A 56,921-nucleotide genomic window follows, 5' to 3' on the forward strand; every position below is an offset into this window, starting at 1 on the left:
GGAATCACCGAGACGTATCAACCCGGCAAGGTGATCAACCTGAACCGGTGCCAGCCGCTCAGTACCCATGCCTCCATGTCCCGACCACCGCCGGAGGTGTGTCGCGGCACCTCGAGAGGTTTCCGGGGCGATCGAACCGCTCAGAACCCGAGCTTGCCCAACTGCTTCGGATCCCGCTGCCAGTCCTTCGCCACCTTCACGTGCAAATTCAGGTAGATCCGGGTGCCGAGGATGTGTTCGATCTGTTTGCGGGCGTTGGTGCCGACCTCTTTCAGCCGGGAGCCGCCCTTTCCGATGACGATGGCCTTCTGGCTGGGGCGCTCGACGTAGAGCAGGGCGTGGACGTCGAGCATGTCCTCGCGGTCCTCGTAGGGCAGGACCTCCTCGATGACGACGGCCAGCGAGTGCGGCAGTTCGTCGCGGACGCCCTCGAGCGCGGCTTCGCGGATGAGCTCGGCCATCAGCGTTTCCTCGGGCTCGTCGGTGAGTTCGCCGTCGGGGTAGAACGCCGGGCCCTCCGGCATCTTCGAGGCGATGACGTCGACGAGCACCTCGACCTGCTCACCCTTGACCGCCGACACCGGCACCACGTCGGCCTCGGGGCCCAGGAGCTGGGAGACGGCGAGCAGTTGCTCGGCGACCTGGTCGCGGCTCACCTTGTCGATCTTGGTGACCACGCCCAACAGCGTCGTCTTCGGCGCCATCTGCTTGATCTGCTGCACGATCCAGCGGTCGCCCGGCCCGATCTTCTCGTCCGCCGGGATGCACAGCGCGATCACGTCGACTTCCGAATACGTGTCGCGCACAAGATCGTTGAGCCGCTGGCCGAGCAGGGTGCGCGGGCGGTGCAGGCCGGGGGTATCGACCAGGATCAGCTGCGCGTGCTCGCGGTGCACGATGCCGCGAATCGTATGCCTGGTCGTCTGCGGGCGCGAAGAAGTGATCGCGATCTTCGCGCCGACCAGTGCGTTGGTGAGCGTCGACTTGCCGGTATTCGGGCGACCGACGAAACAGACGAAACCGGAACGGAATTCGCCCTTGCCCTGTGCCTCAGCCACCGCGGACCTCGCCGGAGTCGGCGCTCACCGCGTCGGCCGCGTCCGCCGAGTCGTCGACGACCTCGAACACCGCGCCGTCGCGATCGGTGAAGATGATTCGCGCCTCCGGCGACACCTCCCGCACCGCGGTCACACCGAAGTCGGACAACCGCCCGCCGACCACGACGGCCGCCTCGAATCCCTCCGCGCCGCTGGACAACGCCGCGGCCACGGCGGCTTGCAGCGCCGTCAGCCGCAGCGCGGTCAGCGTGACCTCGCCCGCGGCGTAGGTGCGTCCGTCGGTGTCCCGGATCGCCGCTCCGCTCGCCCCGCCGGTGCGGCCGAGCGCGCCGCGGGCCAGCACCACCAGCTTGTTGTCCTCGGCGTCCAGTTCGGTCATTCGCTGTCTCCGTCCTCGTCGCGATCGGCAGGGATCTCCCGCTCCGATCCGTTGGCCTTGCGCTTGCCATTGGGATTGTCCCCGTTGGGCTTCCCGGCGGGGACCTTCTCGCGCGCTTTGCGTACCACCACGGTGTTCACCCGCATCCGGCCGCGCGCGTCCGGGCCGCCCTCACCGCGCAGCACCAGCCCGTGCGCCTCGATCTTCGACCCGGGCAGCGGCACCCGGCCCAGCTCGTGTGCGAGCAGGCCGCCGACGGTGTCGACGTCCTCCTCCTCGATCTCCAGCCCGTACAGCTCGCCCAGATCCTCCACCGACAGCCGGGCCGACACACGGTAGTGACCGTCGCCGAGATCCTCGATGGGCGGGGTCTCGTCGGTGTCGTACTCGTCGGCGATCTCTCCGACGATCTCCTCGAGCACGTCCTCGATGGTCACCAGACCCGCGATCCCGCCGTACTCGTCCACCAGCAAAGCCATGTGGTTGCGCCTGCGCTGCATCTCGTCCAGCAGGCTGTCCAGCGGTTTGGAGTCGGGCATGAACACCGCGGGCCGCATCACCTCCTGCACCCGCACCTTGCGGCTGCGCTCGGCGAACGGCACGAGATCCTTCAGATAGACCACGCCGAGGATGTCGTCGACGTTCTCGCCGATCACCGGGATCCGCGAATGCCCGGAGCGCACCGCCAGCGACATCGCCTGCGCAGCGGTCTTGTCCGCTTCGATCCAGACCATCTCCGTGCGCGGCACCATCACCGCGCGCGCCGGTGTGTCGCCTAGTTCGAAGACCGACTGGATCATGCGCCGCTCGTCGTCGGCGACCACACCGCGCTCACCGGCCATCTCGACCACCTCGCGCAATTCGATCTCGGAAGCGAAGGGGCCGTTGCGAAAACCCTTACCCGGGGTGATCGCGTTACCGATGAGGATCAACAGCCTGCTCAGCGGGCCGAGCAGCGCACCGATGAACTGCAGCGGCAAGGCCGCCGCCAGCGAGATGGAGTACGCGTGCTGCCTGCCCAGCGTGCGCGGGCCGACACCGATCACCACGTAGGACACCAGCACCATCACCAGCGCGGTGATCAGCAGCGCCCAGTTCCTCCCCCAGACCGTCATCAGTCCGGCCGCGAGCAGCACCGTGGCGCCGATCTCGCACAGGATGCGCAGCAGCACCATGAGATTCACGTAGCGCGCCCGGTCGTCGACGACCCGGCTCAGCCGCACCGCGCCGGGCCGGTCGGCCCGCACCATGTCGTCCACCCGGGCAGGCGAGATCGTGTTCAGGGCGGAATCGACGCCGGCGAAAACCCCACCCACGAAGATGAGCAGGACCGCCAGCAGGATCAGGGTCAGGGAATTCACGCGGGACCCAGGGAGTCACCCGGTGTGGTGAAGCCCGCCTTGCCCAGCAACCGCGCGTCGCGTTCGGCCAGCTCGGCGCGCCGCCGAGCCTCCCGCAGGCTCTCGTACCACTCCTCGAGCAGCCGGGCCTGCAGCGCGAACATCTCCTTCTCCTCCTCCGGCTCGGCGTGGTCGTAGCCGAGCAGGTGCAGGACGCCGTGCACGGTGAGCAAGGCGAGTTCGTGATCGAGGGAGTGCCCCGCCTTGCGCGCCTGTCCGGCGGCGAACTCCGGGCACAGCACGATGTCGCCGAGCATGGACGGGCCGGGTTCGGGGCTGTCGGGCCGCCCGCCCGGCTCGAGTTCGTCCATCGGGAAGGACATGACGTCGGTCGGGCCGGGTAGGTCCATCCAGCGCATGTGCAGGTCGGCCATGGTGTCGAGATCGACGAGCACCATCGACAGCTCCGCGGCCGGGTGGACGTCCATCCGGGCGATCACGAACCGTGCGACGCTGACCAGCTCTTCTTCGGGTACGTCGATGCCCGACTCGTTGGCGATCTCGATGCTCACCCGAACAGCCTACGATCCCGGCTGTCGCGTCGGCGGAGCGGAGCCCCGCCCGGCGAGACGAGTTATCGCCGGTCCGACCGGCTCGCCGCGCGGCGCTGCGCGCGATTGCCGCCGTAATGCGGGGCGACCTGCGGCCGGGTTTCGGCTTCGAAGCGGTCGTAAGCGTCGACGATGTCCGAGACCAGCCGGTGGCGGACCACGTCGCTGCTGGTCAGCTCCGCGAAGTGGATGTCATCGATCTCGGTGAGGATCTCGCTGGCGGCGCGCAGACCGGACCGCGCGCCCGTCGGCAGATCGACCTGCGTCACGTCACCGGTCACCACGATCTTCGAGCCGAACCCGAGGCGGGTGAGGAACATCTTCATCTGCTCGGCGGTGGTGTTCTGCGCCTCGTCGAGGATGATGAACGAGTCGTTCAGGGTGCGTCCGCGCATGTAGGCCAGCGGCGCGACCTCGATGACACCGGCCGCCATCAGCTTCGGAATGGCCTCCGGATCCATCATGTCGTGCAGCGCGTCGTACAGCGGCCGCAGATACGGATCGATCTTCTCGTTCAGCGTGCCGGGCAGGAAGCCGAGCCGCTCCCCCGCCTCGACCGCCGGACGCGTGAGGATGATCCGGTTGACCTGCTTGGACTGCAGCGCCTGGACCGCCTTCGCCATCGCCAGATAGGTCTTGCCGGTACCGGCGGGACCGATGCCGAACACGATGGTGTTGGCGTCGATCGCATCGACGTACCGCTTCTGGTTCAGCGTCTTGGGCCGGATGGTCTTGCCGCGCCGGGACAGGATGTCCAGACTGAGCACCTCCGCGGGGGACTCGCTGGAGCCCTCGGTGAGCATCGAGACGGTGTGCCGCACCGCTTCGGGAGTCACCACGCGGTTGCGGCCGGTGAGCGCGACCAACTGCTCGATCACCCGCTCGGCGAGCGCGACGTCGGCCGCCTTGCCGGTGAGGGTCACGGAATTGCCGCGGACGTGAATGTCCGCGTCGAGCAGCGCTTCCAGTTCACGAAGGTTCTGGTCGGCCGAACCGAGGAAGGGGAACACGGATTCTGGAGCGAGTTCGATGCTCGAGCGCACGGTGCGCGCTGCCGGACCCGAACCGTTGTCGCCGGCGCCGATGCCTGCCGCTGGGGTGGACGGGTCGCCGATCTCGCCTTGTGTTCTCAAAAGTGGCTATAGCCTGCTTTCCGGTCTCGACTGCTGTATTGAGAAAAGTTTAACGCGCCCCACCGACACCGCCCAGCGAATAAGCCGCGGGCAGAACCGGCCCTCACGGAATTCCCCCACGCCGCCGCGCCCAATCCTCGGTGAAGTCACGAAGCGTCGCACCGCCTCCGGCGGCGTCGCCGCGGCGGGCCAGACCAGCCCGACCGCGCGCGCGGCGCCCGCGTCCGCCAGCGGCACCGTCACCGGGCCGGACAACGGCCCCGCCGACAAGGGATCCTCCTGCGGCAGGATCGCCACCCCCAGACCCGCCGACACCAGCCCGGCCACGGTGACGAGATCACTCGACTCGAACGCGATGCGCGGCCGGATGTCCGCCGCGGCGCACAGCTCGTCGAAGATGCGCCGCATACCGAACCCGTGGTGCATGGTGACGAACTCCGCGTCGGCCGCCTCCGCGAGCCGCACCTGCCGCCGCCCGGCCAACCGGTGATCCGGCGGCACCGCGAGAACCAGGGGCTGGCGCAGCACGACCCGCCAGCCGACGCCCGCGACGGCGGGGCGCGGCGAGACGATGCCCAGATCGGCCGCGCCTTCGAGCACCCGCTCGGTCACCGCCGTGGCCGCCCCTTGCCACAGGGTGACGGTGATCCGGCCGGAGACGCGCCGGAAACCGCTGATCAGCTGCGGTACCAGGGAGCCACCGAACGAGTGCTGGAACGACAACCGCACGACGCCCCCGGCCGGGTTGGCCCGATCGGCGAGCGCCTGTTTCGCGGCGTCCAGCTCGGATCGCGCGCGGCGGGCGTGCTCGTAGTAGATCCGGCCGTACTCGTTGAGGGTGATCCGTTTGCCGTGCCGGTCGAACAGTTCGACACCCACCCTGCGCTCCAGACGGGCCAGCATGCGCGACAGGGTCGGCTGCGCGAGGTGCAAGCGATCCGCCGCCGCACCCACCCGCTCCAGTTCGGCGAGTGTCGTGAACCACTCCAGATCCTCTCCGAGCACCATCCCACCTCGCTATATGCGTCCAGAGAATCAACTTCCTCGCCATTATTCATTTCCTTCGAGATGCACCGACTGACGATGCTGGACGCAAGGAGGAGCCATGACCACGACCCGGATCGAAGCGGCGAGAGACGTCGCGCACGAACGCAGGATCACCATCGCGCTGTTCGCGGCCGGTCTGACGACGTTCGCCTCCATGTACAGCGCGCAAGCTCTGCTGCCGAGCCTTTCGGCCGCCTTCGGTGCGACGCCCGCGCGGGCCGCGCTGGCGGTCTCGCTCACCACCGGTTTCCTCGCGCTGGCGATCATTCCGGTGAGCGCGCTCTCCTCACGGATCGGCCGGACCAGGGTGATGATCGGTTCCGCCGTCGCGGCGGCGGTGATCGGGCTGCTGCTGCCGCTGAGCCCCTCGCTGGATCTGCTGCTCGCCGGACGCGCGGTGCAGGGCATCGCGCTGGCCGGCGTGCCCGCGGTGGCGATGGCCTATCTGGCGGAGGAGATCGGCGGGGACGGGTTGGGCGCCGCGATGGGCGTCTACGTGGCGGGCACCACGATCGGCGGGCTGGCGGGGCGGTTGATCCCGGCGTTCGCCCTGGACCTGGCGTCCTGGCGGTGGGCGCAGGCCACGGTCTCCCTCGCCGCCGTAGCCTGCACCGTGTGGTTCGTCCGCTGGTTGCCGCCCTCGCGCGGCTTCGTCCCGCGACCCGCCGGATTCCGGACCGTGCTCGGCGACCTCGGCAGCCAGCTGCGTCAGCGCGGACTGCTCGCCCTGTTCGGGCTGGCGTTCGTGCTGATGGGCGGGTTCGTCTCGATGTACAACTATCTCGGCTACCGGCTGACCAGCGCGCCGTTCGGATTGCCGGAAGCCCTGGCCGGGCTGGTGTTCGTGCTGTATCTGGCCGGAACGGCGGCCTCGGCGGCCGCCGGCCGGTTGACCGATCGGATCGGCAGGTCACGCGTCCTCGCGATGTCGCTGGTCGTGACGACGATCGGGCTGGGGACGACGATCCCCGACCACATCGGCACCGTGATCATCGGCGTGCTGCTTTTCACCGCGGGGTTCTTCGGGGCGCACACCGCGGCGAGCGCATGGGTGGGCGCGATGGCCGAGGGCAACCGGGGCGCGGCGTCGTCGCTGTACCTGTTCGCCTATTACCTCGGCAGCGCACTCGTCGGCGGAACGGCCGGGATCGCCTACGCTCGCGCCGGGTGGCTCGGCCTGGTCTGCGGTATCGGATCGCTGATGGTCATCGCGGCGCTACTGCTGTGGGTGTCGCATCGAGCGCACCGCGGTGCGGCGACAGGGGGTACCACCGGTAGCGCGCCGGAAGCGGCGCCCATCGAGGTTTGATCCGGCCGCAGCCCTTGCCGACGGCCACTCCGGGCGTCGCGGCGCAGCGCCGGTCCCGGTGGCGGGGTGCGGATCGCCGTGCGGTGTACGGCATGCGCGGCGCGTGCTCCTGAGCACAGAACGGATTCGGCACCTCGGCAGCGACGCGAGCCAACCTTGCGGGTGGCGCGCGGCTCTCACCAGCGCGGGGTCAGAGCGCCGAGCGCGCCGAGCGCGACCGCCGCCGCGGTGGAGGTTCGCAGCACCGTCGGACCGAGCAACGTCACCTCCGCTCCCGCATCGGCCAAGGCGGTGAGCTCCGCGTCGTCCAGCCCGCCTTCCGGGCCCACCACGAGCACGATCCGGGTCGCGTCGGCGAAGGGCAGCGTGCTGAAACGGGTGGTGCCGGATTCGTGCAGCGCCGCCACGATCGCGCCGCCGGTCTTCGCCGCGCGGATCAACTCCAGCACATCCTTGGTGCGGTGCAGGTCGGACACGTCCGGGATGTAGGCCCGGCGGGACTGGCGGGCGGCCGAACGGGCAGCGGCCCGCCATTTCTCGACACCTTTGGCCGCTTTGCCCTCCCAGTTCGCGACACAGCGCGCGGCCTGCCACGGCACGACGGCGTCCGCGCCCGCCTCGGTCATCAGCTCGACCGCCAACTCCGAACGATCGGATTTCGGCAGCGCCTGCACGACGGTGACCGGTGGGGCGGGCGGAGCCGCGAGCACCCGGTTGCGCACGGCTAGATCGAGCCGGTCGCGTTGCGCGGCGACGACTTCCGATTCGGCGAGCACGCCCCGGCCATCGGAGAGGGTGATCGGCTCGCCGACCCGGATGCGCCGCACCGTGGCGGCGTGCCTGCCCTCCGGGCCGTCGAGCACCGCGACCGCGCCCGGCTCGGGCACCTCGTCGAGGTAGAAGACCGTCGCGACCACCTAGCGCCCGCTGAACGAGGCGCGCAACCGCGCGAACAAGCCGCTGTTGTGCTCGGACTGCGCCGACATCACCTCGGCGCGCTCCCGCTCGCGCAATCCCTTGTACTTGCGCAGCAGTTCGGTCTGCTTGCTGTCCAGCTTGGCCGGGATCACGATGTCCAGGTGCGCGAGCAGGTCGCCGCGCGCGCTGGAGCGCAGCCGCGGCATGCCGTGCCCGCGCAGCACCGAGATCTCGCCGGGCTGGGTGCCCGCCGGAATGGACAGCTCGGTCGGACCGTCCAGGATCGTGTCGATCACGACGGTGGTGCCCAGCGCCGCGTCGACCATCGGCACCCGGATGGTGCAGTGCAGATCGTCACCGTCGCGGACGAAGACGTCGTGCGGCTGCTCCACGATCTCGACATACAGGTCGCCCGCGTGGCCGCCGCCCGGGCCGACCTCGCCCTGCGCGGCCAGCCGTACCCGCATGCCGTTCGCGACGCCGGCGGGGATCGGCGCGGCGATCTCGCGACGCGCCCGCACCCGGCCGTCGCCACCACACTTGTGGCAGGGGTCCGGGATGGTCTCGCCCGCGCCCCGGCAGGTGGGGCACGGACGCGAGGTCAGCACCTGACCGAGGAAGGACCGCTGCACGGACTGCACTTCGCCCGCGCCGCCACAGGTTTCGCAGCGCACCGGCTTGGAGTTGCCGTTGGTGCCGGAACCCTGGCAGATGTCGCACAGGATCGCGGTGTCCACGGTCAGGTGCTTGGTGACGCCGACCGCGCACTCGGCCAGGCTGAGCCGGGTGCGGATCAGCGAATCGGCGCCCGGCTGGACGCGGCCGCGCGGCTTGCGCGTACCGGCCGATCCGCTCATGCCGCCGAAGAACGCCTCGAACACGTCGCCGAGCCCGCCGAAGCCCGCGCCGTTGAATCCGGCCCCGCCGCCGCCGGATTCCAGCGGGTCGCCGCCCATGTCGACGATGCGCCGCTTCTCCGGATCCGACAGCACCTCGTAGGCGGTCGACACTTCCTTGAACTTGGCCTGCGCCGCCTCGTCGGGGTTGACGTCGGGGTGGAGCTCACGCGCCAGCTTGCGGTAGGCCCGCTTGATCTCCTGGTCGGTCGCGTTCTTCGCGACGCCGAGCAGTCCGTAGTAGTCCCGTGCCACTTGAGTTCTCTAGTCCTTGGTCGTTTTCGACAGTGCCGCCGGTGCCCGCGACGCGTGCGAAGCGCGCCGGCAACAGCATTAGTCTTGTGCACTCAACTTTATCCGGCCGAAGGGTCGAGCGTAGCAGTGGCGTCGCCGGGAGACGTCAGGTCAGCGCTCGGCGAGGACCTCGCCGATATATCGGGCGACGGCCGCGACCGACGCGATGGTGCCCGGATAGTCCATCCGGGTCGGGCCGAGCACCCCCATACCCCCGAGCACCGCGCCGGCCGCGCCGTAGCCGGTGGACACCACCGACGTGCCGCGCATCTGCTCGACCTGCGTCTCCTCGCCGATGCGCACCGTCACCGTCCCCGGCTGCTGGGCCGCGGCGAGCAGCTTGAGCACGATCACCTGCTCCTCCAGCGCTTCCAGCACCGCGCGCAGCGACCCGGGGAAACCGAAGTCGGCGGCGTTGCGGGTGAGGTTGGCGGTGCCGCCGAGCACCAATCGCTCCTCGGGGTGTTCCACGAGGGTCTCCACCAGCACCGTGGCCACCCGCACCAGCACGTCGCGCAGCCGCACCGGCGCGTGCTCGGGTAGCTCGGCGACCGCGGCCGAGGCCGTGGCCAGCCGTTTGCCGTCCATCGCACCGCCGAGCATGCCGCGCAGCGCGGCCAGGTCCTCGTCATCGATCACCGCGCCGAGTTCCACCAGACGCTGGTCGACCCGGCCGGTGTCGGTGATCACCACCAGCAGCAGGCGCGCGGGATTCAGCGCGACCACCTCGATGTGCCGCACCGTGGACGCCGAGACGGTCGGGTACTGCACCACGGCGACCTGCCTGGTCAGCTGGGCCAGCAGACGCACGCCCCGGCGCAGCACGTCGTCGAGATCGACACCGGATTCCAGGAATTCCAGAATCGCCCTGCGCTCGGCCGGCGACAGCGGTTTCACCTCGGAGATCCGGTCCACGAACTGCCGGTAGCCCTTGTCCGTGGGGATGCGGCCGGAACTCGTGTGCGGCTGTGTGATGTAGCCCTCGGCCTCGAGCACCGCCATGTCGTTGCGCACCGTCGCGCTGGAAACTCCCAGGTTGTGCCGCTCTACCAGCGTCTTCGACCCGATCGGTTCCTTGGTCGCGACATAGTCCGCGACGATTGCGCGCAGGACCTCGAAGCGCCGATCCTCGGTGCTCGACATCGGCCGCACCTCCTCGCATTGGTCTCCGGTTGCGCCGTCTCGGCGCCGACGTCCCGTGGCCACCATTCAGCGCAGGCGAATCACGGTTCGTCTGTCGACCACAGTCTAATTGTCGGTACCCGAATCCCTCGCCCGCTACGCCTGCCCGCGACGCGGGAGCAACGCCGCGCTCAGCGCGGGACGGCGGCTTCGATCACCGCTGCCACGGCGTCGGGCCGGGAGACCGGAGACGCGTGCGAGGCGTCGATCTCACTGGTTCGAGCCCCCATGCGCTGGGCCATGAAGCGCTGGGAGGACGGTGGTATGACCCGGTCGGCGGCCGAGACGAGAAACCAGCTGGGGGTGCCGGACCAGGACGGCGGTCCGGAGGGTTCGAGGTTGGCCTTCACGGCGATGGAGTGCTGGTGGGCGATCATGTCGGCCGCGGTCGCCGGGCCGACGTCCTGAGCGAAGACGGCGTTGAAGCTGTCGGGCGCGACATAGCCGTCCAGGTTCTTCCCCGCGACGCCGGTGACGTCGTCGACGATCTTCACCTGCAGGGCGGGCGGGAGCAGCCTGCTGCCGGGGAAGCGGATCGGGTCGAGCGCCTGCTGGGCCACCTCGCCTTGCACCGGCGCGAAGGCCGCGATGTAGACGAGCGATTCGACTTTCGGGTCGCGCACGTTGCTGATCACGAAGCCGCCGTAGGAGTGCCCGGCCAGCACGACCGGGCCGCTGATCGTATCCAGCGTGCGTTGCACGGCGGCGGCATCGTAGGCGGGCCCGCGCAGCGGATTCTCCGGCGTCACCACGCGATAGCCGCGCTCGCGCAACGCGGCGGCGACGCCGTCCCAGCTGGTCGTGTCGGCGAAGGCGCCGTGCACGAGCACGATGGTGGGCAGCGGCTGCGCCCACGCGGGCCCGGCCGACATCGTGGCGGCGAGGGCCAGGGCGAGCGTGGCCAGGGCGCGGCGCAGGCAGCGTCTGTTCGTCATGGGGTCTCGGCTCCTCGGTTCTGCACGAAGTCCAGTAGATCGGCGTCGAACGCCTTCTCGTAAGCGCCGCACAGGCCGTGCGGGGCGCCGGGATACACCTTCAACCGCGCTCGCGGTAGCAGTTCCGCCGTCTTGGCGCCCGCGGCGGCGAGCGGCACGATCTGGTCGTCGTCGCCGTGCGCCACCAGCACCGGGATGTCGATGCTCGGCAGCTCGGCGGTGAAGTCGGTCTCGGAGAACGCCTTGACGCAGTCCAGCGCGGCCTTCAGCCCCACCTGCATGCCCATCAGCCAGAAGTGGTCGCGCAGCCCTTGCGAGACCTCGGCGCCCGCGCGATTGGCGCCGTAGAACGGGACCGACAGGTCCTTCCAGAACTGCGATCGGTCGGCGGCGACGCCGGCGCGGATGTCGTCGAACGCCTGGATCGGCGTTCCTTCGGGATTGGCGTCGGTCCGCAGCATCAACGGCGGGACCGCGCCGAGCAGCACCGCCTTGGCGACCCGCGACGTGCCGTGCCGGGACAGGTATCTGGTCACCTCGCCGCCGCCGGTGGAATGCCCGACCAGGATCGCGTCCTTGATGTCCAGCTCGTTCAGCACCGCGGCGAGGTCGTCGGCGTAGTGGTCCATGTCGTGCCCGTCCCACACGTCGCCGGAGCGGCCGTGCCCGCGCCGGTCGTGCGCGATAGCGCGGCAACCATGGCTCGCGACCAGGTTCATCTGGTTGTCCCAGGCGTCGCTGTTCAGCGGCCAGCCGTGGCTGAACACCACGGGACGGCCCGAACCCCAGTCCCGGTAGTAGATCTCGACGCCATCGGTGGTGGTGATCGTCGGCATGGCGGTTCCCTTCGATCCGGATGGATGGTCGGATTGCGTGTCGCCGGGCATCGCCGGAGGGTTCTGGCCGAGGCCGCCGGACACCACCGGACGTTCGCGCGGTCACGCCGCCGCGCCTCCTCCACCGCACCCGGAATCGATCTTGGTCGTCGTTCGACAGCGTAGGACGGGCGGCCGCCGGAAAAACGACTCTGCGTGCACGATCTTCGGCTCAGAATGCACGTCCTGATCGACCGGGCCCGTGCGAGGATTGCCGAATCTGTCTCATTTGCGACGGAGGCTGTGATGACGGTCGTGTTCGATTCGGACACCATCGCGCCGCACGAGCGGGCGGAGGCGGTGGCCGCGGCGGTACAGCAGGCATCGGTCCCGTCCCACGTCGTGCTGGACGGGCCGGACGAGTGTGTCCACGCCAGGTTCGACGTGTGGCGGTTCGGCGAGGTGAGCGTTCTCCGCGCCCGCACTTCGGGCATCCAGCTGATCCGGACGCCGAAACAAGTGCGCACCTCGCCCGCGCCGGTGCTGGCGATCGCGGTACGGCAGGCGGGGGACGGACGCTACGAGCAAGGCGGCGTCCAGCGCGTCGTGCGGCCGGGCGAGTTGCACGTCGTCGACCTGAACGCGCCCTTCGACTTCCGCAGGCACGGCGACGGGGCTTCGACCTGCCTGCACGTGCCGCTCGATCAGCTCGGCCTGCCCGCCGAGCTGATCAGCCAGGCCGCCGCCGTAGTCCGGGACAGCCCGCACTACCGGCTGGTGGCCAACCACATCGTCCAGCTGACCGCCGAGGCCGACGCGCTCAGCGCCGACCCGGCCGCCGCGTCGTCCGGCTGCGCCAGCATCGAGTTGATCCGGGGACTGCTGTTGTCGGCGGCCAGCGACGACGCCAACGGCTCCGTCGTGCCGTCCGACATCCAGCTGTCCCGGATCCGCGCCTACGTCCGGCGCAACCTGGCCGATCCCGAGCTGGGGCCGGAGCAGATCGCCAGGGCGCACAACATGTCCGTCCGGCAGCTCTACAAGATCTGCGCGAACGCGGAGTACCGCCTCGAACAATGGATCATCGGCCAGCGGCTGGAGCGGGTCCGCGGCGATCTGGCCCGTCCGGACCAGAAGCACCGGACGATCGCGGTGATCGCGCGCCGCTGGGGTTTCCGCGATCCGTCGCATTTCGCCCGGCGTTTTCGCGCCGCCTATGGGCTCTCGCCGCGGGAATGGCGCGGGACCGTCCTGGCCGTGGACGAGCCGTAGCGGTCAGCCGCGCTCGCCGGCTCTCGCCTGTTTGCCCGCGAGGGCGTCGAGACCGAGCATCGCCAGCAGCGACTCGCAGTCGGCGGCGTTCTCCGCGTAGCTGGCGACGGTGCGGGCGGCGACGGCGCACTGGCGCGCGTTCTCCGCCTTCTCCGCTGCTCGCGCGACCGCGAATTCGCCCGGTTCATGGATAAGGGTGATGTGTCGTGCCGACGCCATAAGTCTCCTTGGGGGTTGGTCGCAGACTACGCGGACGGGCGGGGGCGCGTTACAGGAACGAGACACGTAGGTCCGCCCAGTCACCGATTCGTGATGGGACGCCGGGCGCGCACGCCGCACCGGGATCGGACGACCCGAGACCGCGCCCAGCCCTCGACGCGCGGACCGGCCGCGTCGCCTCGGCAGCCGGGGCGCGCGGCGAACCTGCTGGTCAATCGAGCAGTTCGCGGACGACGCCGTCAGCAAGGAGGCGACCGCGGTCGGTGAGGACCAGCCGGTCGTCCGCGGTGCGCAGCGCGAGGCCGTCGGCGACCACCCGGTCGACGGCGGGGCGGGCCGAAGAGGCCAGATCGGCCAGCGGCAGACCCGTGCGCAGCCGGACGGCGAGCATCACCCGCTCGGTGTAGCGCTCCTCCGCGCTGAGCGCCTCCCAGCCCGCGGCGGGCAGCCCGCCCGCGCCGACCCGATCGGCGTACCGCGCGGGATGCTTCACGTTCCACCACCGCACGCCGCCGACATGGCTGTGCGCGCCCGGTCCGGCGCCGAGCCAGTCACCGCCGTCCCAGTAGCCGAGGTTGTGCCTGCATGCCGCCGCGTCGCCCGCGGCCCAGTTCGACACCTCGTACCAGCCCAGACCCGCCGATCGCAGACGCGCGTCGATCCGTTCGTAGCGGGCGGCGAGCACGTCGTCGTCCGGCGCGGGGAGTTCACCGCGGCGCACCCGGCGGGCCAGCGCGGTGCCGTCCTCCACGATCAGCGAGTACGCCGAGACGTGATCGACGCCCGCGGCGAGCACCGCGTCCAGGCTGGCGTCGAGGTCGGCGTCGCGCTCGCCCGGCGTGCCGTAGATCAGATCCAGGTTGACGTGCTCGAATCCCGCGGCGCGCGCCTCCCGCGCGGCGGCCACCGCGCGGCCCGGGGTGTGCGTGCGGTCGAGCACCTTCAGCACGTGCGCGGCGGCGGATTGCATGCCCAGCGACACCCTGGTGAATCCCGCCGCACGGATGCGCTCGAAGAACTGCGGGGAGGTGGACTCCGGATTGGACTCGGTGGTGACCTCGGCTCCGGGGGCGAGGGTGAACTCGGCGCGCACGGCGTCGAGCACCGCCGCGAGGCCGTCACCGCCCAGGAGGGATGGCGTTCCGCCGCCGACGAAAACGGTGGACACGTCCGGCGTCGGCGTGGGCAACGCGGCGAACTCCCGCGCCGCGGTGGCGAGCTCACCCCGCAACGCCGTCAGCCACGACTGCGGCGACGCCGACGTGCCGAGTTCCCCCGCGGTGTAGGTGTTGAAGTCGCAGTAGCCGCACCGCGTGGCGCAGAACGGCACGTGGACGTAGATCCCGAACGGGCCGTCGCCGAAGTCGTGCAGCACCGGCGCGGCGGTGCCGGTGCTCGCGGACAGGGCGGAAGAACTCACCTGTCCAGTGTGAACGCCGCCGCGACCGCGCCGACGCCCGGGACTCGGCTAGGGGCGAACGGGTCCCGGTTCTCCGCTCGGACCGTTCGCGGTCGCCGCCGCCGCACCCGGCGAGCGGAGACGCGACGGCCGCACGGCCGAGTGTCCGGCGCCACCGCTCCGGGCGCCCTACCCCGGCGGCTGCCCGATCGGCTCAGTCCCCCACGACCGGGGTGTTCTGGTTGGCGGTGAGCACCCAGCGCCCGTCCTCCTTGGACATCACGTACAGCGGGCTGCCTTCGCTGTCCAGCACGCCCTCGGGGGTGAAATAACGCTGCCGCACCTTCACCGCGGCCACGTCCGGGCGGATGAACAGCACGTGCTCGACCTCGTAGGTGGCGGTGCCGTGCGCGGTGGCCCCGGGCAGCACCTGGGCGGTGAACTCGGCGATGGCGGCGCGGCCGAAGAGTCGTTTGCCGTGGCCGGTGGTCCAGATCGCGTCCTCCCGGAAGAGCGCGGCGAATTCGTCGACGAGTTCGTTTCGCTGGGCGTGCTGGACGCTCGCGACCACCGCGCGGATGGCCTCGAGTTCGGCGGCGGTGTCGACAGCTGTGGTATTCATGCCGCCGAGCGTGCTACCTAGACCCGACTCGAGGTCAAGTGGCGTGTGCGGTGTCACACCCGATGCGGTGGTGGTATCACGCGCCCGGCCGCGGCTCGGACTATGACTGCCGTCACAAACCGGGTCGAGCGTCCAGGGCATTTCCCGTCAAAGTGCGGGAAATACTGGACGTGGGGTCGGAAGGCCATCGCTGACGTGGCACAATGGCCGCATGCGCGCTTTGGAGATCCGACTTGTGGCACGTCGCCACGTCGATTACAAGCGCGTCTGTAGCGCCTGCTGTCTGCCCGGTTCCCTCCGGTAGCTCAGCGCGCCCGATCCCGGGTCCCCGGCGATCCCCGACTTCCTCGGCCCGCTGACACCGCAGGCGTGAGTCAGCCCCTCACGCCCTCAGCAGGATGTACCACCCACCCCGCAGGAGCGACCCCATGACGTCGAGCACCGACGCCGGTCCGAACGATCAGCCCACGCCCGAATCCCAGCCCGGGCACCGCGCGCGTCCCGACCGCCCGGCCTCCGAACGCCGCGTCCGCCCGGACCGCCCGCGTCCCGAGGCGACCTCCACCGGCCCGCGCGCCCGCACCGGCAAGCCCGTGCGCCGCAAGGCCGAAGGCCAGTGGGCGCTGGGCTACCGTGAGCCGCTGAACCCTAACGAGCAGTCCAAGAAGGACGACAACCCGCTCAACGTCCGCGCCCGCATCGAGAACATCTACGCCAAGACCGGCTTCGACGGCATCGACAAAGGCGACCTGCGCGGCCGGTTCCGCTGGTGGGGTCTGTACACCCAGCGCGAGCAGGGCTACGACGGCACCTGGACCGGTGACGAGAACATCGACCTGCTCGAGGCCAAGTACTTCATGATGCGCGTGCGCTGCGACGGCGGCGCGCTGAACCTCGCGCAACTGCGCACCCTCGGTCAGATCTCCACCGAGTTCGCCCGCGACACCGCGGATCTGTCCGACCGGGAGAACGTGCAGTACCACTGGATCGAGGTGGAGAACGTCCCCGAGATCTGGAAGCGGATCGAGGCGGTCGGGCTGAAGACCACCGAGGCGTGCGGCGACTGCCCGCGTGTGGTGCTCGGGTCCCCGCTGGCGGGCGAGTCGCTGGACGAGGTCATCGACCCGACGCCCGCGATCGAGGAGATCGTGCGCCGCTACATCGGCAAGAAGGAGTACTCCAACCTGCCGCGCAAGTTCAAGACCGCGATCTCCGGCCAGCAGGACGTGGTGCACGAGATCAACGACGTGGCGTTCGTCGGCGTCGTGCACCCCGAGCACGGCCCCGGCCTGGACCTGTGGGTCGGCGGCGGCCTGTCCACCAACCCGATGCTCGCCCAGCGGGTGGGCGTGTGGGTGCCGCTGGACGAGGTGCCCGACGTGTGGGAGGCCGTCGTCTCGATCTTCCGCGATTACGGCTACCGCCGCCTGCGCACCAAGGCGCGCCTGAAGTTCCTGATCAAGGACTGGGGCATCGAGAAGTTCCGCCAGGTGCTGGAGGACGAGTACCTGAAGCGCAAGCTGATCGACGGCCCCGCGCCCGAGCAGCCGACCAAGCCGATCGACCACGTGGGCGTGCAGCGGCTGCGCAACGGGCTCAACGCCGTCGGCTTCTCCCCCATCGCGGGCCGGGTGTCGGGCACCGTGCTGACCAAGGTCGCCGACGCGGTGGAGCGGATCGGCTCCGACCGCGTCCGGTTCACCCCGTATCAGAAACTGATCGTGCTCGACGTGCCCGACGACAAGGTCGACGCGCTGATCGACGAGTTGGAACCGCTCGGCCTGCAGGCGCGGCCCTCGCTGTGGCGGCGCAATCTGATGGCCTGCACCGGTATCGAGTTCTGCAAGCTCTCCTTCGCCGAGACCCGCAAGCGGTCCCAGGCACTGGTGCCGGAGCTGGAGGAACGGCTGGCGGATCTGAACGCGCAGCTGGACGTCCCGATCACGATCAACATCAACGGTTGCCCGAACTCTTGCGCCCGCTCGCAGATCGCCGACATCGGGTTCAAGGGTCAGCTGGTCGACGACGGCACCGGGAATCACGTGGAGGGCTTCCAGGTTCACCTCGGTGGCAGCCTCGGCTTCGACAGCGCCTTCGGGCGCAAGCTGCGCCAGCACAAGGTGACCACCCAGGAATTGGGCGACTACATCGACCGGGTGGTGCGCAATTTCGTCAAGCAGCGTACGGACGGCGAACGGTTCGCCCAGTGGGCGGTCCGCGCCGACGAGGCCGACCTGAGATAAGTCTCGACGGGAGATCAACTGTGACAACCCAGCTCGCGGAAAAGCTGTCCGAGGACGAGCTCCGCGCCATCGCCGCGCGCGGTGCCGCCGAACTCGACGGCGCCTCGGCGACCGAACTCCTGCGGTGGACCGAGGACACCTTCGGCACGAACTACATCGTGGCCTCCAACATGCAGGACGGGGTGCTCGTGCACCTGGCCGCCGGCATTCGCGCCGGCGTGGACGTGCTGTTCCTCGACACCGGCTACCACTTCGCCGAGACCATCGGCACCCGGGACGCGGTGGAGGCCGTGTACGGGGTGAACGTGGTCAACGTCCAGCCGGAGCAGACGGTCGCCGAGCAGGACCGGCTGCTGGGCAAGGATCTGTTCGCCCGCGAGCCGAACGAGTGCTGCCGGTTGCGCAAGGTGGTCCCGCTGCAGAAGTCGCTCGCGGGATACAACGCCTGGGTCACCGGCATTCGCCGGGTGGAGGCGCCGACCCGGGCGAACGCGCCGCTGATCTCGTTCGACGAGGCGTTCGGACTGGTGAAGATCAACCCGATCGCGCCGTGGTCCGACGACGAGATGCAGGACTACATCGAAAAGCACGGCATCCTCGTCAATCCCCTGGTGGAGGAGGGGTATCCGTCCATCGGCTGCGCTCCGTGCACGCGGAAGCCGGAGCCGGGAGCAGATCCGCGAAGCGGCCGTTGGGCCGGCCTCGCCAAGACCGAATGCGGGTTGCACACAGCATGACCGAGTCAGGGCCCGGAGGAGGCAGCCTGCGTAACCACGTAGGGCCCCTCGGGCATGCGAAGAAGGACACAGCATGACCGAAACCATTCGAAGCGAACGTTCGCTCGGCATCAGCGATTTCGACACTCTCGCCGCGCTGGAGTCCGAGGCGATCCACATCTTCCGCGAGGTGGCGGGCGAGTTCGAGCGGCCGGTGATCCTGTTCTCCGGCGGCAAGGACTCCACGGTCCTGCTGCATCTGGCGCTCAAGGCGTTCTGGCCCGCGCCGCTGCCGTTCGCCCTGCTGCACGTGGACACCGGGCACAACCTGCCCGAGGTGCTGGAGTTCCGGGACAAGGTGGTGGAGCGCTACGGCCTGCGCCTGCACGTGGCGAAGGTGGAGGACTACCTGGCCGACGGCAGGCTCACCGAGCGCCCCGACGGCATCCGCAACCCCTTGCAGACGGTCCCGCTGCTGGACGCGATCAGCGAGCACCGGTTCGACGCCGTGTTCGGCGGCGGCCGCCGCGACGAGGAGCGCTCGCGCGCCAAGGAGCGGATCTTCTCGCTGCGCAACGCCTTCGGCCAGTGGGACCCGAAGCGCCAGCGCCCCGAGCTGTGGAACCTCTACAACGGGCGCCACGCGCCGGGCGAGCACGTGCGCGTGTTCCCGCTGAGCAACTGGACCGAGCTGGACATCTGGCGCTACATCGCCCGCGAGGACATCGACCTGGCGAGCATCTACTACGCGCACGAACGTCCGGTGTACCTGCGCGACGGCATGTGGATGACGCCCGGCGTGTGGGGCGGCCCGCGCGACGGCGAGGTACTGGAGACCCGGTCGGTGCGCTACCGCACCGTGGGTGACGGTTCCTCCACCGGCGCCATCCTTTCCGACGCGGCCGACAACGAGGCGATCCTCGCCGAGGTAGCCGCGTCCCGACTGACCGAACGCGGCGCGACCCGAGGTGACGACCGCGTCTCCGAAGCCGCGATGGAAGACCGCAAACGAGAGGGTTATTTCTGACATGTCCGACCTATTGAGGCTGGCCACCGCCGGTTCTGTCGACGACGGCAAGTCCACTCTGGTCGGACGCCTGCTCTACGACACGAAATCCGTTCTGGCCGACCAGATCGACGCCGTCACCCGCGCGTCGGTGGACAAGGGTCTCGCCACACCGGATCTCTCGCTGCTCGTGGACGGGTTGCGCGCGGAACGCGAACAGGGCATCACCATCGATGTCGCCTACCGCTACTTCGCCACGCCGCGCCGCTCCTTCGTGCTCGCGGACACCCCCGGGCACGTGCAGTACACCCGCAACACCGTGTCCGGCGCGTCCACCGCGCAACTGGTGATCCTGCTCGTCGACGCGCGCAAGGGCGTCATCGAGCAGACCCGCAGGCACGCGGCGGTGCTCGCGCTGCTCGGCGTGCCGAAACTGGTGCTCGCGGTGAACAAGATCGATCTGGTGGACGACGCCGCCGCCGTGTTCGCCGCCATCTCCGCGGAGTTCAACGAGCTCACCAGCACGCTGGGCTGGTCGAGCGAGGATGTGCTGGAGATCCCGGTCTCGGCGCTGCACGGCGACAACATCGCCACCCGGTCGGACAAGACCCCGTACTACGACGGTCCCTCGCTGATCGAGCACCTGGAATCGGTGCCGGTCGATGCCGACAGCACCGGCAATCACGCGCTGGGCCTGCGTTTCCCGGTGCAGTACGTGATCCGGCCGCGCACCGCCGAGTACCCGGACTATCGCGGCTACGCCGGGCAGATCGCGGCGGGCGCGGTCGCCCCGGGCGACGAGGTCGTAGTGCTGCCCTCGGGTATCCGCACGACCGTCGAGCGGATCGACACCCCCGACGGCGAACTCGCGGTGGCACAGGCCGGACGCAGCGTCACGCTGATCCTCGCCGACGACGTGGACATCTCCCGGGGCGACATCATCGCGTCGACCGCCGACGCGCCCGAGCCGGTCGACGCTTTCGACGCCACCGTGTGCTGGCTGGGCGACAAGCCGCTGCGCCCCGGCGCGCGACTGCTGCTCAAGCACGGCACCCGAACCACCCAGGCGATCGTCGGCGCGCTGCTGGAGCGCTTCGACGAGCAGCGCCTGGCGGCCGATCCGAGCCCCGAGTCGTTGGAGCTCAACGACATCGGGCGCATCTCGGTGCGGGTCGCCGAGCCGATCGCGGCCGACGACTACCGGGTGAACCGGCACACCGGAAGCTTCCTGCTGATCGACCCGGCCGGTGGCAATACGCTGGCGGCCGGTCTGGTCGGCGACGTGCTGACCGCCGTCGAGGTCGGCACCGGAGTCTGACATGGCCGTGCGGCGAGCTCTTTTCGGCACTCCGCCGGTCTCGCGCGCCGGCGCCCCGGCGTCCCGGCTCGACCGTCCGGCCGTGCTCGACCGGCGCGCGGCGCGGCCGCCCGCGCTGATCGCGGTGGCGCACGGCAGTCGTGACCCGCGCTCGGCGGCGACCGTCGCGGAAGTCGTCGGCGCCGTGGCGGCGGCGCGTCCGGACCTCGACGTCCGGACGGCGTTCCTCGATCTCACCGCCCCGTCGGTGGAGCAGGTCGTGGACGCCGTGGCCGCCGACGGGCACACCCATGCCGTGGTGACGCCGCTGCTGCTCGGCAGCGCCTTCCACGCCAAGGTGGACCTGCCGGGCCTGCTCGCCGCGGCCCGTGCCCGCCATCCCGGGTTGGGCCTGACCCAAGCCGACGTCCTCGGCGTGGACGCCGGACTGATCGGTGCGCTGCGCGACCGGGTGCTCGCCGCCCTCGACGGGCACGCCTCGGCGGATCGGCGCCTGGGCGTCGCCGTCGCGGCGGTCGGCTCGTCCTCGGCGGCGGCCAACGCGCGCACCGCCGAAGTGGCCGCGCGCCTCGCGGCCCGCACCGGTTGGCGCACCGAGATCTGCTTCGCGACCACCCAACCGTCGGTGACCGAAGCGATCGCACGACTGCGCGCCCGTGGCGCGCACCAACTGCTGGTCGCCCCCTGGTTCCTCGCACCCGGATTGCTGACCGATCGCCTCGCCCACGCGGCGCCGCGAGCGATCCACGCCGACGTGCTCGGCGCGCATCCCGCTTTCACCCGGGTCGTCCTGGATCGCTACCACGCGGCGATCGCGCAGACGCGCGCGCTCTCGGCCTGAGCGTTCGGCCTCGACCGCTCTCCGGGAACCTCGGAGTCGTCCGCGAGCACACTCCTCGTGCTAGGAACATGGCATGGCCGAGTCGTTCCGCACCACCTCCTGCGTCAGCCACGGACATCCGGAGTTCACCGTCGTGTTCACCGAGCCGCAGTTGCCCGGCATGGAGAACTGGCTGCTGTCGTATCTGGAGTCCACCGTCGCGGCGGGGACGCGGTACCACCCCGGCGAGACGATCCGGATCGGCTGGAATCTGGTCCGGGTGCGTGGCCGCGACGACGGCACCCTGGGCCTGGCCGAACGCACCGATACGCGGACCTGGGCCGAGCAGGTCGACCGCACCCTGCGTGACGTCTGGTATCAACGCGAAGTGGCGGCCGGAGTCGGTTTGACCGATCGGCTGGACTTTCCCGGCGAGGATCAGCAGGCGATCGTCTCGTCGTGCGGACTCGAATCGCCGGTGCTGGTCCTGACCCGCGCCGCGACCGACGACCCGGAGTTCTCCGGCTGGTCGGTCGAGTGCTTCGAAGACCACGCGCACCGCTCGTCGTACTACACCACGCTGCTCGAGCTGGCCACCGCCATGCCTTTCGCGGTGCAGTTCCTCGCGCTTCCGGCCACGACGACGGTGCTGATCGAAAGCCCCGAGATCACCCCCACCGGCGCCATCCGGCCGCACATCGTGGATGCCGACGGCGTGGAGATGTGCCCGATTCCCGGCTCCTACCTGGACTATCTGGTCAACGGCGCACCGGCCGACTAGTCGTCGGGTCCGAGCAGATCCGTCACGACGGCGTGGGCGGTGCGCACGCCCCACTCGTCGCCCATCTGCCGCGCGGTGTGCGCCGCGGCGATCACCGCGTCCAGTTCGAACGCGACGGCATCGGCGGCACGGCCGTCGAGATGACCCTGCTGCTGGGCGCGGCGAATCTCCTTCACCAAGAACGTGAGCCAGTCCCGCCGGTCTTCGGCGATGGCGTCACGTACCGGTCCCGGTCTGCTGTCGAATTCCGCGAGGGTCGCGACGCGGAAGCACCCGCCGGGAAACGCCGGCTCGGCCACCTGACCGAGCCAGCGCTCGACCAGGGCGCGCAGGCGCGGTAGTCCGGCGGGCTCACTCAGGCTCGGCGTGATGACCTCGTCGATGAAGACCTGCCGCGCGGTCTGCACCGCGGCGAGCTGCAAGCTCTCCTTGCTGCCGAAAAGGGTGGCGATACCGCTTTTGCTCAGCCCCAGATCGGCGGCCAAGCGGCCGATGCTCAGGCCGGTGAGGCCCTCGACGGAGGCCACCTCGGCGGCGCGGCGGGCGATCGACGCCCGCGCCCGGGCGCCTTTGGCCACCCGCTGGTCGGTCTCGCGCGGCCGGCCACTCGCGGTGACGGACTCGGTCATGCACTCATTCTTCCACTTCGCTGTTGCACATACGAACGTATGGTCGTACTTTAAGTGAACGAACGATCGTGCGTTTTGTTTCCCTCTTCCTAAGGACTTCCCCATGACCGAGGCGTCCGTGCGGCTGGACAGCCCGCCGACCGCGACCGCGGCTACCCGCACCTTGCTGATCGCTTGCGGCGCGGCCTTCATCGCTTTCCTCGACCTCTCCGTCGTCAATATCGCCTTCCCCTCGATCGCCCGGGACTACCCCGACACGGCCACCACCACGCTGACCTGGATCGTCAGCGGATACGCGGTCGCTTTCGCCGCCCTGCTCACACCGGCCGGACGTTTCGCCGACGCGCTCGGGCGCCGCAGGCTGTTCCTCGGCGCGCTGGCCGGTTTCGCCCTCACCTCGTTGCTGTGCGGACTCGCTCCGACAGCGGGCTGGCTCATCGCGGGGCGGGTGCTGCAAGGCGCGACAGCGGCGCTGATGGTGCCCTCGGCCCTCGGCCTGGTGCTCGCCGCCACCCCGCGGGAGAAGATCGGCGCGGCCATCGGAGCCTGGTCGGCCGCGGGCGGGTTCGCCGCGGTGGTCGGTCCCGCACTCGGTGGCGCGCTCGTCGAAGGATTCGACTGGCGGGCGGTCTTCGTGATCAACGTGCCGGTGGCACTCCTGCTCATCGCGGCGGCCCTGCGCATTCCGGCCGTGGACGGCCGTCCTTCCGGCGGAGCGCTGCCGGATCCGCTGGGCACACTCGCGGTGGCGCTGGGTCTCGGCGGGCTGGTCGCGGGCGTCACCGAGGGGCAGCGCTGGGGCTGGACCTCGGCGGGGACGCTGTCCGCGCTGATCGGCGGCGGACTGCTGGTCGTCGCCGCGCTGGTCCGCTCCGCGCGTCATCGCGAGCCCGCGATCGCCGTTGACCTCTGGCGCAGCAGGTCCTACGCGCTGGCCAACGCGACCTCGTTCGTCTTCGGCGCGGCCATGTTCGCCTGGTTGCTGTCGGGACCACTGTTCCTCGACGCGATCTGGGGCTACTCGGTGCTCGGCTCGGCGGGCGCGATGACCATCGGGGCGGTCGCGTCGATGATGACGGCGACCGTCGCGGGCCGGGTCGCCTCGCCCACGGCCCGGCGATGGCTGGGTGTGCTCGGTGCGGCGATGTTCGTCGCGTGCACCGTGTGGATGAGCACGGACGCCTTCGGACCCACCCCGGCCCTGTGGTCGGCGTGGATTCCGGCCGGCGTGCTCGGCGGTGGCGGCATCGGCTTCGTCGTCACGGTGCTGGGCACCGCGGCCGCGAGTTCCCTTCCACCGCAGCAGTTCGCCGCCGGAACCGGCATGAACCTGACCGCGCGGCAGGTGGGCGGCGCGCTCGGCGTCGCCGTGCTGGCCGCCGTGTTCGCGGCGCGGCCCGACGATCCGCTCGGCGCGTTCCACACCGTCTTCGCGGTGTGCGCGGGCATCGCCGCCGTGGCCGCCTGCTTGGCGGCGCTACCGACCCGCACTCCCGCATTCTCCGCCGACAAACAGGAAAGATAATGAGCGACAACAGTATTCGTACCGAAGCGAACGACCCGCTGCTGCTGCCGCCCGCGGAACAGCGACGCCTGCTCGCCGACGCCCCATGGCAGCGCTACGCGGTGCTCGGCGACTCCATCGCGCAGGGCGTCGGCGACCCGAGCCCGGGATACGAACCGGTGGGCTGGGCCGATCGCGTCGCGAGCGTCCTCACCGCGGTCCGCCCGGGTCTGGCCTATCTGAACACCGGCCGGATCGGCGCCACCTCCGCCCAGGTCCTCGCCGAGCAGCTGCCCGCCGTGCTCGAATTCCAGCCCGATCTCGTGCATCTCAGCTGCGGCGGCAACGACCTCTTCCTGCCCGGCGGCGACCTCGCCGAGCTGCGGACGAACCTGGACACCCTGTTCGCGACGTTGACCCGCACCGGCGCGCAGGTCGTCACGTTCACCCTGGCCGATGTCTGGGAAGTCGAGCGCATGGCGCCTATGCGCCCGATGCGCGAGCGGATGGCCGCGCTCAACGATATGGTCCGCGAACTGGCCGCCCGCTACGACGCACTCCTGCTCGAACTCTGGGACCACCCGCTGCGCCTGCGGCCGGACCTGATGAGCGCCGACCTCATCCACTTCAGCATGAGCGGCCACGCCGTGCTGGCCTCGGACATGGTGCGCACGTTGGCCGGTCACGTCCTCGCGCCGCGCTGACGGCGACGAAGGGGGGAGGCAGCTGCGGCAGCGGATGCCTCCCCCACGTTTCGAGGCGGGCGTCCACCGAGCTGCCACGCTCCGACGGTCAGCGTGACAGCGGCACACGGGGAGCGCCCGAGGATTCGCGCGGCCCCATGGGTTCGTTGCGCAACCTCGTGAGAACCGGCCGAGGGGCACGCCTGGCTCGAAGCATCGACGCTCCGCAAGCGAATGGAAGCAGTGTCGTGCGACCGCATCGGTCCATCGCACGGCCCAGATCAGACCGACCGAAGGGCGCACCCGGCTCGGAGCATCGACGCTCCGCAAGCGGATGGGAAGCAGTGTCGACGTCTCGGAAGATTTTTCGCGACCGCATCGGTCCATCGCACGGCCCAGTTGAGACCGCCGAGGGGGGCGCACCTGGCTCGGACGCTCCGCAAGACGGACCTCGTGACCGTGCCTCCGCAGGATCGGCACTTCGCGACCGCCGACGCCCGTCGGCACTGCCCGCGGGACCGCCCTGCATGCCCTGCACCGGTCGCCCGTCACGGTGCCGCGCCGGGTCGATCGTCCGTTCCGTAGCGGTCGAGCAGTTCGGCGCCCAGGCGGGCCAGCTCGGCGCGGACCTCGGCAGGACCGAGGACCTCGATCGAAGCGCCCCAACCGGCCAGCTGCTGGGCGAGCATCCAGGCGGTGGGCGCGGTGACGCGGACGCGGACGCGGCCGTCGTCGGCAGGACCGTCCACGACGCAGTTCCTGCCCTGCTGGTCGCGCAGAATCGGCAGCAGGCGTTCGGAGATCAACAGGGTGGCGGCGGTGGTCGCGCGCCGCCGTTCCATCTCCTCGACCACCTGCCCCCAAGCGGCGGCGAGATCGAAATCGTCCGGGCGGTGCGCGGGTTCGCCGGTGACCAGCGCCTCGGCGATCCGATCGACGCGAAACGTCCGCTGCCCCTGCTCGGTCCCGGCGACCAAATACCAGACGGCGTCCTTGTCCACCAGTCCCCACGGGTCGACCAGACGCTCGGACCGCTCGCCGGTGCGGTTCGCATAGCGCAGCCGCACCTTGTTGCGCTGCACGACGGCGCGTTGCAGCAGGGACACCACCTCCGGCAGCGGGCGATCGGTCGCACCCCAGCGCGCCGGGTCGATCACCACGGCATCTGCCGCCGCTTCCGCATCCCCTCGGAAGGTCTGCGGCAGCGCCCGGACCAGCTTGCGCAGCGCCGACCGGGCCTCCGGCGCCGCGCCCGCGGACGGACCGGCCAGGAGGAACAACGCGCGCGCCTCCCCTGCCGTCAGCCCGCTCAGATCCGTGCGCGCACCTCCCACCAGCGACCAGCCACCGCCGCGCCCGGGCTGCGGATACACCGGCACCCCGGCCGCCGAGAGCGCCTCGAGGTCGCGGCGCGCGGTGGCGACCGAGGTCTCCAGCTCCGTGGCGACCTGCGCGGCCGTCACCCGTCCCCGGCTCTGCATCATCAGCAGGATCGCCACCAATCGGTCCGCTCGCATGCCCTGATTCTGCCGTTGAAAGTGCTCATTCGGTGCGCACTTTGCCTCGGATGATGGAGACAACAACGAAAACAACGACTCGAAGGAGAACCCCATGTTGCGCGGAATGGCGACGAGCACCTTCTACGCCGACGACCTCGAGGCCGCCAAGGACTGGTACACCCGGTTCTTCGGCATCGAGCCCTACTACCACGTCCCGGGCGGCTACTACGAGTTCCGCATCGGCGACTACCAGCACGAATTCGGCATCGTGAACCGCGCCTACGCTCCGGCCGGAGCCCGCAACGCCCCCGGCGGCGCGATCGTCAACTGGCACGTCGACGACCTGCAAGCCGCCTTCGACCGGCTGCTGGAACTCGGCGCGACCGTGTACGACCCCATCACCCCGCGCGGCGACGGCGAGGGCTTCGTCACCGCCGCCGTGGTCGATCCGTTCGGCAACGTCCTCGGCCTCATGTACAACCAGCACTACCTGGACATCGTCGCGAAAACCGGGACCGCCTAGGCCGAGGAGAAGGCGACGTGCTGCCGGATCCGGCTGGCCGGACAGCACGCCGCACACTCCGACTATTACCCGACCGCTGGGCTTACCGGCATCCTTCCCCGGCGGTCGGATCGCGGCTGCGTCGCCTGGTCAGGGGCGGAACCAGCGCTCCAGGACGGTGGCGACGCCGTCGTCTAGAACGTGGCCGGTCACTTCGTCGGCGAGGTCGCGGATGTCGCCGGGCGCGTTGGCCATCGCGACCGAATGCGCTGCCCAGCGCAGCATCTCGCGATCGTTGTATCCGTCGCCGATGGCCAGTGTCGCCTCGTCCGGCACACCGAGGGCGAGGCGGAGTTGTTCCAGCGCCCAACCCTTCGACACGCCCTGCCGGGAAACGGTGAGCCACGGCCCGAACTCGCCGTGCACCCAGCTCGCACCGGGCACTCGCAAGGAGCGCAGGGCGAGCAGCATCTCCTCCAGCGAACCGTCCGGCAACCAGCCGTTCAGGCGCGGAGTCGGCTCGCTGCTCAACGCGTGATGGTCGACGAGCAGGTACTCGCCCAAGGAGAATTCGCCGGGGCCGGCCCCGGTGGCCCAGGTACCGATGCCGACCTTCTCCACGGCGAAGATCATCGCCGGGAACAGCGCGCGCAACGCGGTGATCGCAGGTGCGGGGTCGAACGATTGGATCGCGACCGGTTCCCCTCTGGCCACGTCGATGTGCACGGCGCCGTTCGAGCACAACGCGTGGCCCTCGCGCAGACCGAGTTCGGTGAGCACCGGGCGTGTGGTCAGCAGCGTGCGTCCCGTGGTCACCACGACGTGCGCCCCCGCCGCCACGGCCGCGCGCACAGCCTCGACCACCCGCGTACTGATCGGTGTTCCCGTGTCCAGCAGCGTCCCGTCCACGTCCAGCGCGATCAGCTGGGGACCCCCGGATGCCATCAATCCATTGTGCCTCGGCGTCATCGCGTCGAACAGCGAATCCGGCGCAACGAGACCCGCACGCGCGCCGAATGATTCACCGTCCGAACGGTCGCCGCTAACGACCGCGGCCTCCGCCTCCGCCCGCGCCTCCGCCGCCCGCCGACGAACCGCCGACCGAGCCGGACCGGCCCCGCGACCCTCCGGACGACGAAGCCCCCGAGGAATTCCCGCCCGAATGATTACCCGCCGACGAGGCGCCCCCCGGACGCCCGCCCGATGCGGATCCACCGGACGAGGGTGACCCACCGGCCGACGAATTACCGGCTGCCCCCGCGGAGGACGACCCGTGCGTCGAAGAATTGCCGGTCGACCCACCCGACGCCGAACCACCCGTAGACGAATTACCGTCCGACCCACTCGAAGACGAACCATCCGACGCCGAATCACCGGCTGACCCGCCCGACGACGAGCCGTGCGACGACGGATTGCCATTCGACCCGCCCGAGGAGGAGCCACCCGGCGAAGAATTGCCGGTCGCCCCACCCGAGGACGAACCGTGCGACGACGGATTGCCGGTCGACCCACCCGACGACGAACCGCCCGGCGAGTCATCGGACGCTCCGTTCGCGGCGGAGTCACTCGTCGAACCACTCGACGCGGTCCCACTACCGGCGCTACCGCCTGACGTTCCCCCGGCATCGCCGGACGAAGCGCCCCCGGCGTGCGCACCTCCCGAGGACGACGAACTCGCCCCGGAGGAGCTTCCCGGCTCCCCCGATCCGGCACCCGAGGAATCGGGCGTTCCGGTCGAGGAAGTGCCCGCAGCGCTTCCCGGCAGGGTCCCACCGGAAGCCGGGCCGGGTTCCGCAGGCGTCGATCCATTCTGCGGCACGGGAGCGTTCGGCCCCGGCGTTCCCGGCGCGGGCTGGCCGGGCGAGCCCGGAACCTGCCCCGGCAGCGGTAGACCAGGAGTCGAAGACTGCCCGGGAACGGGCGGCTGCGCGATGTCTCCGGGCACGGGACGCGGCGCGAACGGCAGCGGGTTCACGAAGTAGGCGGGATCGCCGTATCCCCGGTAGCGCAATCCGCCCGGCGCGCAACAGTTTCGCGGGTCACGATGCGAGCCGGACCGCGACTCCGCTACCGAAGGACCATAACCGGCGCTACGCGGAGCCGGTGTGATGAACCGGGTGTACGCGGAGGTCCGCTGCGCGAGAGCCGCCCGGCCCGCGTACCAGGCGCCGGGCGCGGACACCCAGGACCAGGCGTCGGCGAGTTGCTCGTCTCCTACGTCGACCAGCAGGCTGCCGGTCGGCGCGCCGAGCTCCGGCAGACGCTCGAGCAGCGGCGACAGTTCGGGAACCGTCGGGCCGCCGAAGACGGTGGCCGCCGACATCGCGACCGCGGAGACCACCGCCGCACTGGAGAACACTGCGACCCGAGGCGCGGTGGATCGGCCGTCCGATGCGCCGAGCGCCATGGTGCGTGCCGCCATGAGGGCGGCTCCAGCGGCGATCGTCTGGCCGGGGTCCGCCGAGATCACCAGGGGGCGGCCGAGTTCAGCGAGCGTCCGCGCCACCTCCGCGGGGCGCGACGCGCCGCCCACCAGCAGGACGCGGCTGATATCCGACAGGGTGACACCCGCCTCCCGCACACAGTCGCGGACCAGTTGCAGCGAGTCCTGCACATGTGCGGTGCGCAGCCCGTCGATGTCGACGATGGACGTCATCGACAGTCCCGCGGACGACACGCCGGGGGCGTACCGTGCGATCATCGACCCCAGCGGCCTGCCGCCGAAGTCGTAGGACCGCCTCGGCTTTCCGATCATCGGATGGTTGTCCCAGTCCGGACCGACACGCACGATACTCACGTCGAGGCTGGTGCCCCCCAGGTCGTAGATCAAGACGAAGCCGGTTTCCAGCGGGCCCTGCTCGTGCTCCAGCCATTCCGCGGCCGCGACCGGTTCGGGCACCAGGAGCACGTCACCCGACCCGGATAGGTCCAACGCCTGCCGCAGCAGCGCCACCTGCTTGTCGGAATACATTGCGGGATACGTGGTCACGACGCCCGCTTCGGACGCGCCCGGCTGCGCCGCCCGCAGCTCGCCGACCACCGCGGCGACGAGATTGGCCGGTGACCAGATGCGGCCGCCGACGATCACCGCTTCCGGATCCCGGCCTAGGTCGGCGAAATCCGTGACCGCCATGTCGAATCGCGCAATCCCGCCCAAGCGCAGTCCACCCGCGCTGTCGAAGGTCACCGCGGTGCGCCGAGACCGCACCGTCGGCCGTGGTAGATCCGCGCTGACCGAAGCCGCCACGGAGTTCACTGCACCGATGCTGAAACCCAGACCTGTCGTCATTCGCTATCCCGTCAACGCACCGTGACCACGTCCATCACATGGCGTTCCCCTGTGGCCGCGGTCGTCTTCCAAACAGCCACCACAGGTTAGCTGTTTCGCGTCCACGCGTATGCGCAATTGATACGGATTGTTCGCCCGAAAGCCATTGTCGTCCGAAATGCCAGGTAGATGCGAGTCGATCGGACCGTCCAGCCGGCTCGACAGCGCGAATCAGTCTGCGATATCGGCCATTCCGCTATCACACAGCGATCTCGAAATCGCCGAGACAATCAGACTCCAGGCCGGTTTACCAAGCGAAACCACACCGCACGACAGGCACCGACCGGTCGGTAACCGAATCTTTGCCCTCGTGCAGCACACCCCACTTCTCGGCCAAATTTATGACACATCAACTAGATGTCCGATATTCGCCAGCATCGCCGTGCGCCTCCGGCTTGACTCGACAGCGGGTCCCACCACGGAGGCGGGATCGCGAGAGCGGAAAGGGAATTCGACGATGGCAACACGGTTCGCGGAGCAGGTCGTCCTGGTCACCGGCGCGACGTCGGGTGTCGGCAAAGCGGTGGCGCTGCGCGTCGCGAGCGAAGGCGCCGCGGTGGTGCTCGGCGCCCGGGGCAAGGACGCGGGCGAGCAGGTGGCCGCCGACATCCGCGCGGCAGGCGGGCGGGCGCTGTTCGTGCCGACCGATGTCACAGTGGAGCAGGACGTGGCCCGGCTGACCGACGCCGCGCTGACCGAATACGGCCGCTTGGACGCGGCGTTCAACAACGCGGGCGCGGTGTGCGCCTTCGGTCCGGTCGCGGACATCGACGAGGCGGGGTGGCGCGCCGATCTGGAACTCAACCTCACCAGTGTGTTCTACGGCTTGCGGCATCAGGTGCCCGCGCTGGCGGCCTCCGGCGGCGGCGCGATTCTGAACAACGCGTCGAATCTCGGTGTGGTCGGCATGGGTTCGGTGGCGCCGTACGTCGCCGCCAAGCACGGGGTGGTCGGCTTGACCCGTGCCGTGGCGCTCGAGGCCGCAGATCAGGGTGTGCGGGTGAACGCATTGGTATCAGGTGCGGTCGATACCCCGGCGTTCCGGAATTCCATGGGCGCGACGCCCGAAGGAGAGGCGGCCATCGCGGCGCTGCACCCGGTGGGCCGCATCGCGACACCGGAGGAGATCGCCTCGTTCTGCGCTTATCTGCTCAGCGGTGAAGCCAGTTTCGTCACCGGCGCAGCCCTCGCCATCGATGGCGGTTTCACCGCACGGTGACCCCGCACATGGAACCGCCTCGAGATACCGGCGCGGCCGGGGTATCTCGAGGCGGGGTCCGTCAGGTGCGAGCCAGCAAGCGGCGGACTCGGCCGGGGCGGGCTCCCACCGCTCCCCCGGCGCGGACCGCGGGCTGGCGCAGCCGCACCAGCCGATCGAATTCCGCGGCGGACCCGGCGGGTTCGGGCAGGCGACCCGCGTTGAAGTCCGCGGCCAGCTGCCGCACCGTCTCCTGCGCACAGGACTTGTTGGTGCCGATGAAGCCGGTGGGCCCGCGCTTGATCCAGCCGGTCACATACGTCCCGGTGACCACGGCGCCGCCTGGATGTTCCAGCACCCGGCCCTCCTCGTTGGGGATCACCGCGGCCTGCTCGTCGAAGGGCAAGCCCGGCACCGCGACGCCGCGGTAACCGACCGAGGTGAGCACCAAGCCCGCGTCCAGCCGGTCGGTCCGCCCCGTCGCGACGGCGCGGACGCCGCCGTCCGGACCGGTGACCAGCTCGGTGCGGCCGACCTCGAGGCCGGTCACCCGATCGGTGCCGAGGATCTCGGTGGGAGCGGACAGATAGCGGAACACGATGCGCTTGCGTTCGCCCACCGGCCGGCTGCGCACGCTGTGCAGCAGCCGCAGCTTCTGTTCGACATGGAAAGGCAGTTCCGCGCCGAGTTCGGGCAGTTCGCCCTCGACCACGACATCCACATCGCAGCCGAGCAGGCCGACGAATTCCGGCACGGTGAAAGCGGATTCGAGCGGGCCGCGCCGGCCGAGCACGACCACTTCCTCGATCTTGCTCTCGCGCAGCGCCCGCAAGGCGTAGGGCGCGATGTCGGTACCGGCCAGCGTCGCGGGGTCACTGGTCAGCACGCGCGCGACGTCGAGGGCGACATTGCCGTTGCCGACGATCACGGCACGCCGGGCGGACAGGTCGAATACCCGGTCGGCGTAATCGGGGTGACCGTTGTACCAGGCCACGAAATCGGTGGCCGACACGGTGCCCGCCAGACCCTCGCCCGGGATGCCGAGTTTGCGATCCGACGACGCGCCGACCGCGTAGATCACGGCGTGGAAATGGTCGAGCAGTTCGGCGTGCGAAACATGCGCGCCGACATCGACGTTCAAGTACGAACCGAACCCCGGCTGCGCCGAGATGACGTCGAACAGCTCGCCGACCTTGCGGGTCTTGTCGTGGTCCGGGGCGACGCCGTGCCTGGCCAGCCCGTAGGGCACCGGCAGCCGGTCGAATACCGTCACCGACACGTCGGGCTGGGTCAGCAATTCGTCGGCGGCGTACATCGCCGACGGACCCGATCCCACGATCGCCACCCGCAGCGGCGTGCGCTCGGTGTGGATCCGTGCCGCGGGCACCGGTCGCGCCAGCAGGGGGCGCGGCCGCGCCTGCCGGTAGAAATCGGCGTTGATCTCGATGAACGGCTTCTGCTCAGCGGTCAGCTTCTGCGCTGACACGATGGCGTCGACCGGGCACGCGGTGGCGCAGGCGCCGCAGTCCACGCACGCCCGCGGGTCGACGTACAGCATCTCCGCCGTCCGGAAGTCCGGTTCGTCGGGCGTGGGATGGATGCAGTTGACCGGGCAGGCGTACACGCAGGACGCGTCGCTGCAACAGGATTGGGTGACGACGTACGGCATACGACTCAGGCGACCTTGCTCACGGCGCGCAGCGGCTCGGACCGGTACCGGGTGCTCGGACCGTCGATCCCCAGCGCCTTCCAGACGGCCTTGGCGACCGGGTTCATCAGCCCGATGTCCTTGGCCAGGGCGCGCACGTCGCAGAAGTAGTCGCTGAAGACCTGCTTGGCCTCCTTCGAGCCGTAGAACAGCTCCTTGCGGACCTTTTCCGGGATATCGAACTCGGTGAAGAACGACCGCGGCGGCGTGACGATCGCGCGGCCGAGGATCCACATGACGATCGGCATGGCCAGCGACAGGATGAACTTCTGCGCGGGCTTGGCCTCCGGCACATGGTTCTTCAGGAACTCGTGCGCGAAGGAGATGTGCCGCGCCTCTTCCGCGACGTGAATGGCCATCACGCCGCGCATGATCGGGTGCACCTCTTCGCCGGAGCGCAGGATCTGCTTCTGGATGTGGTCGATCGGCTCCTCACCGGCCAGCACGGCCATGAAGAACAGGTTCGGGAACCAGGCGGCCACCGGCGCGCCCAGGTACTTGAACTTGCTGACCAGCGGGCCCATGCCGGGCACGTCCAGCCCGATCCGGTTGACCATTTCCTGGAACATCAGGGTGTGGTTGTGCTCCTCGATCATCTCGTGGGAGCAGTACCGGAACTCCGGCGAGCCGTTGGGCAGCCCGAAGTTGTGGATGACCATGCCGCTGATCAGGATCGACTCGAATTGCAGGCCGACCTTGGCGATGTTCGCCTGCCGGTACTTGCCGACCGCGATCTTCTGTTCCTTGCTCAGCGCCTGGTACCAGGGGTGGCGGGCCACGGTGTCGGCGGACACGGGCAGGATCCAGCGCTCCTCACCGGCGTCGGCGGCGAAGTCGGGGTTGTCCCAGTCGATGTCCTCGAAGGGATCGAAATGCTTGTTGACCGATCCCTCGGAGAGCAGCAGCAGCTTGGCGGCGTACTCCTGCGCCTTCTCCAGATCAGGATCGACGGCTGGTGTCACGGCTGCGGACATCGTCGTCACTGCCTCTCGTCGATGGAACCGTTTAACTGTATCCCATAGTTACACCAACGGAGAGTCACGTCAACCCAGCAGTTGCTAGGGCCGTCCGGCGATGCGCGCCCTCATCACGCGCACCGCCGGACGGCCCCTGTTCATCGCAGCCCTGACCGGGCGCCTAACTCACCAGCACCCCGTCACCGGCCGCCAGGATCGAAGTTCCGAGACCGAACACCGCCGACATGCTCGTCACGACAACCGCCCGGCCCAACCGGCGCCGGGTCCGGCGCGACAGCATCAGGGCGCGTGTCGTGGCACGGCGCCGTACGCGGCGGCGCCTGGCCCGACGCTGCTCGGCCACCGCTTCCGCCACGAGCGCCGCCCTCCGGCCGATGATCGCGGCGCCGTCGGCGGTGGTCCGCTCGGGATCCGCGGCAGCGATCACCGGCCTGGCCAGTTCCGCGGCGAGCACCTCGGCCACCTCCGCCGGGCGCGCCGCCCCGCCGACCACCAGGACCCGGTCGACGTCGGCCATGGTGACATCCGCGACGCGCAGGCAGCGGTAGACGAGTTCGAGCGACGCCCGGACATGCCGGACGCGCAGTTCTCCGGCGAGCGTGTCGGCGACGGACTCGGACACCGAGGACGAGGACAGACCCTGCCCGGCATGCTCGGCGATCAACGCGCCGAACGCGCGCCCACCGAATTCCGTCGAACGCAACGAGACGCCGACGATCGGATTGCTCGGACATCCCGCGCCCACCCGGACCAAGGTGACGTCCAGCCCCGCGCCGCCGAGATCGTAGACCAGGGTGAGCCCCGGCATCAGCGGACCGCGGTCGGCTTCCAGCCAGGCCGCCGCCGCGACGGGTTCGGCGACCAGCGCGGCCTGCGTGAGGTGGACGCCGTCGAGTGCCGCGCGCAACGCGTCCACCTGCTCGTCGGCGTAGCGGGCGGGGTAGGTCACCGCGATGCCGAGCCCGGCGTCGTGGCCCGCCTGGTCCTGCAGCACCTCGTCGATCAGGCACTTGGCCACGGTGGCGACGAGGTCGGCCGGCGCGAGTGCGCGATTGCCTACCCGTGCCCACGTACTGGAACGCTGCGTGAGGTCGGCGAATTCGGTGACCGCGCGGCCGTGCCGGGGAATCATGCCGACCCGGGCGACGCCGGTGCTGTCGAAGGTCAGCGTGGTGCGGCGCGTGATTGTCTGCGCCCGCTGCGTTTTGCGTCGCCCCGGCGGAGCCTTGGCCGAACCTTCCTCCGCCAGAACGGAAACCGTGTTCACCGTACCGATGCTCAACCCGAGACCAACCGCCATCGCAATCCACCCGATCGCCGTGCCGATTTGCTTCGAACGCGTTTAGGCAACCACTCCGCGATCTTCGTGCCAAGTCCGGACACCCGATTGTCCGCAAGCCGCCTGTGCCGCACCGCACCGTTTCCGCGATCTTCGGCGCGCTCACCTGGCCGAGCAGCGTTGCACATGCCGTCCAGTCGGGTTTCCTTGCGACACGCGAGGATCGATCGTGCCCGGTGGAGGTTTGCCGGGTTCCGGCTGTCGCGGGAGACCTCACCCATCCATAGCGCTCCACATGCGGAGACTCCCCTTGGCCAGACTCCACTGAGCGGTGCCGATGATTTGCCGATCGGCATCGAACGCCGGACCGACGGCAACCACGGACACCAGCATCGCCTGCCGAGCCCGGCACGATCGTCCCTGCGGCTGCCACATCGCCGCCCCGGACGGCAACCGCACCGCAGCTCCGGCACAGACCGTCGCCACCCCGAATGCCGACGAGCGCAGCAACCTTTCAGCGCCGCGCTCCTCGCACACCAGGACGCGGTTACCGCGCCGAACGCCTAGTGGGCGGGGAGCTCGGGGATCCGGGTGGCGCGGACGTACACCGTCTCACCGTCCGACAGCCGCAGCGCTTCGGCGTCACCGCGGGTCACCTGCGCGGCGAACAGGTCGCCGGTGGCCGCATTGCGCAACTCCACGCGCACCTCGAAGCCGAGGTGCACCACGCGCTCGACCGTCGCCCTGGTGACACCCGCGGACTCCGCGGTGCCCTCGTGCTCGGCGAGCGCCATGCCGGGATCACGGCCGACGCGAATGTCGTGCGGACGCACCAGATGTCCGTTGAGCCGGGCCACCGCGCCGAGGAACGACATGACGAACTCGTTGGCCGGCCGGTCGTACACGTCCTCCGGAGTGCCGATCTGCTCGATGCGGCCCTTGTTCATCACCGCGATCCGGTCGGCGACGTCCAGCGCCTCCTCCTGGTCGTGGGTGACCAGCACGGTGGTCACGTGGACCTCTTCGTGCAGCCGGCGCAGCCAGGTCCGCAGATCGGCACGGACTTTGGCGTCCAGCGCGCCGAACGGTTCGTCCAGCAGCAGCACCTGCGGATCGACGGCGAGCGCGCGGGCCAGCGCCATGCGCTGGCGCTGACCACCCGACAGCTGGGCCGGGTAGCGATGCTGGAAGCCGTCCAATCCCACGATGCCGAGCAATTCGTCGACGCGCTTGCTGATCTCGCTCTTCGGGCGCTTGCGGATCTTCAGCCCGAACGCCACGTTGTCGCGCACGGTCATGTGCTTGAACGCCGCGTAGTGCTGGAACACGAAGCCGATGTCGCGCTTCTGCGGCGGCACCCGGGTGACATCGCGTCCCGCGATGCTGACCACGCCGGAGTCCAGCGACTCCAGTCCGGCGATCGAGCGCAGCAGCGTCGACTTGCCCGAGCCCGACGGGCCGAGCAGCGCGGTGAGCTCGCCGGAGGGAATGTCGATGGTCACGTCATCGAGGGCCGCGAACGTGCCGTAGTTCTTGTTCGCGTTGGTCACGGTGATCACTTTGCGCCCCGCTTACGTTCGAGGATGGTCATCAGCAGAAGGGTGACGAGGGCGATGCCCATCAGCAAGGTCGCGGCGGAGTAGGCGCCGAAGGTGTTGTGGTCGTTGATGTACCGGCCGTGCACGAGCAGCGTCAGCGTCTGCGACTTGCCCGGCAGCGCGCTGGACACCATGATCACCGCCCCGAACTCGCCGAGTGCGCGGGCCACGGTGAGCACCACGCCGTAGGTCAGGCCCCACCGGATCGCGGGCAGCGTGATCCGCCAGAACGTCTGCCATTTCGACGCGCCCAGAGTGGCCGCGGCCTGCTCCTGGTCGTCGCCGATCTCGTGCAGCACCGGTTCGACCTCGCGCACCACGAACGGCAGCGTGACGAAGATGGTGGCGATCACCATGCCCGGCAGGTTGAAGATGACCTTGAAGCCCCACTCTTCCAGGCCGCCGAACCAGCCGCCCGCGCCCCAGAGCAGGATCAGCGACACGCCGACCACCACGGGCGAGACCGCGAACGGCAGGTCCACGATGCCCTGAACCAGGTTGCGGCCCGGGAACTTCCCACGGACCAGCGCGAGCGCCGTCACGATGCCGAAGACCACGTTCACCGGCACGGTGATCGCCACGATCAGCAGCGACAGCTGGAACGCCGAGATAGCCGCGGGCGTCGTGATCGAGTCGGCGAACGCGCCGACGCCGCGCTCGAAGGTGCGCCAGAGGATGATGATCAGCGGCAGGACCAGCAGCACGAACAGATAGCCGAGCGCCACCGTTCGCAACGAGATACGGGTCAGCGGATGCAGTTTCATCGCGCCCGCTCCGTCCCGCGAGTATTTCCGCGCCCCGGCGACGCCGGGCGCTGTGCGCGATCGTGTCTCATCGAGCCGCCTGCTCCTTGCGCGCGCTGCGTTCCGCGAGCAGCCGCAGCACCAGCAGCGTCGCGAACGAGATGGCCAGCAGCGCGACCGACACCGCCGCCGCGTTCACCGGCCGGTCGATCTCGATCTGCTTCTGGATGTACTGGGAGGCCATCTCGGTCTTGCGCGGGATCGCGCCGCCGATCAGCACCACCGAACCGTACTCGCCGATCGCGCGGGCGAAGGCCAGTCCGCCACCGCTGATGATCGCCGGCGTCAGCGCGGGGAGCACGATCCTGCGAAAGGTGGTCCAGTTGTTCGCGCCCAGCGAGAGCGCGGCCTGCTCCACCTCGCGGTCGGCCTCGATCAGCACCGGCTGCACCGAGCGCACCACGAACGGCAGCGTGACGAACGCCAGCGCGACTACCAGGCCCGGCTGGGTGGCGTTCAGGTGGATGTCCACCGGACTCTGCGGACCGTACAGCGAGAGCAGCACGATGCTGGCCACGATGGTCGGCAGCGCGAACGGCAGGTCGATCAGCGCGTTGACGACACCCTTGCCGGGGAACCGGTCGCGGACCAGCACCCAGGCGATCAGTGTGCCCATCACCACGTTGATCACCGCCACCACCACCGAGACCAGCACGGTGATGCGCAGCGAGTCCAGCGCGGCAGGCGCGGTGACCGCGTCCCAGAAGCCGGACCACCCCTCCTCGAAGCTCGTCACCGTGAGCGCCGCCAGCGGCAGCAGCACGATGATGCTCAGCCACAGCACGGCGGTGGCGATGCCGAGCGGCCCCACGGAGCCGGTCACGCGCAGCCACGACCAGTTCCAGCGGCGGCCCGCGCGGGCTGCCTCGGAGACGCCGGGACCGTCTTCCAGCACGGTCCCGGCGTTACTGCTCTTCGTCACGATCGTCCAGTATCCCGTGTAACGAGGGTCACCCGGTCACTTGGTCGCATTGTCGTAGATCACCGCGACCGAGCCGGTGTTCGGGGTGAACAGCTCCTTGTCCACCGTCTTCCAGCCGCCGAGGTCGGCGATCGTCCACAGCTTCTGCGGCGTCGGGAAGTCCTTGGCGTAGTCGGCGGCGACCTTCGGGTCGACCGGGCGGAAGCCGGCGGCGGCCCAGGCCTTCTGCCCCTCGGGGGTGAAGAGGAAGTCGCGGAACGCGACGGCCTTCTGCTGGTTCTTGCTGTTCTTCAGCACCGCGACCGGGTTCTCGATCTTGAACGTCACCGGCGGGACGAAGTGCTCGATCTGATCGCCGTTGCGCTCGGAGAAGATCGCCTCGTTCTCGTAGCTCAGCAGCACGTCACCGGTGCCCTGCAGGAAGGTCTCGGTCGCTTCGCGGCCGGATTTGGGCTGCACCTTCACGTGGTCCTTGGAGACCAGCTTGCTCAGGTAGTCCAAGCCGGCCTGGGGGTTCTTGCCGCCGTCGCTCTTGGCCGCGTACGGCGCGAGCAGGTTCCACTTGGCCGATCCGGAGCTGAACGGGTTCGGGGTGACCACCTCGACGCCCGGCTTCAGCAGGTCGTCCCAGTCCTTGATGCCCTTGGGGTTGCCCTTGCGCACGACGATCGCGACCACCGAGCCGAACGGGACGCCCTTGGTGGCGTCGGCGTTCCAGCTCGCGTCCACCAGGCCCGCGTCGACCAGGCGGGTGATGTCCGGCTCGACCGAGAAGTTGACCACGTCGGCCTCGGCGCCGTCCTTCACCTTGCGGGACTGGTCACCGGAGGCGCCGTAGGACTGCTGGATCTGCACGCCCTTGCCCTGCTCGGTCTTGTTGAACTCGGGGATCACCTTGTCGAAACCGGGCTTGGGCACGGCGTAGGCGTACAGGTTGAGGGTGCCGCCGCTGCCATCGGAAGCGCCTCCCCCGACCGTGTCGCTGGCTCCGCCGCCGCACGCGGTTAGCGCGACCGCCGCGACTGCGGCGAGGGCAACGGCGCTGTAGCGTCGACGCGGCGAAAGCCAAGATTTGCGAGCCATCGGGGTGGACCTTTCGTGCGGACCGCCATTTCTCCGGTAATACATCGGTGGCGGCGACCATCTTCTTGGATCAGCAGACCTGCCGATCGAGCGATACGGCAGCGGCGACTATCGGCCCCAACGGGCCGCTGGGAGGCGGGCACATCCGCAGGAAGCGCGCCAGTCTGCTGGGAACGAGACGCGGAGGTGCCCGGTTGCCGATCAGCGACAGTAGACGTCCGCGACCGCGAGATCACCGACAGCAATCAACGCCAATTCATGGCGGACCTGCGGGACGGCGCTCGAAGACACGGGCAGACTTTATCAGAGCGAACGACGGAGTTCGAATCGAAGAGTCCCAGGAAGAGGGGGGTTTCATCCCATGACCACCAGTCCGGATCGCGTCCGCGTCCAGTTCCCCGGCATCAGCACCCGCACGTGGGAGCATCCCGCCGACCGCACCGCCCTGGTTACCTTGCGGTCACTGGCGGGCTTCGACGTGGTGCTGCGCACACTGTCGGGTTTGCTGCAAGAACGCCAGCACCGGCTACTGTATCTGGCCACCGCCGTCCGGGTGGACGAGCGGCAGTTCCGCACCCTCCACCACCTGCGCCAGGACGCCGTGCGGATCCTGGACGCCCCCACCACGCCCGAGCTGTTCGTGCTGCAGAGCCCGCAGGTGAACGCCCTCACCATCGGCATGGACCGGCCGTTCATCGTGCTGACGACGGGCTTGCTCGAACTGATGGACACCGAGGAACTGCGTTTCGTGGTCGGCCATGAGGTCGGGCACGCGCTGTCCGGCCACGCGGTGTACCGCACGATGCTGATGCACCTGCTGCGGGTCTCCGCGAGCGTCGGCTGGCTGCCGGTCGGCGGCTGGGCGCTGCGCGGCATCGTCGCGGCCCTCATGGAGTGGAGCCGCAAGTCGGAGCTGTCCGGCGACCGGGCGGGGCTGCTGTGCGGCCAGGATGTCGACGCGTCGGTGCGCGTCCATATGAAGACGGCGGGCGGCGCCTGGGTCAAGGAGATGAACCACGGGGCGTTCCTGGCCCAGGCCGACGACTACGAACGGTCCGGCGACCTGCGCGACGGCGTGCTGAAGCTGCTCAACCTGGAGTTGCAGAGCCATCCCTTCTCCGTGCTGCGCGCGGCCGAACTGCGCCGCTGGATCCAGAGCGGCGACTACGATCGCGTGCTGGCGGGCGACTATCCGCGCCGGGACCAGGATCGCGCCACCAGGATCACCGACGAGATGAGAGCCGCCGCCCGCACCTACCGCACGAACTTCGACCAGTCCGAAGACCCGCTCATCCGGACCGTGCGCACGCTGGGACGGGATGTCGGCGCGGCGGCGAGCACGGTCGCCCACGAGGTCGGCGACACCGTCGCGAAGCTCGGCAAACGGTTCGGCGACTGGCGGACCGGCGGAAACTGACCGTCAGCGGGTGAGCAACCAGGCGACGACGATGAGCACGAGCAGGGCGACGAGGGCGAGCTGAACGCGCGAGCGAGGCATCAACGCGCCCCGCTCTGCACCGGCGTGCGAGTCTCGGCCGCCTGCTCGGGTTCGAGCATCGCGGCGGCCGGGGCGGGCCGGACCGGTGCGGGGTGGGCGCCGTATCGGCGATCCAGGATGCGCAGCACGGCTCGCAGCACGCGATCGAGCCCGTAGGCGATGGCGAAGCTGATCGGGACCATGCCCACGAGGACGACCAGGAACTGCGGGATGAACGGCAGTCCCGCCACCCACAGCTCGAAGCCGTCCCACCATCCTGCGATGCGATGCACGATCCCAGCCTAGTCGGTTCGCCGGCCGGTTCCACGAGGCCATCGGCACAGTACCCGGACCGAGCGGTGGACGCCGGGCGCGCATCGGCCCGAAGATGGGGTATGGCGTCCTCCGATCACCTCACCCTCAACGACTCCGACGGCCTGCCGACGAACCTGACCTACCCGACGGGCGCGACCGAGCCGCACCGCCACGGCGCCTACCCGCCGATCGACGACTACGCCTTCCTGTCCGACTGCGAGACCAGCTGCCTGATCGCCAGCAACGGCTCGGTGGAATGGATGTGCGTGCCGCGGCCGGATTCGCCGAGCATCTTCGGGGCGCTGCTGGACCGCAGCGCGGGCTACTTCCGGGTCGGGCCCTACGGCGTGAACGTGCCCGCCGCCCGCCGCTACCTGCCGGGCGGGATGATCCTGGAGACCACCTGGCAGACCGGCACCGGCTGGCTGATCGTGCGCGACGCGCTGGTGCTCGGGCGCTGGCACAACAACGATCAGCGCAGCAAGACCCACCGGCGCACCCCGATGGACTGGGATGCCGAGCACCTGCTGCTGCGCACGGTGAAATGCGTGAACGGCACCGTGGAACTCGAGATGAGTTGCGAGCCCGCGTTCGACTACCACCGGGCCACCGCCCGCTGGGAGTACACCGGCAAGGTGTACGAGGAGGCGACCGCGGTGCGCAGCGACGACGCCAGCGCCGGTCCGACGCTGGTTCTCACCACGGATCTGCGGCTCGGGCTGGAGGGCCGCGAGGCGCGGGCCCGCACCAGGATGAAGGAGGGCGACGAGGTCTTCGTCGCGCTCACCTGGTCGGAGCTGCCCGCGCCGCGCACCTTCGACGAGGCCGCGAACAAGATGTGGCAGACCACCGAGTGCTGGCGTCAGTGGATCACGCTCGGCAAGTTCCCCGATCACCCGTGGCGCAACTACCTGCAGCGCAGCGCGCTCACCCTCAAGGGCCTCACCTACGCGCCGACCGGCGCCCTGATGGCCGCCGCCACCACGTCCCTGCCGGAAACTCCCGGCGGAGAACGCAATTGGGATTACCGCTACAGCTGGGTGCGGGACGCCAGCTTCGCGCTGTGGGGCCTGTACACGCTCGGCCTGGACCGGGAGGCCGACGACTTCTTCGCGTTCCTCAACGACGCGACGACCGGGGAGGAGGGCGAGCCCGTTCCCCTGCAGGTGCTCTACGGCATCGGGGGCGAACGCCAGCTCGACGAGATCATCCTCGATCATTTCGGCGGCTACGACCAATCCCGTCCGGTGCGCATCGGCAACAACGCCTACAACCAGGACCAGCACGACATCTGGGGCACCATGCTGGACGCCGTGTACCTGCATGTGAAGTCGCGCCAGCAGGTGCCGGAGACCTTGTGGCCGCTGCTGGTCCGCCAGGTGCGCGCCGCCATCGAGCACTGGAAGGACCCCGACCGGGGCATCTGGGAGGTGCGCGGCGAGCCCCAGCATTTCACTTCGTCCAAGGTGATGTGCTGGGTGGCGCTGGATCGCGGTGCGAAACTGGCCGAGCTGCACGGCCAGTACGAGCACGCCGAGGAGTGGTACGCGATCGCGGAGGAGATCAAGGCCGACGTCCTGGCCAACGGCGTCAACTCCGAAGGCGTGTTCACCCAGGTCTACGGCGGCGACACCCTGGACGCCTCGCTGCTGCTGGTGGTGCTCACCCGTTTCCTGCCGCCCGAGGACGACCGGGTACGCGCCACCGTGCTGGCCATCGCCGACCGGCTCACCGAGAACGGCTTGGTGCTGCGGTATCGGACCGAAACGACCGACGACGGCTTGAGCGGCGTGGAGGGCGCGTTCACCATCTGCTCGTTCTGGCTGGTCTCGGCGCTGGTCGAGATCGGGGAGATCCAGCGGGCCAGGCACCTGTGCGAGCGACTGCTCGGCTTCGCCAGCCCGCTGCGGTTGTACGCCGAGGAGATCGATCCGCGCAGCGGACGCCACCTCGGCAACTTCCCGCAGGCGTTCACCCACCTGGCGCTGATCAACGCCGTGACCCACGTCATCCGCGCCGAGGACACCCGGCACGCGGGCCGCTTCCAGCCCGCGCACACACCGCAGGGTCATCCGGTCTGATCCTGCGAGGGAACACGATCCGACACCGCAAGGTCATCGGCATGATCCTGCGAGGATCCCCGTCCGACACCGCAGGGTCAGCCGGTCCGACCGGGCCCTGGGGACGGCCTACGCGGGAACGAGCCCGTCGGCCTCCTCGCGCAGCGCGCGCACTCTGCCGAGCTGTGCGTCGAGGTCGGCGATCCGCTCCGGCCTGCGGTCGCCGTACTTCCCGTAGTTCTCCTCGGCTCGCCGCAGCGCGTCATCCGCGCCGCGGGCGACCTCGGTCGCGATGTCGGTGAAGTGGTCGCGCAGCACGCGCTGCATGGCGCGCAGGCGGTTGCGCGACTCCTTGCCGACCTGGAAGATCACGTCGTCCATCAGGCGGGCCACCGCCACCTTGGCCTCGGCGCGGCGGCGCAGCTTGCGGTTCTTGCGGTCGTCCCACAGCGCGTTGACGCCCAGCAGCACGCCCGCGCCCGCCGAATACCAGTTCACCAGCGACATGCCCAGCAGGCTGGTGGCCAGACCGACCATCAGGATGCCGCCGTAGGAGCCGCGCAGACCGGTCAGGAACTGCTGGGTCACACCGGCTTTCGCGCTCTCCAGCGGCTCCAAGGGCTGCACCGCTTCGAGCACCTCGCCCGGGTTGGCCAAGCGCAGGTCCGGCAGCGGAGGGGTGCGGTTGTCGGCCGGGAATTTGGCGGCCACCTGCTCGCACAGCTCCATCGAACGGTAGTGCGCCACGGCGAAGTTCTCCTCGACCGCCTCGCAGATGCGCGCGTCCAGATCGGCGCCGAAGTCCTTCCACCGGCGCGCCGGATCGGTCTGGGCGATCTCGGCCTCGGCGTCGCGGATCAGGCTGCGCAGCCGGTGACGCAGATCGTGCTCGATGTCGGCCATCAGCTCCGTCGCGCCGTCGACGAGCGTGACCTGCCAGTTCGCGGTGCGCTGGCGCAGCTGGTCGGCCTCGTCGCGGGCGCGAGCGAGCTGGTCGGTGATCTCGGCCCGGCGCCGTGGATCGCGCAGCGCCTCGGCTTCGGTGCGCAGCGTCACCGCGAGGTGGTCGCAGACCAGGCGGATGTCCTGGACCGCGGCTTCCAGCGCCACCGCGTCCGCGCGGGCGACCACGTAGTCGCGCAGATGATCGATCAGCTGCGGCACGCCGGATTCGATGTCGCGCTGGTAGTCACCGGTCAACCCGGCCTGCCGGTGCAGTTCCGCGGAAACCGGCGCCACCGCGAAGCCCAGCCCCGCCGAGTCCAGCAGTTCGCGGTTGCGCTGCTGGGTGCGCGACCAATGCGGGAACACGTCGATCTTGTTCAGCACGCAGATCACGGTCGGGCAGATCTGCTGGATGCGCTGCAATTCGGCGATCTGCTCCGGGGTCAGCTCGCTACCGGCCTCGCCGACGTAGAGCACGGCGTCGGCCGCGGCGATCATCGACCAGGTGGTGCGGTCGTCGCCCAGCGCACCCGGTGCGTCCATGACCACGACGCCATCGGCGAGCAACGGGCTCGGCTGGGTGAATTCGGCGCGGACGACGCCCTGCGTGGCCAGCGCCGGGCCGGGATCGAGCGGGTCGACCGGCTGACGTTCGGTGCGGCCGTACTCGGTCTGCCGCACCAGCGTGGCGGTCGGATCCGGGCCGTACTCGACGATCACCGGGACGCTCAGATCGCTGTCGGTCGCACTGACCGAGGCGCCGACCAGGCTGTTGACCAGCGTGCTCATGCCGTTCTTCGGACGACCGACGACCACGAGCCGCACCCGGGGATCGCTCACCCTGGCGCGGACCATGCCCAACCGGCTGCCCAGGTCGTCGCGTCCCGCGGATCGGGCCGTCTCCCGCAGCTCGTCGAGTATTCGGATGAGCGGGGCCATCGCGTCCGGATGTTTCACGGTCGCAGCCTTCAGCCCGGCAGCGGCAGACAACCCTCCTCCTTACTCTCGGTGACTTTCGTTCAGGTACCCCCGGCGGGCACTCCACAGTCCTCGCAACCGCGCGCGGCGCTGCTATATCAGTGAGATGTCCGACACATCGGACGCATAGTGATGCGTTTCCGGCATGGCCGGCTCCGGCAGCAAGGCACTGGAGAGGCCGCCGGCGGACAGCAACGCGGAGTGATCGTAGTCGTGCGCCGCGAATCCCGGACCGGCGACGGGGTCGGCCGCCAGCGGCGCCGCGATCCCGTGCGGCTTCGGGTCGATCACCTGCGGCTTGATCGGCGCCTGGGTGGGCACGGGTGCGGTGTAGGTCGGCGCGTGCGGCTCGACGGTGGGCGCCTGCGCGGGAGCGCTGTAGGTCGGCTGGTCCGGCGCGGAGTACGTCGGCTGCGCGGGCCGGCTCACGGTCGGCACGTCGCCGGTCGGCAGCTCGTGACTCGGCAGATCGTCGGTCGGATAGGTGCTGTGCGAGGTGCCGCCGGTGCTGGGACGGCCGGTGCCGCCGCCCGGTGTGGTCACGTCGTCGTCCGGGGTGGTCGGAGCGTGCGTGGGCGCCGGGGTCTGGGTGACCGTCGCGCCGGGGGTCTTGGTGGTCGGCAGGTCCGGCGCGGTCGTGATGCCGCCGTGCGGCGCGGTGGTGACGCCCGGCGTCTTCGTGATGTCGAGATCCGGCGTCTTCGGCGCGGACGGTGCGGTCGCGTCGCCCGGCCCGCTCGGCGTCGGCGTGGTCTTGACGATCGTCGTAGGGGTGGGCACGGTCGCCGTCGGCGAATGCGTCGGGTGCGTCGGCTGCGGGTCGGACACGGGATACGGCTTGACCGCGGGCGCCGGGCGTACCGCGTCGAACAGCGCGGGAACCGCCGCGGCCGGAGCGGTCAGCACGGACGGCCCCTCCGGAGCGGCGAGCACGTTCGCGATCGGGGTCGAGGCGACGTCGGGCTGGATCGTGGTCTGCAGCGGGGTGGCCGCGACGACCGGAGCGGCGGCGACCGCCGCGGGGGCGGGCGCGGGAGCCGGAACGGCGGGAGCCACCGAGGCGACCGGCGCGACCGTTCCGGCGGGAGCGACCGGCGCCGAGGCGGACAGCGGCTGCACGACGCTCGAAGCCGACGGCTGCGCGGCTCCGGCCGACGGGGACTGCGCCACGCCGGACGCCGCCGACGACTGCGTCGCGGACGAGCCCGGTGACGTGAGCGCGCCGAGCAGGCCGGAGTGGCCGTGGCCGGGCGCGTCCTGCTCGGCGGTGTGGTCGGTGCCATCCGGAATGCGGATGCCGTCGGCCAGCCAGTCGGTGTACTCGTCGAGCTGGTCGCCGACATGGCCGACGCCGACATCGACCTTCATCTCGGAGGTGAAGTAGATCCCGTTCGGGCCGATCCCGAAGTCGACCTGCCACTGCGTGCCGACGAACGCCCCGAGATCGCCGCCGCCCTGACCGACGCCGTCGAACGGGTCGCCCGCCGCGGGCGCCGCGCCGACGCCGTTGCCGCCCGGCAGGTCGAAGACGGTGGAGCCGGGTGCGACGAAGCCGTTCGAACCGGGCAGGCCGAAGCCGTGCCCGGCTTGGCCGAGTCCGTGGCCGGGCAGGCCGAACCCGTGGCCGCCGGGCGCGTCGAGATCGTTGGAAGCCTCGGACCGGGTGCCCGGCAGTGCGGGACCGTGGGACACGTGGCCCTCGGTCCCCGGAATGGTCAGACCGGATCCGGAACCCTCCGTGCCCGGGATGCCACCCAGTCCGGGAACGCCGTTTCCGGAGTGGCCGGGCAGTTGCATCGCGTGCCCGCCCGCCTCGCCGCCGGCCAACGTCGGCAGTGGGAATCCGGCGTCGGTCCCGCTGTAGTCGTCCCCGAGCGTGGGCAACGACGGGGCGGCGCCGGTGCTGGGCAAGGTGAACGCGGGCGCGGGGCCGACCGACCCCGGGGCCGGGTTGCCGTGCGCCACCGGAGTGTTCGAGCCGTGCGAGGAGAACGGCGCGGGTTCGACGACCGGGTCCGGGAAGGTGATCACCGGGCTCGGCTGGTCGGGGTCGGGATCGGTGCTGTGCGCCCAGCCGGTGTGCCAGCTGTCGAGGCGGGATTCGCCGGGCTGCGCGGGGACGCCGCCACCGTTGGCGGCCACCAAGGCTCCACCGGTGACATAGGCGCCCGCCCGCGCGACCCGCGCGACGCCGGTGGCCACACGATAGGCGGTGTCGCCCGCGCGCTCGGCCCCTTCGGTGTCGTCGTCGAAGGGCAGATCACGCGTCATAAGAAGCTCCACTCTCGGTTGTCCAGCATCCTCACCACGCCGGCCGAGCAAGTGAAGATCATCCAACAGTATTTCGGGAATACTCCCCTGTCACATTCTCCAGGACTGTAGAGAATACGGCTGTGGTGAGCAACACAACCTTGCCATCCGAAATACCGGGTCGGAAGCCCCATTTCCGGTGGTCTTCCGGACCGCGCGCAGACTCGAATAGACGCCGCCACCAGGACTGATCGATTCGTCATCAGCGTGGCTGTGAACCGGCCGGGAAAAATTAATGGAACTCTAAGATTTGCCGGCGGAGTGCTGGAGATCGGCTCCGGACTGTCGAATTCGAGGAACCAGCCGCTCGGCGGCACGGATGCGCGGGGCACCACACCGTCGGCGCATCGACCGGACGACTGCCGACCGATATCGCGCTCCGGCCACCTGGTCGGCGGCCAGCCGGTCACTCCCAGAGTGTGGGATTAGATTGACACCATGGCCGGACAACGAATCCTGGTCGCGGACGACGAGGTTCGCGTCCTCGCGTCGCTGCGGCGAGGACTGGAACTCTCCGATTTCGAGGTCGTCACCGCGTCCGACGGCGCCGAAGCGCTGAGCATGGTCCGCGCCACCACGCCCGACGCGATGGTGCTCGACGTCAACATGCCCGCGCTCGACGGCGTCGGGGTGGTCACCGCGCTGCGGGCGATGGGCAACGACATCCCGATCTGTGTGCTCAGCGCGCGCACCGCGGTCAGCGACCGGATCGCCTGCCTGGAGCGCGGAGCCGACGACTACCTCACCAAGCCGTTCGATCTCGGCGAGCTGGTCGCCCGGTTGCACGCGCTGCTGCGGCGCAGCCGGAAACCGGTACGGCGGCCGGAGCAGGTGCGCGCGGTCGGGCGGGTGCGCATCGACCCGGCCGGGCGCCGGGTGCTGGCCGGAGACCGGCCGGTGGAGCTGACGAAACGGGAATTCGAGGTGCTCGCCCTGCTCGCCGAGCACACGGGCATCGTGCTCGGCCGCGAGCAGATCCTGTCCGCCGTCTGGGGATACGACTTCCCCACCGACACCAACGTCGTCGACGTGTTCGTCTCCTATCTGCGACGCAAACTGGAGGCGGACGACGTGCCCCGGGTGATCCACACCGTGCGCGGCGTCGGCTTCGTCCTCCGGGAGGAACCATGAGCGGGTCACCGTCGCTGCGCACCCGGGTGGCCGTCGTCTCGGGGGTGGTCGCGGCGCTGGTCGCGCTCACCTTGACGATCACCTTCGCGGCTCTGCTCGACGCCACCGGCGAACGCCAGCTGGACGAGACCGTCTCCTCGATGGCGGTGCGCGTCGCCGTCCCCCTGGAAGCGGTTCCCCCGCAACCGGGTCCACCGGCCGCGGCCCCATTGTCCCCACGGCAGGCGCCCGCAGACGCACGCAGGCCGGGTGCGCCCGCCGACGCGGCGATCGCCCGGGTCGACGGGCTGCCCGGCGTGCTGGTCGCGCTCGATCCCGACCGCGATGTCGTGGCGTCGGCCATTCACCGCAGTCAGCGCATCGGGTTCGGCATCGGCGTCGCAGGCGCGCTCCTGGCCGCCCTGCTCGGCTGGTTCCTGGCCGGATTCGCCGCGCGTCCACTGCGCCGCCTGGCCGACGCCACCCATCGCATCGACACCTTGGAGGAACTGCCGCCGTTGTCCGGCCGGGGCGCGCGGGAAGCCGAGGAACTCTCCGACGCGATCACCCGCATGCTCGCCCGACTGGAGGCCGCGCACCGCGCCACCCAGCGCGCCCTGAGCGGGGCGCGCGACTTCGCGTCGGTCTGCGCGCACGAATTGCGTACCCCGCTCACGGCTTTGCGCACCGACCTGCAGGTACTGGCCACGAAAGAAATACCGGAGGGGCAGCGCGGCGCGATCCTGTCCGAAGTGCTGCTGGCCGAGCGGCAGATCGAGAACACGCTGACCGACCTGGAACGACTCGCACTCGGCGAACTGACCGAGCCGGACGTCTTCGAACCGTTCGACCTCTGCGACACCCTGGATCGAGCGGTGCACGACGCCCGGCGAAGGCATCCCGGAGTCGACGTCCGGCTCGCCGACTGCGCCCCGGTCACCGTCACCGGTCTGCCCGGCGGCGTCCTGCTCATCGTCACGAACGCCGTCGCCAACGCCGTGCAACACGGTCGCGCCCGAACCGTCACCGTCACCGCCCGAACCGGCCCGGAGGACACCGTGGAGATCCAGGTCGACGACGACGGCCACGGCATCCCCGAGGCCCTGCGCGCCGACGCGTTCGACCGCTTCGTCAAAGGCCCCGGCTCACCCGGCTCCGGCCTGGGCCTGGCCCTGGTCCGCCAGCAAGCCGAATTGCATTCCGGCACCGCCGAACTCGACGAGAGCCCGTTGGGCGGCGCCCGCCTGCGCGTGCGGTTGCGCACAGCGGGCTAGGCGGGCCCCAAGTCTGCCTGGTCGGTCGTGGTACCTCATCTCCCGAGTAGCCAGCGCCAACGTGGCAGTTCGGCGATTGCAGTGGTGAGCGCCAGTGTGGTGACGACGACGGCCGGCCAGGCCGGCCAAGTGGCCCAGGACGCGAGTACGGCGGCGGCAAGTTGGAGAACGACGAGACCGATGGTGACTGCGCCGGGGACAGGGATGAGGACCTGTCTCTTGTCGCCAGGGGTGGCGAAGAGGGTCGGCAGCCCGATGAGCACGACCAATGCCGCAACCGCGAGGGCGACCGAGTGATCGGCCAGTGCCCATGGGGTGGCGATCCAGGCGATCAATTCGGTGGTGAACCGCAGAATCGAGGCGAGACGTCCCTGGTCGGTGAGGTTCGGCGAGGTGATGGCGCGGGCGGACATGACGGACAGCGTGTCATACCCGCTGGTCTGGAATACTCGATGGTCTGTCAGGGCTCATCGAGCCTGGCGACGAGAGCTTTTCGCGAAAGACGAGGTTAGACGGACGGTGCGTGAGATCACCACATCCATCGAGATCAACGCCACTCCCGAGCAGGTGTGGGCGGTGCTCGGCGATCTGCCGACCTATGGGCAGTGGAATCCGTTCATCCAGCGAGCGGCCGGTGAGCTGCGTGCGGGTGCGAAGCTGACGTTGCGGATGGTGCCGAAGCAGGGGCGGCCGATGACGTTCAAGCCGAGGGTGCTGGCCGCCGAGCCGGGGCGGGAGCTGCGGTGGATCGGGCGACTGCTGGTGCCCGGCATCTTCGACGGCGAGCATCGATTCGTGCTCACCGCGATCGATGGCGGCACACAGTTGGTGCAGAGCGAGAAGTTCTCCGGGGCGCTCGTCGCGTTCACCGGCGCGATGATCGAAAACACCCGCGACAATTTCGTCGCCCTCAACGAGGCGTTGAAGAAACGCGTCGAAGGCGCCTAGGGCCTGTGTTGAAGTGGTGATGGCGGGTCTGTCTGCCGGTTCTCAGTTGAGGGTGGCACCGCACAGCGGTGCCACCCTCAACTCACTTCGACACACAACCTAGCCGCCTACTTCTTGTCCTTCGGCTTGTCCGAAGCGGCGTCGGAGGACAGCGCGGCCACGAAGGCTTCCTGCGGGACGTCGACCCGGCCGATCGTCTTCATCCGCTTCTTGCCTTCCTTCTGCTTCTCCAGCAGCTTGCGCTTGCGGCTGATGTCACCGCCGTAGCACTTGGCCAGCACGTCCTTGCGGATGGCGCGGATGTTCTCGCGGGCGATGATCTTCGACCCGATCGCGGCCTGGATCGGCACCTCGAACTGCTGGCGCGGGATCAGCTCGCGCAGCTTGGTGGTCATCTTGTGCCCGTAGGCCTGGGCCGCGTCGCGGTGCACGATCGCGCTGAACGCGTCCACCGCCTCGCCCTGCAACAGGATGTCCACCTTCACCAGCTGCGACTCCTGCTCGCCCGACTCCTCGTAGTCCAGGCTCGCGTAACCGCGGGTGCGCGACTTCAGCGAGTCGAAGAAGTCGAAGATGATCTCCGCCATCGGCATGGTGTAGCGCAGCTCGACGCGGGTCTCCGACAGGTAGTCCATGCCGCCGAGTTCGCCGCGACGGGACTGGCACAGCTCCATGATGGAGCCGATGAACTCGCTCGGCGAGATGATCGTGCACTTCACGACCGGTTCGTAGACCTTGCGGACCTTGCCCTCCGGCCAGTACGAGGGGTTGGTCACCACATGCTCGGCGCCGTCCTCCATCTCCACCCGGTACACCACGTTCGGCGCGGTCGAGATCAGGTCGAGGTCGAACTCGCGTTGCAGGCGCTCGCGGGTGATCTCCATGTGCAGCAGGCCGAGGAAGCCGCAGCGGAAGCCGAACCCGAGCGCCACCGAAGTCTCCGGCGTATAGGTCAGGGCGGCGTCGTTGAGCTGCAACTTCTCCAGCGCGTCGCGCAGATCCGGGTAGTCGGAGCCGTCCACCGGATACAGGCCGGAGTACACCATCGGGCGTGGCTCGCGATATCCGGTGAGCGGTTCGCTCGCGCCGCCGCGCGCACCGGTCACCGTGTCGCCGACCTTGGACTGACGCACGTCCTTCACGCCCGTGATCAGGTAACCGACCTCGCCGACGCCGAGACCCTGGGTCGGCTTCGGCTCGGGCGAGACGATGCCGATCTCCAGCAGCTCGTGGGTGGCGCCGGTGGACATCATCTTGATCTTCTCGCGCGGGGTCAGCTTGCCGTCCACCACGCGGACATAGGTGACCACGCCGCGGTAGGTGTCGTAGACCGAGTCGAAGATCATCGCGCGAGCGGGCGCGTCGGCCTCGCCGACCGGCGGCGGCACCTGGGCGATCACCTGGTCGAGCAGATCCGTCACGCCCTCGCCGGTCTTGCCGGAGACGCGCAGCACGTCCGACGGCTCGCAGCCGACGATGTGCGCCAGTTCGGCGGCGTAGCGCTCCGGGTCCGCGGCGGGCAGGTCGATCTTGTTCAGCACCGGGATGATCGTCAGATCCTTGTCCAGCGCCAGATACAGATTGGCCAGCGTCTGCGCCTCGATGCCCTGTGCGGCGTCGACCAGCAGGATCGCGCCCTCACACGCCTCCAGCGCACGGGAGACCTCGTAGGTGAAGTCCACGTGGCCGGGGGTGTCGATGAGGTGCAGCACGAAATCGGTGCCCGCGTGCTCGCCCGTCCTGGGCGTCCAGGGCAACCGCACGTTCTGGGCCTTGATGGTGATGCCGCGTTCGCGCTCGATATCCATCCGGTCCAGATACTGCGCACGCATCTGCCGCTCCTCGACCACACCGGTCAGTTGCAGCATCCGGTCGGCCAGCGTCGACTTGCCGTGGTCGATGTGCGCGATGATGCAGAAGTTCCGGATCCGGGCGGGATCGGTGAACGTCGTGTCGGCGAAGCTGGCGGGCACTCCACTCCTCATGGGTATCGGCAAACTGCCGTCTATCGTCCCATGATGCTCTGCTGGTTTTTGCAGCGCCTGCGGCGCTGCGTGTTCGCGGCCCCGGGAAGTCTCGCGTTCGAGCGGCCGAGACTCACGACTTCGTCACATGCGCTTCGGTCTCTCGAACGCGAGACGAGCCGCGAACGGTGCTCGTAAGACTCGCACCCGGGCGGGTCGGAAGTGCGCTCGGGCGGTGGACCCCGGTTCGCCGGTCCGCATGGCGCGCGATTTCCGCGGGCGGCGAATGACCTCGGCGACACAACGAATCCCACGCGGGTGAGAAGCGGCGGGTGCGCCGTTATTCTCCTGAGATGGCCCGAAGTTGGAACTCCCTCGGCAAGCAGATCGGTCTCCTCGCTAAGCAACAGGGTCCAAAGATCGTCAAGCAGCAGGGTCCCAGGCTGGTCGACCGGCTCGTGGGGTCGCTGGCCCAGCGGCGCGCGAACGGGGGCGTCGCGGTGCGGCCCGCCGCGTCGACACCGGTCCCCACCGCCGAGCGGGCCCGGCAGATCGTCTACTCGCCGCAGTTGGACGGCCGCGCCGATCCCGGGGAGATCGTCTGGACCTGGGTGCCGTTCGAAGAGGACCCGAGCAACGGCAAGGATCGGCCCGTGCTGGTGGTCGGCCGCGATCGTCGCACGCTGCTGGGCCTGATGCTGTCGTCGAATCCGGAACGCGCGTACGACCGCAACTGGATCGGCATCGGCAGCGGATCCTGGGACCACGACGGCCGTCCGAGCTGGGTGCGGCTGGATCGGGTGCTCGACGTGCCGGAGGCGGGCATACGCAGGGAGGGCGCGATCCTGCCGCGCAAGACCTTCGACCTCGTCGCCCACCGGCTCTGCGCCGAATACGCCTGGCACTGAGGACGACGTGTCGCGCGTACTCGGGCCGACCAAGATCGCCATGCTGGTCACCGACGTCGGTTTCCTGCTCTACTGGGCGATCGCGTTCGCCCAGGTGATCCCGCCCGAATGGGCCTACAAGGACTACGCCGACCCGATCCTCGGCGACTGGAACTACTCGTTCGTCGTGCTGGACCTCGCCGCGAGCGCCACCGGCCTGGCGAGCCTGTGCCGCGGGCCGGGCGGGCGCACCCTGATGACCGTCTCCTTGACGCTGACCAGCGTTGCCGGGTTGCAAGCCCTCGCGTTCTGGACGCTGCGCGGCGATTTCAGCCCGCTGTGGTGGGCGCCCAACCTCTTCCTGCTGCTGTTCCCCCTCCCCGCCTTGGTCACCCTGGTATGCGACGGCCCGCAGGAACAAGCGGCGAGCTGACGATGCCGCCGCGCCTGCGGGCCGCTGACCCAGGCGGGAACGCGCCGGTCAGGAGATCATGTCGCGGGAACGGCCGAACAGCAGGCCGTACAGCAGCGCGCCCAGACCCCCGCCGATCAGCGGGAACACGATGAAGGCCCAGACCTGCCCCATCGCGCCGTCCTGGTAGGGCGCCACAGCGAGACTGCGGGCCGGATTGACCGAGGTGTTGTCCACCGGAATCGACACCAGGTGGATCACCGCCAGCGTGACGCCGATGGACAGGCCGGCCAACGGCACGTCCGAGAGCTGGTCGGTGGACGACAGCACCACGAAGACGAGCAGCGCCGTCAGCATCACTTCGACGATGATCATGGCGGCGATCCCGAACCCGTTCTGCACGACCACCTCGCCCAGGGGCCCCCGGATCGCGGACGGGCTGTGCTTGCCCCACCCGTTCGCGCCGAGACCGTCGACCGATCGATCGTATGACGGCAGGTTCTTGGCCAGCGCGAACAGAACGAGTCCGGCGAGGAGCCCGCCGATCAGCTGCGAGATCACATACCCCGCCGCGGACACGCCGCTGAGCCGGCCGAGCAGCAGATGCCCCAGGGTGACCGCCGGGTTGACATGACAGCCCGAAATCGGCCCGATGGAGTAGACGAGAAACATCAGCGACAGGCCGAAGCCCAGCGCGACGCCAAGCGGACCGACCTTGTTCCCCGCCAGCACCGCGGTGCCGACGCCACCGATCACCAGGACGAAGGTGCCGAGCGCCTCGGCGCCCCACTTCTTGCTTTCGGGGATCGGTTTGTTCTCGACAACCTCTTCGACCATTTCCTGGGCCGTTGGAGACATCTGTCCACCTTCCGCGTTCCAGACATGTACTCGGACGAGTCGTGGTACCGCTTCGACAACAGAGCCGCTCGAACAGCAACGGTTGCTCTGAGGACGCTACGCGAGTCGGATGATCTCTACAACGACTTCGGGGCCGGTCGCGCCGCCGCCGGAGAAGACACCGGGAAGCGTCGACCCGGCCACCGCGGGCAGCCGGAAAAATGTCATTCATGCAGGTAATGCCGCTGTAGGTGTCGTTACTCCGCCACGCACGCCGCTCGCCCCGTGCTGATATCCCCCGCCGGGCAGCGGCGCGGCCCGGAGATAGCCGGTGCACAGCCGCTCGCGCTGCCCAGGCCGGTTCCGCGACACCAGGCGCCCGCAGCCGCCCGCCGTGCCGGACACCGGCCGCCAGGACTGGGATCGGCCGAGCGCCCGGCTGTCCGACGGATCGCGAGCCCGTCACCCGCGATTCGACCGGTCGGGTGTCGATTTCGTGTGCCGGACGGCGACTGGTAACCTCGACCTTCGGCGCTGCGTTACCCGTCCACCGCGGGTATGTCGCGCGCTCGACGAACTTTCCCAGGACAGACCTACCAGACAGGAACACGAGGAACCGGCGTGGCCAACATCAAGTCCCAGCTGAAGCGGATCCGCACCAACGAGGAAGCGCGCAAGCGCAACCAGTCGGTCAAGTCCGCGCTGCGCACCGCCATCCGCGGCTTCCGCGAGGCCGCGGCCGCCGGTGACAAGGAAGCCGCCGCCGAGCGCCTGCAGTTCGCCAGCCGCAAGCTGGACAAGGCCGCCTCGAAGGGCGTCATCCACGCCAACCAGGCCGCCAACAAGAAGTCGGCCCTGGCGCTGGCCTTCAACAAGCTCTGATCCACCCGGTACCGCACGCCGGTACCGCGCTCGTGCTGTGACGCAGCCGCCGTGGCCTCGATGACCACGGCGGCTTTTGTCGTGTCCGGGCGGCAACCCCGCCGCGAGGCGCGTTCTACCTGGGCTTTCAGGATTCGGCCCGCGCCGTGTCAGAGGTTCCAGTTACCATTCCGCGCATGGTAACCGTGTATGCCAATCAGACGGTCGTTCGCGCCGAGGATCTGCCGGACGTGATCCGCGCGGCCGAGGTGCTCGGCTTCGGACTGAAGATCGAGAATGTGCTGGTTCCCGACGACGACGGCGGTTACTCGTTGGAGTGGATCGTCACCCGGGACGAGGACGTGCCGGCCTACGAGGAGTGGGAAGGCCGCTACGAGGACGCGGACGACGACGGCGAACTGGTGCTGAGTTCGGCGGAATGACCTCCGGTCACGGCGCATCCAGGGCGGCGACGAGCCGGTCCAGCGCCGACTGGGATTCCGCGTCCGCGGCGCGA

Annotated in this window: 55 protein-coding genes (1 of these 55 running past the window's edge); 22 read left to right on the forward strand and 33 right to left on the reverse strand. The window is 69.6% G+C overall.

The window, feature by feature from the left end:
* Positions 1–140: 140 nt before the first annotated feature.
* The 6 genes from era to QMG86_RS23615 all read right to left on the reverse strand — a co-directional run bounded on the left by era (position 141) and on the right by QMG86_RS23615 (position 5,529).
* A complete protein-coding gene (gene era / locus QMG86_RS23590) occupies positions 141–1,058 on the reverse strand; it encodes a GTPase Era (protein ID WP_159845063.1) in 918 nt (305 codons plus the stop codon).
* Positions 1,051–1,437, reverse strand: a complete 387-nt coding sequence (locus QMG86_RS23595) for a cytidine deaminase (RefSeq protein WP_281874856.1) — start codon at positions 1,435–1,437, stop codon at positions 1,051–1,053. Before QMG86_RS23595 ends, era begins: the two co-directional genes overlap by 8 nt.
* Positions 1,434–2,798 (reverse strand): hemolysin family protein, encoded by a 1,365-nt coding sequence (locus QMG86_RS23600; RefSeq protein ID WP_281874857.1) that lies wholly within the window; start codon positions 2,796–2,798, stop codon positions 1,434–1,436. Before QMG86_RS23600 ends, QMG86_RS23595 begins: the two co-directional genes overlap by 4 nt.
* Positions 2,795–3,349, reverse strand: a complete 555-nt coding sequence (gene ybeY / locus QMG86_RS23605; protein WP_159845072.1) for an rRNA maturation RNase YbeY — start codon at positions 3,347–3,349, stop codon at positions 2,795–2,797. Before ybeY ends, QMG86_RS23600 begins: the two co-directional genes overlap by 4 nt.
* A 62-nt stretch (positions 3,350–3,411) precedes the next feature.
* Positions 3,412–4,473 (reverse strand): PhoH family protein, encoded by a 1,062-nt coding sequence (locus tag QMG86_RS23610; protein ID WP_281881100.1) that lies wholly within the window; start codon positions 4,471–4,473, stop codon positions 3,412–3,414.
* 54 nt (positions 4,474–4,527) lie between these two features.
* Positions 4,528–5,529, reverse strand: coding sequence for a LysR family transcriptional regulator (locus QMG86_RS23615; RefSeq protein WP_281874858.1), 1,002 nt, complete (start codon positions 5,527–5,529; stop codon positions 4,528–4,530).
* Between the two features lie 97 nt (positions 5,530–5,626).
* Between QMG86_RS23615 and QMG86_RS23620 the strand changes: the two genes are divergently transcribed.
* The gene (locus QMG86_RS23620; protein WP_281874859.1) at positions 5,627–6,877 is read left to right on the forward strand and encodes an MFS transporter; all 1,251 of its coding nucleotides are present in this window, start codon (positions 5,627–5,629) and stop codon (positions 6,875–6,877) included.
* A gap of 176 nt (positions 6,878–7,053) precedes the next feature.
* On the opposite strand, the gene QMG86_RS23625 is transcribed toward QMG86_RS23620, so the two are convergent.
* The 5 genes from QMG86_RS23625 to QMG86_RS23645 all read right to left on the reverse strand — a co-directional run bounded on the left by QMG86_RS23625 (position 7,054) and on the right by QMG86_RS23645 (position 11,938).
* Entirely contained in the window at positions 7,054–7,794 is a 741-nt protein-coding gene (locus QMG86_RS23625) for a 16S rRNA (uracil(1498)-N(3))-methyltransferase (RefSeq protein WP_281874860.1), read from the reverse strand.
* Positions 7,795–8,946 (reverse strand): molecular chaperone DnaJ, encoded by a 1,152-nt coding sequence (dnaJ, locus tag QMG86_RS23630; RefSeq protein WP_159845083.1) that lies wholly within the window; start codon positions 8,944–8,946, stop codon positions 7,795–7,797.
* Positions 8,947–9,096: 150 nt separating this feature from the next.
* Positions 9,097–10,128, reverse strand: coding sequence for a heat-inducible transcriptional repressor HrcA (hrcA, locus tag QMG86_RS23635; RefSeq protein WP_281874861.1), 1,032 nt, complete (start codon positions 10,126–10,128; stop codon positions 9,097–9,099).
* A gap of 170 nt (positions 10,129–10,298) precedes the next feature.
* Positions 10,299–11,102 (reverse strand): alpha/beta fold hydrolase, encoded by an 804-nt coding sequence (locus QMG86_RS23640; RefSeq protein WP_281874863.1) that lies wholly within the window; start codon positions 11,100–11,102, stop codon positions 10,299–10,301.
* A complete protein-coding gene (locus tag QMG86_RS23645; protein ID WP_281874864.1) occupies positions 11,099–11,938 on the reverse strand; it encodes an alpha/beta fold hydrolase in 840 nt (279 codons plus the stop codon). The genes QMG86_RS23640 and QMG86_RS23645 overlap by 4 nt, the downstream gene beginning before the upstream one ends.
* Before the next feature lie 285 nt (positions 11,939–12,223).
* Here QMG86_RS23645 and QMG86_RS23650 point away from each other — a divergent pair, with 285 nt between their 5' ends.
* A complete protein-coding gene (locus QMG86_RS23650; RefSeq protein ID WP_281874865.1) occupies positions 12,224–13,189 on the forward strand; it encodes a helix-turn-helix domain-containing protein in 966 nt (321 codons plus the stop codon).
* 3 nt (positions 13,190–13,192) lie between these two features.
* Here the strand turns inward: QMG86_RS23650 and QMG86_RS23655 are convergent, their stop codons facing one another.
* The 3 genes from QMG86_RS23655 to QMG86_RS23665 form a co-directional block, all read right to left on the reverse strand.
* On the reverse strand, positions 13,193–13,408 hold the full coding sequence (locus QMG86_RS23655) for a hypothetical protein (protein WP_281874866.1): 216 nt from the start codon (positions 13,406–13,408) through the stop codon (positions 13,193–13,195).
* Positions 13,409–13,619: 211 nt separating this feature from the next.
* Positions 13,620–14,828 (reverse strand): radical SAM family heme chaperone HemW, encoded by a 1,209-nt coding sequence (hemW, locus tag QMG86_RS23660; protein ID WP_434085501.1) that lies wholly within the window; start codon positions 14,826–14,828, stop codon positions 13,620–13,622.
* A 193-nt stretch (positions 14,829–15,021) separates the two neighbouring features.
* Positions 15,022–15,429 carry an SgcJ/EcaC family oxidoreductase gene (locus QMG86_RS23665; protein ID WP_281874867.1) on the reverse strand — a complete coding sequence of 136 codons (408 nt, stop codon included), beginning with the start codon at positions 15,427–15,429 and terminating at the stop codon, positions 15,022–15,024.
* Between the two features lie 211 nt (positions 15,430–15,640).
* Between QMG86_RS23665 and QMG86_RS33620 the strand changes: the two genes are divergently transcribed.
* The 7 genes from QMG86_RS33620 to QMG86_RS23695 all read left to right on the forward strand — a co-directional run bounded on the left by QMG86_RS33620 (position 15,641) and on the right by QMG86_RS23695 (position 22,313).
* Positions 15,641–15,733, forward strand: a complete 93-nt coding sequence (locus tag QMG86_RS33620) for an Ms4527A family Cys-rich leader peptide (RefSeq protein ID WP_350356343.1) — start codon at positions 15,641–15,643, stop codon at positions 15,731–15,733.
* A gap of 124 nt (positions 15,734–15,857) precedes the next feature.
* Entirely contained in the window at positions 15,858–17,672 is a 1,815-nt protein-coding gene (locus tag QMG86_RS23670) for a nitrite/sulfite reductase (RefSeq protein ID WP_281874868.1), read from the forward strand.
* A 20-nt stretch (positions 17,673–17,692) separates the two neighbouring features.
* Positions 17,693–18,409, forward strand: a complete 717-nt coding sequence (locus tag QMG86_RS23675; RefSeq protein WP_281874869.1) for a phosphoadenylyl-sulfate reductase — start codon at positions 17,693–17,695, stop codon at positions 18,407–18,409.
* Positions 18,410–18,482: 73 nt separating this feature from the next.
* Positions 18,483–19,415 (forward strand): sulfate adenylyltransferase subunit CysD, encoded by a 933-nt coding sequence (gene cysD, locus QMG86_RS23680; RefSeq protein ID WP_281874870.1) that lies wholly within the window; start codon positions 18,483–18,485, stop codon positions 19,413–19,415.
* Between the two features lies 1 nt (position 19,416).
* Positions 19,417–20,712: a sulfate adenylyltransferase subunit 1 gene (locus QMG86_RS23685; protein ID WP_281874871.1), complete on the forward strand. Its 1,296-nt coding sequence runs from the start codon at positions 19,417–19,419 to the stop codon at positions 20,710–20,712.
* A gap of 1 nt (position 20,713) precedes the next feature.
* Positions 20,714–21,553: a sirohydrochlorin chelatase gene (locus QMG86_RS23690; protein WP_281874872.1), complete on the forward strand. Its 840-nt coding sequence runs from the start codon at positions 20,714–20,716 to the stop codon at positions 21,551–21,553.
* A 73-nt stretch (positions 21,554–21,626) separates the two neighbouring features.
* On the forward strand, positions 21,627–22,313 hold the full coding sequence (locus QMG86_RS23695) for a hypothetical protein (protein ID WP_281874873.1): 687 nt from the start codon (positions 21,627–21,629) through the stop codon (positions 22,311–22,313).
* On the opposite strand, the gene QMG86_RS23700 is transcribed toward QMG86_RS23695, so the two are convergent.
* Positions 22,310–22,942 (reverse strand): TetR/AcrR family transcriptional regulator, encoded by a 633-nt coding sequence (locus QMG86_RS23700; protein WP_281874874.1) that lies wholly within the window; start codon positions 22,940–22,942, stop codon positions 22,310–22,312. The genes QMG86_RS23695 and QMG86_RS23700 overlap by 4 nt on opposite strands.
* Positions 22,943–23,045: 103 nt before the next feature.
* Between QMG86_RS23700 and QMG86_RS23705 the strand changes: the two genes are divergently transcribed.
* Together QMG86_RS23705 and QMG86_RS23710 are read left to right on the forward strand one after the other, a co-directional pair.
* The gene (locus QMG86_RS23705; RefSeq protein ID WP_281874875.1) at positions 23,046–24,467 is read left to right on the forward strand and encodes an MFS transporter; all 1,422 of its coding nucleotides are present in this window, start codon (positions 23,046–23,048) and stop codon (positions 24,465–24,467) included.
* A complete protein-coding gene (locus QMG86_RS23710) occupies positions 24,467–25,150 on the forward strand; it encodes an SGNH/GDSL hydrolase family protein (RefSeq protein WP_281874876.1) in 684 nt (227 codons plus the stop codon). Before QMG86_RS23705 ends, QMG86_RS23710 begins: the two co-directional genes overlap by 1 nt.
* Positions 25,151–25,677: 527 nt before the next feature.
* On the opposite strand, the gene QMG86_RS23715 is transcribed toward QMG86_RS23710, so the two are convergent.
* Positions 25,678–26,646, reverse strand: a complete 969-nt coding sequence (locus tag QMG86_RS23715; protein WP_281874877.1) for a helix-turn-helix transcriptional regulator — start codon at positions 26,644–26,646, stop codon at positions 25,678–25,680.
* Positions 26,647–26,740: 94 nt separating this feature from the next.
* Between QMG86_RS23715 and QMG86_RS23720 the strand changes: the two genes are divergently transcribed.
* Positions 26,741–27,151 carry a VOC family protein gene (locus QMG86_RS23720; RefSeq protein ID WP_281874878.1) on the forward strand — a complete coding sequence of 137 codons (411 nt, stop codon included), beginning with the start codon at positions 26,741–26,743 and terminating at the stop codon, positions 27,149–27,151.
* A 129-nt stretch (positions 27,152–27,280) separates the two neighbouring features.
* Here the strand turns inward: QMG86_RS23720 and QMG86_RS23725 are convergent, their stop codons facing one another.
* Positions 27,281–28,075, reverse strand: a complete 795-nt coding sequence (locus tag QMG86_RS23725) for an HAD family hydrolase (protein WP_281874879.1) — start codon at positions 28,073–28,075, stop codon at positions 27,281–27,283.
* Between the two features lie 97 nt (positions 28,076–28,172).
* The gene (locus QMG86_RS23730) at positions 28,173–30,419 is read right to left on the reverse strand and encodes an Hsp70 family protein (protein ID WP_281874880.1); all 2,247 of its coding nucleotides are present in this window, start codon (positions 30,417–30,419) and stop codon (positions 28,173–28,175) included.
* A gap of 496 nt (positions 30,420–30,915) precedes the next feature.
* Between QMG86_RS23730 and QMG86_RS23735 the strand changes: the two genes are divergently transcribed.
* On the forward strand, positions 30,916–31,677 hold the full coding sequence (locus QMG86_RS23735) for an SDR family NAD(P)-dependent oxidoreductase (RefSeq protein WP_281874881.1): 762 nt from the start codon (positions 30,916–30,918) through the stop codon (positions 31,675–31,677).
* A gap of 61 nt (positions 31,678–31,738) precedes the next feature.
* On the opposite strand, the gene QMG86_RS23740 is transcribed toward QMG86_RS23735, so the two are convergent.
* The 8 genes from QMG86_RS23740 to QMG86_RS33625 form a co-directional block, all read right to left on the reverse strand.
* On the reverse strand, positions 31,739–33,325 hold the full coding sequence (locus tag QMG86_RS23740; protein ID WP_281874883.1) for an FAD-dependent oxidoreductase: 1,587 nt from the start codon (positions 33,323–33,325) through the stop codon (positions 31,739–31,741).
* Between the two features lie 5 nt (positions 33,326–33,330).
* On the reverse strand, positions 33,331–34,338 hold the full coding sequence (locus QMG86_RS23745) for an AurF N-oxygenase family protein (RefSeq protein ID WP_281874884.1): 1,008 nt from the start codon (positions 34,336–34,338) through the stop codon (positions 33,331–33,333).
* 163 nt (positions 34,339–34,501) lie between these two features.
* On the reverse strand, positions 34,502–35,608 hold the full coding sequence (locus QMG86_RS23750; RefSeq protein ID WP_281874885.1) for an Hsp70 family protein: 1,107 nt from the start codon (positions 35,606–35,608) through the stop codon (positions 34,502–34,504).
* Positions 35,609–36,183: 575 nt separating this feature from the next.
* Positions 36,184–37,179 carry a sulfate/molybdate ABC transporter ATP-binding protein gene (locus QMG86_RS23755; RefSeq protein ID WP_281874886.1) on the reverse strand — a complete coding sequence of 332 codons (996 nt, stop codon included), beginning with the start codon at positions 37,177–37,179 and terminating at the stop codon, positions 36,184–36,186.
* Positions 37,176–37,982, reverse strand: a complete 807-nt coding sequence (gene cysW, locus QMG86_RS23760; RefSeq protein ID WP_281874887.1) for a sulfate ABC transporter permease subunit CysW — start codon at positions 37,980–37,982, stop codon at positions 37,176–37,178. The genes QMG86_RS23755 and cysW overlap by 4 nt, the downstream gene beginning before the upstream one ends.
* A 67-nt stretch (positions 37,983–38,049) precedes the next feature.
* Positions 38,050–38,850, reverse strand: coding sequence for a sulfate ABC transporter permease subunit CysT (gene cysT / locus QMG86_RS23765; protein WP_281881103.1), 801 nt, complete (start codon positions 38,848–38,850; stop codon positions 38,050–38,052).
* A 129-nt stretch (positions 38,851–38,979) separates the two neighbouring features.
* The gene (locus QMG86_RS23770; protein ID WP_281874888.1) at positions 38,980–40,026 is read right to left on the reverse strand and encodes a sulfate ABC transporter substrate-binding protein; all 1,047 of its coding nucleotides are present in this window, start codon (positions 40,024–40,026) and stop codon (positions 38,980–38,982) included.
* A 201-nt stretch (positions 40,027–40,227) separates the two neighbouring features.
* Entirely contained in the window at positions 40,228–40,317 is a 90-nt protein-coding gene (locus tag QMG86_RS33625; protein WP_321210233.1) for an Ms4533A family Cys-rich leader peptide, read from the reverse strand.
* A gap of 70 nt (positions 40,318–40,387) precedes the next feature.
* On the opposite strand from QMG86_RS33625, the gene QMG86_RS23775 reads away from it, so the two are divergent.
* Entirely contained in the window at positions 40,388–41,443 is a 1,056-nt protein-coding gene (locus QMG86_RS23775) for a M48 family metallopeptidase (protein WP_281874890.1), read from the forward strand.
* 80 nt (positions 41,444–41,523) lie between these two features.
* On the opposite strand, the gene QMG86_RS23780 is transcribed toward QMG86_RS23775, so the two are convergent.
* Complete coding sequence (locus QMG86_RS23780) at positions 41,524–41,796, reverse strand: hypothetical protein (RefSeq protein ID WP_281874891.1); 273 nt, start codon at positions 41,794–41,796, stop codon at positions 41,524–41,526.
* A 102-nt stretch (positions 41,797–41,898) separates the two neighbouring features.
* Between QMG86_RS23780 and QMG86_RS23785 the strand changes: the two genes are divergently transcribed.
* Positions 41,899–43,899, forward strand: a complete 2,001-nt coding sequence (locus QMG86_RS23785) for a glycoside hydrolase family 15 protein (RefSeq protein WP_281874892.1) — start codon at positions 41,899–41,901, stop codon at positions 43,897–43,899.
* A gap of 108 nt (positions 43,900–44,007) precedes the next feature.
* On the opposite strand, the gene QMG86_RS23790 is transcribed toward QMG86_RS23785, so the two are convergent.
* Positions 44,008–45,813: a P-loop NTPase family protein gene (locus tag QMG86_RS23790; protein WP_281874893.1), complete on the reverse strand. Its 1,806-nt coding sequence runs from the start codon at positions 45,811–45,813 to the stop codon at positions 44,008–44,010.
* A gap of 81 nt (positions 45,814–45,894) precedes the next feature.
* Entirely contained in the window at positions 45,895–48,072 is a 2,178-nt protein-coding gene (locus QMG86_RS23795) for a hypothetical protein (protein ID WP_281874894.1), read from the reverse strand.
* Between the two features lie 477 nt (positions 48,073–48,549).
* Between QMG86_RS23795 and QMG86_RS23800 the strand changes: the two genes are divergently transcribed.
* Both QMG86_RS23800 and QMG86_RS23805 read left to right on the forward strand, forming a co-directional pair.
* Positions 48,550–49,242, forward strand: coding sequence for a response regulator transcription factor (locus QMG86_RS23800; RefSeq protein WP_281874895.1), 693 nt, complete (start codon positions 48,550–48,552; stop codon positions 49,240–49,242).
* A complete protein-coding gene (locus tag QMG86_RS23805) occupies positions 49,239–50,495 on the forward strand; it encodes a sensor histidine kinase (RefSeq protein ID WP_281874896.1) in 1,257 nt (418 codons plus the stop codon). The genes QMG86_RS23800 and QMG86_RS23805 overlap by 4 nt, the downstream gene beginning before the upstream one ends.
* 35 nt (positions 50,496–50,530) lie before the next feature.
* Here the strand turns inward: QMG86_RS23805 and QMG86_RS23810 are convergent, their stop codons facing one another.
* The gene (locus tag QMG86_RS23810; RefSeq protein ID WP_281874897.1) at positions 50,531–50,908 is read right to left on the reverse strand and encodes a hypothetical protein; all 378 of its coding nucleotides are present in this window, start codon (positions 50,906–50,908) and stop codon (positions 50,531–50,533) included.
* A 106-nt stretch (positions 50,909–51,014) separates the two neighbouring features.
* Between QMG86_RS23810 and QMG86_RS23815 the strand changes: the two genes are divergently transcribed.
* Positions 51,015–51,443, forward strand: a complete 429-nt coding sequence (locus QMG86_RS23815) for an SRPBCC domain-containing protein (protein WP_281874899.1) — start codon at positions 51,015–51,017, stop codon at positions 51,441–51,443.
* Positions 51,444–51,550: 107 nt separating this feature from the next.
* On the opposite strand, the gene lepA is transcribed toward QMG86_RS23815, so the two are convergent.
* Positions 51,551–53,428: a translation elongation factor 4 gene (lepA, locus tag QMG86_RS23820; protein ID WP_281874900.1), complete on the reverse strand. Its 1,878-nt coding sequence runs from the start codon at positions 53,426–53,428 to the stop codon at positions 51,551–51,553.
* A gap of 332 nt (positions 53,429–53,760) precedes the next feature.
* Between lepA and QMG86_RS23825 the strand changes: the two genes are divergently transcribed.
* A complete protein-coding gene (locus QMG86_RS23825) occupies positions 53,761–54,315 on the forward strand; it encodes a type II toxin-antitoxin system PemK/MazF family toxin (protein ID WP_281874901.1) in 555 nt (184 codons plus the stop codon).
* Between the two features lie 7 nt (positions 54,316–54,322).
* Positions 54,323–54,727 carry a DUF5360 family protein gene (locus QMG86_RS23830; RefSeq protein WP_281874902.1) on the forward strand — a complete coding sequence of 135 codons (405 nt, stop codon included), beginning with the start codon at positions 54,323–54,325 and terminating at the stop codon, positions 54,725–54,727.
* Between the two features lie 48 nt (positions 54,728–54,775).
* On the opposite strand, the gene QMG86_RS23835 is transcribed toward QMG86_RS23830, so the two are convergent.
* Positions 54,776–55,564 (reverse strand): aquaporin, encoded by a 789-nt coding sequence (locus tag QMG86_RS23835; protein WP_281874903.1) that lies wholly within the window; start codon positions 55,562–55,564, stop codon positions 54,776–54,778.
* 600 nt (positions 55,565–56,164) lie between these two features.
* Between QMG86_RS23835 and rpsT the strand changes: the two genes are divergently transcribed.
* The gene (rpsT, locus tag QMG86_RS23840) at positions 56,165–56,425 is read left to right on the forward strand and encodes a 30S ribosomal protein S20 (RefSeq protein ID WP_281874904.1); all 261 of its coding nucleotides are present in this window, start codon (positions 56,165–56,167) and stop codon (positions 56,423–56,425) included.
* A gap of 176 nt (positions 56,426–56,601) precedes the next feature.
* Positions 56,602–56,847 (forward strand): hypothetical protein, encoded by a 246-nt coding sequence (locus QMG86_RS23845; RefSeq protein WP_159845215.1) that lies wholly within the window; start codon positions 56,602–56,604, stop codon positions 56,845–56,847.
* 7 nt (positions 56,848–56,854) lie between these two features.
* Here the strand turns inward: QMG86_RS23845 and QMG86_RS23850 are convergent, their stop codons facing one another.
* Positions 56,855–56,921 carry the 3' end of a helix-turn-helix transcriptional regulator gene (locus tag QMG86_RS23850; RefSeq protein WP_281874905.1) on the reverse strand. It continues 746 nt past the right edge of the window, so the window shows 67 of its 813 coding nt (coding positions 747–813); the start codon falls outside the window, past its right edge; the stop codon is at positions 56,855–56,857.

Origin of the sequence: Nocardia sputorum, from assembly GCF_027924405.1 — a bacterium.
Lineage (GTDB): Bacteria > Actinomycetota > Actinomycetes > Mycobacteriales > Mycobacteriaceae > Nocardia > Nocardia sputorum.

Bases quoted from the DNA above. Each gene is read 5' to 3' on its own strand.
- QMG86_RS23595 (WP_281874856.1), bottom strand. From the start codon at position 1,437: ATGACCGAACTGGACGCCGAGGACAACAAGCTGGTGGTGCTGGCCCGC.
- QMG86_RS23615 (WP_281874858.1), bottom strand. From the start codon at position 5,529: ATGGTGCTCGGAGAGGATCTGGAGTGGTTCACGACACTCGCCGAACTG.
- QMG86_RS23620 (WP_281874859.1), top strand. From the start codon at position 5,627: ATGACCACGACCCGGATCGAAGCGGCGAGAGACGTCGCGCACGAACGC.
- hrcA (WP_281874861.1), bottom strand. From the start codon at position 10,128: ATGTCGAGCACCGAGGATCGGCGCTTCGAGGTCCTGCGCGCAATCGTC.
- QMG86_RS23640 (WP_281874863.1), bottom strand. From the start codon at position 11,102: ATGACGAACAGACGCTGCCTGCGCCGCGCCCTGGCCACGCTCGCCCTG.
- QMG86_RS23645 (WP_281874864.1), bottom strand. From the start codon at position 11,938: ATGCCGACGATCACCACCACCGATGGCGTCGAGATCTACTACCGGGAC.
- QMG86_RS23650 (WP_281874865.1), top strand. From the start codon at position 12,224: ATGACGGTCGTGTTCGATTCGGACACCATCGCGCCGCACGAGCGGGCG.
- QMG86_RS23655 (WP_281874866.1), bottom strand. From the start codon at position 13,408: ATGGCGTCGGCACGACACATCACCCTTATCCATGAACCGGGCGAATTC.
- QMG86_RS23665 (WP_281874867.1), bottom strand. From the start codon at position 15,429: ATGAATACCACAGCTGTCGACACCGCCGCCGAACTCGAGGCCATCCGC.
- QMG86_RS33620 (WP_350356343.1), top strand. From the start codon at position 15,641: ATGCGCGCTTTGGAGATCCGACTTGTGGCACGTCGCCACGTCGATTAC.
- QMG86_RS23670 (WP_281874868.1), top strand. From the start codon at position 15,858: ATGACGTCGAGCACCGACGCCGGTCCGAACGATCAGCCCACGCCCGAA.
- cysD (WP_281874870.1), top strand. From the start codon at position 18,483: ATGACCGAAACCATTCGAAGCGAACGTTCGCTCGGCATCAGCGATTTC.
- QMG86_RS23685 (WP_281874871.1), top strand. From the start codon at position 19,417: ATGTCCGACCTATTGAGGCTGGCCACCGCCGGTTCTGTCGACGACGGC.
- QMG86_RS23690 (WP_281874872.1), top strand. From the start codon at position 20,714: ATGGCCGTGCGGCGAGCTCTTTTCGGCACTCCGCCGGTCTCGCGCGCC.
- QMG86_RS23695 (WP_281874873.1), top strand. From the start codon at position 21,627: ATGGCCGAGTCGTTCCGCACCACCTCCTGCGTCAGCCACGGACATCCG.
- QMG86_RS23700 (WP_281874874.1), bottom strand. From the start codon at position 22,942: ATGACCGAGTCCGTCACCGCGAGTGGCCGGCCGCGCGAGACCGACCAG.
- QMG86_RS23705 (WP_281874875.1), top strand. From the start codon at position 23,046: ATGACCGAGGCGTCCGTGCGGCTGGACAGCCCGCCGACCGCGACCGCG.
- QMG86_RS23710 (WP_281874876.1), top strand. From the start codon at position 24,467: ATGAGCGACAACAGTATTCGTACCGAAGCGAACGACCCGCTGCTGCTG.
- QMG86_RS23715 (WP_281874877.1), bottom strand. From the start codon at position 26,646: ATGCGAGCGGACCGATTGGTGGCGATCCTGCTGATGATGCAGAGCCGG.
- QMG86_RS23720 (WP_281874878.1), top strand. From the start codon at position 26,741: ATGTTGCGCGGAATGGCGACGAGCACCTTCTACGCCGACGACCTCGAG.
- QMG86_RS23725 (WP_281874879.1), bottom strand. From the start codon at position 28,075: ATGGCATCCGGGGGTCCCCAGCTGATCGCGCTGGACGTGGACGGGACG.
- QMG86_RS23730 (WP_281874880.1), bottom strand. From the start codon at position 30,419: ATGACGACAGGTCTGGGTTTCAGCATCGGTGCAGTGAACTCCGTGGCG.
- QMG86_RS23735 (WP_281874881.1), top strand. From the start codon at position 30,916: ATGGCAACACGGTTCGCGGAGCAGGTCGTCCTGGTCACCGGCGCGACG.
- QMG86_RS23740 (WP_281874883.1), bottom strand. From the start codon at position 33,325: ATGCCGTACGTCGTCACCCAATCCTGTTGCAGCGACGCGTCCTGCGTG.
- QMG86_RS23745 (WP_281874884.1), bottom strand. From the start codon at position 34,338: ATGTCCGCAGCCGTGACACCAGCCGTCGATCCTGATCTGGAGAAGGCG.
- cysW (WP_281874887.1), bottom strand. From the start codon at position 37,982: ATGAAACTGCATCCGCTGACCCGTATCTCGTTGCGAACGGTGGCGCTC.
- QMG86_RS23770 (WP_281874888.1), bottom strand. From the start codon at position 40,026: ATGGCTCGCAAATCTTGGCTTTCGCCGCGTCGACGCTACAGCGCCGTT.
- QMG86_RS23775 (WP_281874890.1), top strand. From the start codon at position 40,388: ATGACCACCAGTCCGGATCGCGTCCGCGTCCAGTTCCCCGGCATCAGC.
- QMG86_RS23785 (WP_281874892.1), top strand. From the start codon at position 41,899: ATGGCGTCCTCCGATCACCTCACCCTCAACGACTCCGACGGCCTGCCG.
- QMG86_RS23795 (WP_281874894.1), bottom strand. From the start codon at position 48,072: ATGACGCGTGATCTGCCCTTCGACGACGACACCGAAGGGGCCGAGCGC.
- QMG86_RS23800 (WP_281874895.1), top strand. From the start codon at position 48,550: ATGGCCGGACAACGAATCCTGGTCGCGGACGACGAGGTTCGCGTCCTC.
- QMG86_RS23805 (WP_281874896.1), top strand. From the start codon at position 49,239: ATGAGCGGGTCACCGTCGCTGCGCACCCGGGTGGCCGTCGTCTCGGGG.
- QMG86_RS23810 (WP_281874897.1), bottom strand. From the start codon at position 50,908: ATGTCCGCCCGCGCCATCACCTCGCCGAACCTCACCGACCAGGGACGT.
- lepA (WP_281874900.1), bottom strand. From the start codon at position 53,428: ATGAGGAGTGGAGTGCCCGCCAGCTTCGCCGACACGACGTTCACCGAT.
- QMG86_RS23825 (WP_281874901.1), top strand. From the start codon at position 53,761: ATGGCCCGAAGTTGGAACTCCCTCGGCAAGCAGATCGGTCTCCTCGCT.
- QMG86_RS23835 (WP_281874903.1), bottom strand. From the start codon at position 55,564: ATGTCTCCAACGGCCCAGGAAATGGTCGAAGAGGTTGTCGAGAACAAA.
- QMG86_RS23845 (WP_159845215.1), top strand. From the start codon at position 56,602: ATGGTAACCGTGTATGCCAATCAGACGGTCGTTCGCGCCGAGGATCTG.